The 55,575-nt window shown below is 63.8% G+C and carries 53 protein-coding genes and 1 pseudogene (2 of these 54 only partly in view); 27 read left to right on the forward strand and 27 right to left on the reverse strand.

Going from position 1 to position 55,575, the window contains the following annotated elements:
* A protein-coding gene (locus HOP59_RS01900) for a bifunctional helix-turn-helix transcriptional regulator/GNAT family N-acetyltransferase (RefSeq protein WP_234252607.1) crosses the window boundary here: on the forward strand, nt 1–721 show its 3' portion. It extends 212 nt beyond the left edge of the window; only the last 721 of its 933 coding nucleotides appear in the window; its start codon lies beyond the left edge, outside the window; its stop codon occupies nt 719–721.
* Between the two features lie 22 nt (nt 722–743).
* On the forward strand, nt 744–1,880 hold the full coding sequence (locus tag HOP59_RS01905; protein WP_234252608.1) for an acyl-CoA dehydrogenase family protein: 1,137 nt from the start codon (nt 744–746) through the stop codon (nt 1,878–1,880).
* Here the strand turns inward: HOP59_RS01905 and HOP59_RS01910 are convergent.
* Together HOP59_RS01910 and HOP59_RS01915 are read right to left on the reverse strand one after the other, a co-directional pair.
* Entirely contained in the window at nt 1,877–4,957 is a 3,081-nt protein-coding gene (locus HOP59_RS01910; protein ID WP_234252609.1) for an efflux RND transporter permease subunit, read from the reverse strand. The genes HOP59_RS01905 and HOP59_RS01910 overlap by 4 nt on opposite strands.
* Nucleotides 4,958–4,966: 9 nt before the next feature.
* Nucleotides 4,967–6,007 (reverse strand): efflux RND transporter periplasmic adaptor subunit, encoded by a 1,041-nt coding sequence (locus HOP59_RS01915; protein ID WP_234252610.1) that lies wholly within the window; start codon nt 6,005–6,007, stop codon nt 4,967–4,969.
* A 140-nt stretch (nt 6,008–6,147) separates the two neighbouring features.
* On the opposite strand from HOP59_RS01915, the gene HOP59_RS01920 reads away from it, so the two are divergent.
* The 4 genes from HOP59_RS01920 to arsH are packed head-to-tail and all read left to right on the forward strand — an operon-like array spanning nt 6,148 to nt 9,256.
* Entirely contained in the window at nt 6,148–6,849 is a 702-nt protein-coding gene (locus HOP59_RS01920; protein WP_234252611.1) for a TetR/AcrR family transcriptional regulator C-terminal domain-containing protein, read from the forward strand.
* Between the two features lie 31 nt (nt 6,850–6,880).
* Nucleotides 6,881–7,300, forward strand: coding sequence for a PadR family transcriptional regulator (locus tag HOP59_RS01925; protein ID WP_234252612.1), 420 nt, complete (start codon nt 6,881–6,883; stop codon nt 7,298–7,300).
* A 49-nt stretch (nt 7,301–7,349) separates the two neighbouring features.
* Nucleotides 7,350–8,513 carry an MFS transporter gene (locus HOP59_RS01930; RefSeq protein ID WP_234252613.1) on the forward strand — a complete coding sequence of 388 codons (1,164 nt, stop codon included), beginning with the start codon at nt 7,350–7,352 and terminating at the stop codon, nt 8,511–8,513.
* Nucleotides 8,510–9,256, forward strand: coding sequence for an arsenical resistance protein ArsH (arsH, locus tag HOP59_RS01935; protein WP_234252614.1), 747 nt, complete (start codon nt 8,510–8,512; stop codon nt 9,254–9,256). Before HOP59_RS01930 ends, arsH begins: the two co-directional genes overlap by 4 nt.
* 58 nt (nt 9,257–9,314) lie before the next feature.
* Here arsH and HOP59_RS01940 read toward each other — a convergent pair whose 3' ends face one another.
* Nucleotides 9,315–10,034, reverse strand: coding sequence for an FMN-dependent NADH-azoreductase (locus HOP59_RS01940; RefSeq protein ID WP_234252615.1), 720 nt, complete (start codon nt 10,032–10,034; stop codon nt 9,315–9,317).
* Nucleotides 10,035–10,165: 131 nt separating this feature from the next.
* Between HOP59_RS01940 and gcvA the strand changes: the two genes are divergently transcribed.
* Nucleotides 10,166–11,086: a transcriptional regulator GcvA gene (gene gcvA / locus HOP59_RS01945; protein WP_234252616.1), complete on the forward strand. Its 921-nt coding sequence runs from the start codon at nt 10,166–10,168 to the stop codon at nt 11,084–11,086.
* On the opposite strand, the gene HOP59_RS01950 is transcribed toward gcvA, so the two are convergent.
* From HOP59_RS01950 to HOP59_RS01970, 5 genes are all read right to left on the reverse strand, one after another.
* Entirely contained in the window at nt 11,081–11,899 is an 819-nt protein-coding gene (locus tag HOP59_RS01950) for a sigma-70 family RNA polymerase sigma factor (protein WP_234252617.1), read from the reverse strand. The genes gcvA and HOP59_RS01950 overlap by 6 nt on opposite strands.
* A complete protein-coding gene (locus tag HOP59_RS01955; protein ID WP_234252618.1) occupies nt 11,899–12,231 on the reverse strand; it encodes a putative quinol monooxygenase in 333 nt (110 codons plus the stop codon). The genes HOP59_RS01950 and HOP59_RS01955 overlap by 1 nt, the downstream gene beginning before the upstream one ends.
* Before the next feature lie 133 nt (nt 12,232–12,364).
* A complete protein-coding gene (locus HOP59_RS01960; RefSeq protein WP_234252619.1) occupies nt 12,365–12,529 on the reverse strand; it encodes a hypothetical protein in 165 nt (54 codons plus the stop codon).
* 71 nt (nt 12,530–12,600) lie between these two features.
* Nucleotides 12,601–13,179 (reverse strand): pyridoxamine 5'-phosphate oxidase family protein, encoded by a 579-nt coding sequence (locus HOP59_RS01965; RefSeq protein WP_234252620.1) that lies wholly within the window; start codon nt 13,177–13,179, stop codon nt 12,601–12,603.
* A gap of 56 nt (nt 13,180–13,235) precedes the next feature.
* Nucleotides 13,236–13,781 carry a carboxymuconolactone decarboxylase family protein gene (locus HOP59_RS01970; RefSeq protein ID WP_234252621.1) on the reverse strand — a complete coding sequence of 182 codons (546 nt, stop codon included), beginning with the start codon at nt 13,779–13,781 and terminating at the stop codon, nt 13,236–13,238.
* Between the two features lie 142 nt (nt 13,782–13,923).
* On the opposite strand from HOP59_RS01970, the gene HOP59_RS01975 reads away from it, so the two are divergent.
* Nucleotides 13,924–14,829 carry a LysR family transcriptional regulator gene (locus HOP59_RS01975; protein WP_234252622.1) on the forward strand — a complete coding sequence of 302 codons (906 nt, stop codon included), beginning with the start codon at nt 13,924–13,926 and terminating at the stop codon, nt 14,827–14,829.
* On the opposite strand, the gene HOP59_RS01980 is transcribed toward HOP59_RS01975, so the two are convergent.
* Both HOP59_RS01980 and HOP59_RS01985 read right to left on the reverse strand, forming a co-directional pair.
* Nucleotides 14,826–15,263 (reverse strand): VOC family protein, encoded by a 438-nt coding sequence (locus tag HOP59_RS01980; RefSeq protein WP_010629822.1) that lies wholly within the window; start codon nt 15,261–15,263, stop codon nt 14,826–14,828. The two genes, HOP59_RS01975 and HOP59_RS01980, sit on opposite strands and share 4 nt — an antisense overlap.
* Before the next feature lie 81 nt (nt 15,264–15,344).
* Nucleotides 15,345–16,304, reverse strand: a complete 960-nt coding sequence (locus HOP59_RS01985) for a helix-turn-helix transcriptional regulator (protein WP_234252623.1) — start codon at nt 16,302–16,304, stop codon at nt 15,345–15,347.
* 115 nt (nt 16,305–16,419) lie between these two features.
* Between HOP59_RS01985 and HOP59_RS01990 the strand changes: the two genes are divergently transcribed.
* Nucleotides 16,420–17,127 (forward strand): glutathione S-transferase family protein, encoded by a 708-nt coding sequence (locus HOP59_RS01990; RefSeq protein WP_010629820.1) that lies wholly within the window; start codon nt 16,420–16,422, stop codon nt 17,125–17,127.
* Between the two features lie 201 nt (nt 17,128–17,328).
* Here HOP59_RS01990 and HOP59_RS01995 read toward each other — a convergent pair whose 3' ends face one another.
* Both HOP59_RS01995 and HOP59_RS02000 read right to left on the reverse strand, forming a co-directional pair.
* Entirely contained in the window at nt 17,329–19,650 is a 2,322-nt protein-coding gene (locus HOP59_RS01995) for an autotransporter domain-containing protein (RefSeq protein ID WP_234252624.1), read from the reverse strand.
* A gap of 450 nt (nt 19,651–20,100) precedes the next feature.
* Nucleotides 20,101–20,463: an antibiotic biosynthesis monooxygenase family protein gene (locus tag HOP59_RS02000; protein ID WP_234252625.1), complete on the reverse strand. Its 363-nt coding sequence runs from the start codon at nt 20,461–20,463 to the stop codon at nt 20,101–20,103.
* A gap of 123 nt (nt 20,464–20,586) precedes the next feature.
* Here HOP59_RS02000 and HOP59_RS02005 point away from each other — a divergent pair, with 123 nt between their 5' ends.
* Nucleotides 20,587–21,306, forward strand: a complete 720-nt coding sequence (locus HOP59_RS02005) for an ArsR/SmtB family transcription factor (protein WP_234252626.1) — start codon at nt 20,587–20,589, stop codon at nt 21,304–21,306.
* Here HOP59_RS02005 and HOP59_RS02010 read toward each other — a convergent pair.
* Nucleotides 21,282–21,701: a VOC family protein gene (locus HOP59_RS02010; protein ID WP_010629816.1), complete on the reverse strand. Its 420-nt coding sequence runs from the start codon at nt 21,699–21,701 to the stop codon at nt 21,282–21,284. The two genes, HOP59_RS02005 and HOP59_RS02010, sit on opposite strands and share 25 nt — an antisense overlap.
* Nucleotides 21,702–21,878: 177 nt before the next feature.
* On the opposite strand from HOP59_RS02010, the pseudogene HOP59_RS23640 reads away from it, so the two are divergent.
* Together HOP59_RS23640 and HOP59_RS02015 are read left to right on the forward strand one after the other, a co-directional pair.
* Nucleotides 21,879–22,037, forward strand: a pseudogene (locus tag HOP59_RS23640) (glycosyltransferase); the annotation flags it as partial.
* A gap of 66 nt (nt 22,038–22,103) precedes the next feature.
* Nucleotides 22,104–23,000 carry a glycosyltransferase gene (locus tag HOP59_RS02015; protein WP_234252627.1) on the forward strand — a complete coding sequence of 299 codons (897 nt, stop codon included), beginning with the start codon at nt 22,104–22,106 and terminating at the stop codon, nt 22,998–23,000.
* A gap of 105 nt (nt 23,001–23,105) precedes the next feature.
* Here the strand turns inward: HOP59_RS02015 and HOP59_RS02020 are convergent, their stop codons facing one another.
* Nucleotides 23,106–23,876 carry an SDR family oxidoreductase gene (locus HOP59_RS02020; RefSeq protein WP_234252628.1) on the reverse strand — a complete coding sequence of 257 codons (771 nt, stop codon included), beginning with the start codon at nt 23,874–23,876 and terminating at the stop codon, nt 23,106–23,108.
* A gap of 241 nt (nt 23,877–24,117) precedes the next feature.
* On the opposite strand from HOP59_RS02020, the gene ada reads away from it, so the two are divergent.
* Complete coding sequence (gene ada, locus HOP59_RS02025; RefSeq protein ID WP_234252629.1) at nt 24,118–25,227, forward strand: bifunctional DNA-binding transcriptional regulator/O6-methylguanine-DNA methyltransferase Ada; 1,110 nt, start codon at nt 24,118–24,120, stop codon at nt 25,225–25,227.
* 7 nt (nt 25,228–25,234) lie between these two features.
* Here the strand turns inward: ada and HOP59_RS02030 are convergent, their stop codons facing one another.
* On the reverse strand, nt 25,235–25,777 hold the full coding sequence (locus HOP59_RS02030) for an Lrp/AsnC family transcriptional regulator (RefSeq protein WP_267965818.1): 543 nt from the start codon (nt 25,775–25,777) through the stop codon (nt 25,235–25,237).
* A 67-nt stretch (nt 25,778–25,844) separates the two neighbouring features.
* Here HOP59_RS02030 and HOP59_RS02035 point away from each other — a divergent pair, with 67 nt between their 5' ends.
* A complete protein-coding gene (locus tag HOP59_RS02035) occupies nt 25,845–27,014 on the forward strand; it encodes an MFS transporter (RefSeq protein WP_234252630.1) in 1,170 nt (389 codons plus the stop codon).
* Between the two features lie 26 nt (nt 27,015–27,040).
* Nucleotides 27,041–27,436: a VOC family protein gene (locus tag HOP59_RS02040; RefSeq protein ID WP_234252631.1), complete on the forward strand. Its 396-nt coding sequence runs from the start codon at nt 27,041–27,043 to the stop codon at nt 27,434–27,436.
* Between the two features lie 78 nt (nt 27,437–27,514).
* Here the strand turns inward: HOP59_RS02040 and HOP59_RS02045 are convergent, their stop codons facing one another.
* From HOP59_RS02045 to HOP59_RS02055, 3 genes are all read right to left on the reverse strand, one after another.
* On the reverse strand, nt 27,515–29,479 hold the full coding sequence (locus HOP59_RS02045; protein ID WP_010629809.1) for a tripartite tricarboxylate transporter permease: 1,965 nt from the start codon (nt 29,477–29,479) through the stop codon (nt 27,515–27,517).
* Between the two features lie 85 nt (nt 29,480–29,564).
* Complete coding sequence (locus HOP59_RS02050; RefSeq protein WP_051004687.1) at nt 29,565–30,680, reverse strand: Bug family tripartite tricarboxylate transporter substrate binding protein; 1,116 nt, start codon at nt 30,678–30,680, stop codon at nt 29,565–29,567.
* A gap of 58 nt (nt 30,681–30,738) precedes the next feature.
* Nucleotides 30,739–31,872 (reverse strand): 4-oxalomesaconate tautomerase, encoded by a 1,134-nt coding sequence (locus HOP59_RS02055; protein ID WP_010629807.1) that lies wholly within the window; start codon nt 31,870–31,872, stop codon nt 30,739–30,741.
* Between the two features lie 144 nt (nt 31,873–32,016).
* Between HOP59_RS02055 and HOP59_RS02060 the strand changes: the two genes are divergently transcribed.
* Nucleotides 32,017–32,925 carry a LysR family transcriptional regulator gene (locus HOP59_RS02060; RefSeq protein WP_010629806.1) on the forward strand — a complete coding sequence of 303 codons (909 nt, stop codon included), beginning with the start codon at nt 32,017–32,019 and terminating at the stop codon, nt 32,923–32,925.
* Here the strand turns inward: HOP59_RS02060 and HOP59_RS02065 are convergent.
* A complete protein-coding gene (locus HOP59_RS02065; protein WP_010629805.1) occupies nt 32,920–33,498 on the reverse strand; it encodes a TetR/AcrR family transcriptional regulator in 579 nt (192 codons plus the stop codon). The genes HOP59_RS02060 and HOP59_RS02065 overlap by 6 nt on opposite strands.
* A 128-nt stretch (nt 33,499–33,626) precedes the next feature.
* On the opposite strand from HOP59_RS02065, the gene HOP59_RS02070 reads away from it, so the two are divergent.
* Nucleotides 33,627–34,655, forward strand: coding sequence for an NAD(P)-dependent oxidoreductase (locus tag HOP59_RS02070; RefSeq protein ID WP_234252632.1), 1,029 nt, complete (start codon nt 33,627–33,629; stop codon nt 34,653–34,655).
* Nucleotides 34,652–35,650 carry a potassium channel family protein gene (locus HOP59_RS02075; protein ID WP_234252633.1) on the forward strand — a complete coding sequence of 333 codons (999 nt, stop codon included), beginning with the start codon at nt 34,652–34,654 and terminating at the stop codon, nt 35,648–35,650. The genes HOP59_RS02070 and HOP59_RS02075 overlap by 4 nt, the downstream gene beginning before the upstream one ends.
* Nucleotides 35,651–35,756: 106 nt before the next feature.
* On the opposite strand, the gene HOP59_RS02080 is transcribed toward HOP59_RS02075, so the two are convergent.
* The gene (locus tag HOP59_RS02080) at nt 35,757–36,656 is read right to left on the reverse strand and encodes a helix-turn-helix domain-containing protein (RefSeq protein ID WP_234252634.1); all 900 of its coding nucleotides are present in this window, start codon (nt 36,654–36,656) and stop codon (nt 35,757–35,759) included.
* A 196-nt stretch (nt 36,657–36,852) separates the two neighbouring features.
* Here HOP59_RS02080 and HOP59_RS02085 point away from each other — a divergent pair, with 196 nt between their 5' ends.
* Entirely contained in the window at nt 36,853–37,848 is a 996-nt protein-coding gene (locus tag HOP59_RS02085; protein ID WP_234252635.1) for a DMT family transporter, read from the forward strand.
* On the opposite strand, the gene HOP59_RS02090 is transcribed toward HOP59_RS02085, so the two are convergent.
* Complete coding sequence (locus tag HOP59_RS02090; protein WP_234252636.1) at nt 37,835–38,626, reverse strand: helix-turn-helix transcriptional regulator; 792 nt, start codon at nt 38,624–38,626, stop codon at nt 37,835–37,837. The genes HOP59_RS02085 and HOP59_RS02090 overlap by 14 nt on opposite strands.
* 121 nt (nt 38,627–38,747) lie before the next feature.
* On the opposite strand from HOP59_RS02090, the gene HOP59_RS02095 reads away from it, so the two are divergent.
* The gene (locus HOP59_RS02095) at nt 38,748–40,337 is read left to right on the forward strand and encodes an MFS transporter (protein WP_234252637.1); all 1,590 of its coding nucleotides are present in this window, start codon (nt 38,748–38,750) and stop codon (nt 40,335–40,337) included.
* Here the strand turns inward: HOP59_RS02095 and HOP59_RS02100 are convergent.
* Nucleotides 40,330–40,932, reverse strand: a complete 603-nt coding sequence (locus HOP59_RS02100) for a TetR/AcrR family transcriptional regulator (protein WP_234252638.1) — start codon at nt 40,930–40,932, stop codon at nt 40,330–40,332. The genes HOP59_RS02095 and HOP59_RS02100 overlap by 8 nt on opposite strands.
* Before the next feature lie 114 nt (nt 40,933–41,046).
* Between HOP59_RS02100 and HOP59_RS02105 the strand changes: the two genes are divergently transcribed.
* Nucleotides 41,047–41,787: an SDR family NAD(P)-dependent oxidoreductase gene (locus HOP59_RS02105; RefSeq protein ID WP_234252639.1), complete on the forward strand. Its 741-nt coding sequence runs from the start codon at nt 41,047–41,049 to the stop codon at nt 41,785–41,787.
* A 28-nt stretch (nt 41,788–41,815) separates the two neighbouring features.
* On the opposite strand, the gene HOP59_RS02110 is transcribed toward HOP59_RS02105, so the two are convergent.
* The gene (locus tag HOP59_RS02110; protein ID WP_234252640.1) at nt 41,816–42,769 is read right to left on the reverse strand and encodes an OmpA family protein; all 954 of its coding nucleotides are present in this window, start codon (nt 42,767–42,769) and stop codon (nt 41,816–41,818) included.
* A 135-nt stretch (nt 42,770–42,904) separates the two neighbouring features.
* Complete coding sequence (locus tag HOP59_RS02115; protein WP_234252641.1) at nt 42,905–43,600, reverse strand: FMN-dependent NADH-azoreductase; 696 nt, start codon at nt 43,598–43,600, stop codon at nt 42,905–42,907.
* A 147-nt stretch (nt 43,601–43,747) separates the two neighbouring features.
* Here HOP59_RS02115 and HOP59_RS02120 point away from each other — a divergent pair, with 147 nt between their 5' ends.
* A complete protein-coding gene (locus HOP59_RS02120) occupies nt 43,748–44,677 on the forward strand; it encodes a LysR substrate-binding domain-containing protein (protein ID WP_234252642.1) in 930 nt (309 codons plus the stop codon).
* Nucleotides 44,678–44,751: 74 nt separating this feature from the next.
* On the opposite strand, the gene trpA is transcribed toward HOP59_RS02120, so the two are convergent.
* Both trpA and trpB read right to left on the reverse strand, forming a co-directional pair.
* Nucleotides 44,752–45,597 carry a tryptophan synthase subunit alpha gene (gene trpA, locus HOP59_RS02125; protein ID WP_234252643.1) on the reverse strand — a complete coding sequence of 282 codons (846 nt, stop codon included), beginning with the start codon at nt 45,595–45,597 and terminating at the stop codon, nt 44,752–44,754.
* Nucleotides 45,594–46,799, reverse strand: a complete 1,206-nt coding sequence (gene trpB, locus HOP59_RS02130; protein WP_234252644.1) for a tryptophan synthase subunit beta — start codon at nt 46,797–46,799, stop codon at nt 45,594–45,596. Before trpB ends, trpA begins: the two co-directional genes overlap by 4 nt.
* A 114-nt stretch (nt 46,800–46,913) precedes the next feature.
* On the opposite strand from trpB, the gene HOP59_RS02135 reads away from it, so the two are divergent.
* Nucleotides 46,914–47,810 (forward strand): LysR family transcriptional regulator, encoded by an 897-nt coding sequence (locus HOP59_RS02135; RefSeq protein ID WP_234252645.1) that lies wholly within the window; start codon nt 46,914–46,916, stop codon nt 47,808–47,810.
* 75 nt (nt 47,811–47,885) lie between these two features.
* The gene (locus HOP59_RS02140) at nt 47,886–52,244 is read left to right on the forward strand and encodes a DEAD/DEAH box helicase (protein WP_234252646.1); all 4,359 of its coding nucleotides are present in this window, start codon (nt 47,886–47,888) and stop codon (nt 52,242–52,244) included.
* Between the two features lie 3 nt (nt 52,245–52,247).
* Here HOP59_RS02140 and HOP59_RS02145 read toward each other — a convergent pair whose 3' ends face one another.
* Entirely contained in the window at nt 52,248–52,406 is a 159-nt protein-coding gene (locus HOP59_RS02145) for a hypothetical protein (protein ID WP_234252647.1), read from the reverse strand.
* Nucleotides 52,407–52,987: 581 nt separating this feature from the next.
* On the opposite strand from HOP59_RS02145, the gene HOP59_RS02150 reads away from it, so the two are divergent.
* The 3 genes from HOP59_RS02150 to HOP59_RS02160 form a co-directional block, all read left to right on the forward strand.
* Nucleotides 52,988–54,097, forward strand: a complete 1,110-nt coding sequence (locus tag HOP59_RS02150) for a TRAP transporter substrate-binding protein (protein WP_234252648.1) — start codon at nt 52,988–52,990, stop codon at nt 54,095–54,097.
* 124 nt (nt 54,098–54,221) lie between these two features.
* Complete coding sequence (locus HOP59_RS02155; RefSeq protein ID WP_234252649.1) at nt 54,222–54,746, forward strand: TRAP transporter small permease subunit; 525 nt, start codon at nt 54,222–54,224, stop codon at nt 54,744–54,746.
* 3 nt (nt 54,747–54,749) lie between these two features.
* On the forward strand, nt 54,750–55,575 hold the 5' portion of the coding sequence (locus HOP59_RS02160; RefSeq protein WP_234252650.1) for a TRAP transporter large permease. 500 nt of this gene lie beyond the right edge of the window; 826 of the gene's 1,326 nt are visible here — the first part of the coding sequence; it begins with the start codon at nt 54,750–54,752; the stop codon falls past the right edge of the window.

A 55,575-nucleotide genomic window follows, 5' to 3' on the forward strand; every position in this document is an offset into this window, starting at 1 on the left:
CCGGGTGCTGAAGGGCTTCGAAAAGCAGGGGCTCATTACCAAGACTCCCTCGCCCACCGACAGACGGGCGGCGCAACTGCAGCTGACGGATCAGGGGCTGGCGACGTTCCGGCCGCTGGACGAGGCTTCGCAACGCGAGGTCGTCGGCATGCTGAAGCAGCTCACGGAGCCGGAGCAGCATCAGTTGATCGAAGCGATGAGCCAGATCAGGCGGTTGCTCGGAGAAGCCGGCCTGAGCTATCTGCTGCGCGATCCACAGCCGGGCGACATGGGCTGGATCGTACACCGGCAGGCGGTGCTCTATGCGCAGGAGTACGGCTGGAACGAAGAGTACGAAGCGTTAATCGCGGAGATCGTTGCCAAGTACCTGCGCAATTTCGACCCGCGCTGGGAGCGGTGCTGGATCGCCGAAAAGGATGGCGTCGTCGTTGGGTCGGTGTTCGTTGTCCGCGAAGACGACGCGACCGCAAAACTGCGGCTGCTCTACGTCGACCCCTCTGCCCGCGGGCATGGTATCGGCAGCCGCTTGGTGGATGAGTGCCTCAGGTTCGCCCGCCAGGTCGGCTACCGGAAAATGATGCTGTGGACCAACAGCGTACTGACCGATGCGCGCCGGCTCTATAAAAAAGCCGGATTCGAACTGGTGGAGGAGGAGCCCCATCACAGCTTCGGCAAGGATCTGGTAGGCCAGGTTTGGAGTCGTGAACTCCAGTCAGAATAACAACGACGAACGCGAGGTAGATATGAGCGACACCCGTGTGCTTTCCCAACGTGCCATTACGGCTACCGAAGCGATCTTGCAGAAATATGGAGTGGATGGCGAGAAGGCCGGATCCGGTTTCGTAGCCGGTGTACTCGAAACTCTGGCAGCCAATGAGTTACTGACTTTCGGGTTTTCGGATCCGCTGCAGACCGGACCGCAGCCAGGTGACATGGAAAAGGCCTGCACGGTCATTCGTCTGCTCGCCGAGCGCTCAGGAACGCTGGCCACCATCTACATGGTGGCTGGCTTGCTCGGGCCGCTATGTCTTTCTTATGCCGGAACGGTTGCGCAAAAAAAGGCTTTGCTGCCGCGCGTTGCCGCAGGCGAGTTGCAGCTCGCTTTTGCTCTCACCGAGCCGGGAGCAGGGTCGGATGCGGCCGGCATCAAGACTCAGGCCACACGATGGGACGATCACTATGTGGTGCATGGAGAGAAAATCTATATCACCGGGGCGGCGACCGCCGACCTGATACTGACGGTTGCCCGAACCACCGAGGGTGGCGCCAAATCCTACGGTATTCTGCTGGTACCTGGGAGCGCGGAGGGGCTGAGTGTAGAGCCGTTGAGCAAGCTTTCGGGTAATGGCTATCCCTCGTGTTGTGTCATGTTCGAGGAAGTCCTCGTGTCGGAAAGCGGAGTGCTCGGCGGGGAGGCGGGGGTAAACTCGGCATGGCCTCAGCTACGCAAGACGGGAACTCTCGAGCGCTTGATCGTCGCTGCCATGGCATGCGGGTTTGCCGATGCGGCGACGAATCGTGCCATGCAATTCGTTCAGGAGCGCCATCAGTTCGGCCGACCGTTACGCGATTTTCAGGCCATTCAACATACCGTCGTCGAGATGTGCACCCTCGCCAGCGGCATGCGGCTCTTTCTTGAGGAGGCCATTCGTCAGCACGCAGAGTGCCAGGACGCAACGCAGGCCATCTCCATGGCCAAGTATTTCTGCTCCGATCAGCTGCAAAAGGTCGTCGAGATGGCGGCACGGGTCATGGGCGGGCGCGCCTATTTCGACTTCGAGCCCGTATCGCGACTTTATCGCGAAGCCCCGTTCTGCCTCTATGCGGGAGGCACCATCGAGGTTCAGAAAATGCTCATAGCCCGGTCGCTGGGCATCTAGCTTGGCTGCCCGGCGCGGGAATGCTTTGGCCCGGCACGGACGCGCTTTGGCGATGGCCGAATGCCGAACAGCAGGGCGTAGAGCACCGGCACCGCGACCAGGGTAAGCAGCGTGGCGAAGGCTAGCCCGCCCATGATCGTCGCCGCCATGCTGGCGAAGAAGGCGTCGCCGAGCAGGGGCAGCATGCCGAGGATGGTGGTGCCGGCAGCCAGTACCACCGGCCGCAGGCGGCTGACGCTGGCTTCCACCACGGCCGGGCCGCCGGGCTTGCCCTCGCGGATCTGGGCGTCGATCTCGTCGAGCAGCACGATACCGTTCTTCATCAGCATGCCGGAGAGGCTGAGCAGCCCGAGCAGCGCCGTGAAGGTGAACGGCATGCCGCTGGCCAGAAGCCCGATCACTACGCCGCAGATCGACATGGGTACCACCAGCCACAGGATCAGCGGCTGGCGCCATTTGCCGAACAACAGCACGCTGATCACCAGCATGGCGAGAAAACCCAACGGTAGCTGGGCGCGCAGCGAGGCCCGCGAACGGCCGGAGGCTTCGTACTCGCCGCCCCACTCCAAGCGATAACCGAGGGGCAGGGGAAGCGCTTCGATGGGTCCGCGAATGCGTGAAAGGCCCTCGCTGGCGGTAACGCCACTCACCGTACTGGCTTGAACCGTCAAGGTGCGCATGCGGTCGCGGCGGCGGATGACACTCTCTTCGCTGGTGGTGTCGAAACGCTCGATGATCTGCCGTAGCGGGATGGGTACGTTGCCATTGTTGCTTTCCAGCTGCCTCTCGTGCAGGCGCGTCACGTCCAGGCGCTCGTGCTGGGGTGGGCGCAGCACGATGGGAAGCAGGCGATCGTTTTCTCGATAGAGGGCGGCCTGAATACCGGTGGTGGCGAACTGCAGCGCGCGCATGGTCGCGTCGCGCTGAACGCCCGCCATGCGAGCGCGCTCCTCGTCGAATACCGGCTCGAGCACCAGTTCGCGCTGGCGCCAGTCGTCGACGATGTCGGTCAACAGAGCGTCGCGTTCCATGATCGCCTTGGCCTGGTCGCCCAGGTAGCGCAGCATGACCGGATCGGGCCCTGAGAAGCGTGCTTCGATACTGACGACGTTGGGCCCGAACATGAGGCGCTCGATCCTGGCCTGCGCATCGGGGTGATGTGCGTCTAGCCGCTGCCGCAGCCGAGCTGCCAGCGGTTCTATCTGGTCGCGTTCGGCCGTGCGGATCATGAACAGGCCGTAGCTGGAACTGGGCCGTTCCGGTGTATAGGTGAGCACGAAGCGACTGGCGCCGCGCCCCACGAACTGCGTTACCGAGAGCACTTCCGGCTGGGCGCGAAGAAAATCGTCGAGACCCTGCATGTGACGGTCCGTCGCGCGAATGTCGGTGCCTTGGGGCAGCTGATAGTGCAGGAAGAAGATGGGCGTATTCGAGGCGGGGAAGAAGGCCTGCTTGACGAAACCGAAGGCGAAGATGCAGCCGGCGGTGAACAGAATGAGGCTCAGTAGCGTAAGCAGGCGCCAGCGCAGCACGCCCTCGAGCAGCCGGCGATAGCCTCGATAGAGCCTGCCCGTATAGGGCGTCTTGGCCTCGTGCGCCGTTCTCAGCAGATAGTGCCCCAGCAGGGGCGTGACGGTGATGGCCAGTACCCAGCTCAGCAGCAGCGAAACGGCGATCACCGCGAACAGGGAAAAGAGCAGGTCACCGGTGGTGTCGGGCGAGAGGCCGATGCCGGCAAACGCCATGATGCCGATGACCGTGGCGCCGAGCAGCGGTATCTGGGTGCGTTTGGCGGCGGTGTTGGCGGCGTCGCGGGCATTGGCTCCCCGCTGCATGCCGATCAGCATGCCTTCGGTCACTACGATGGCGTTGTCGACCAGCATGCCCATGGCGATGATCAGCGCGCCCAGCGAGATGCGCTCCATCTCGAGGCCGAGCACGCGCATGAACAGCAGCGTACCGAGTACCGTCAGCAGCAGGGTGGCGCCGACCACCAGGCCGGCCCGCCAGCCCATGAACAGACACAGCACGCCGATGACGATCGCCACGGCCAACGCCAGGCTGATGAGAAAGCTGCCGATGGCATCGTCGACCACCCGGTGCTGCTCGTAGATCGGATGGAGCTCGACGCCTAGCGGTATTCGCTCCTGTAGCTCGTGCAGCCGGGCCTCCACTGCCTGCCCAACCTCGACGATGTTGACGTCAGCCACTCCGGCCACGGCAAGCGTGAAGGCGGGCATCCCATTGAAGCGAATCAGATGATCGGGCAGCTCCGTTGCGCTACGCCGGATCGTGGCGATATCGCCCAGGCGGATCTGCTCAGTAGTGCCGGGGCGACCGATGCGCAGCTCCACCAACTGAGCGGGGCTCGCCAACTGTTGGGAGAAGGCGATGCGCAGGCGGCGCTCATCCAGGGTGATGGCACCGCTCTCGGCAATGGCGCTGGCGGCACGCAGGGTTTCGATCACCTGCTCCAGCGGTACGCCGAGACTGGCCATACGCTCGCTGTCGAGATCCACGTACAAGGCCTCGCTGCGCTCGCCGGCGGTAGTGACCTTGGCGACGCCGCTCACCGTCAGCAGCTCCCGACGCAGGAACCTCGACAGGTCGCGAATTTCCGCATCGCTCAGTTCCGGCGCGGTGATTGCGTAGTAGATACCGTAGACGTCGCCGAAGTCGTCGTTGACCTGGGAAGGGCCGGCGCCCGGGGGCAGGCTGGCCTGGGCATCGCCGATCTTGCGTCGTAGCTCGTCCCAGAGCTGCGGCATGTTGCGGCTGGGATAGGCGCGCTTGATCTCGACCTCGACCTCGGAGATGCCAGGGCGCGAGCGCGAGCGCACGTAGTCGACGGCCGGCAGTTGCTGGACGGCCGATTCCAGCCTCTCGGTGACTTCCTGCTCGACCTGTTCGGCATTCGCGCCGGGGTAGGGCGTGGTGATGATAGCGGTCTTGAGGGTGAACGAGGGATCTTCCAGCCGGCCCAGGGTCAGCATTGCCCACAGGCCCCCCAACAGGCAGGCCAGAATGATCAGCCAGGTCTGGACGGGGCGGTCGATGGCGGTGCGGGCGATGTCCATGAACGTGTCCTAGTCGAGGCGCGCTTGGGGCCTGACCTGCATGCCGTCGCGCAGCAGGTGGGTAGCGGAAGTGACGATCGGCTCGCCTTCCGCCAGTCCGTCGAGCACCGTCACACGGTCAGGCAGTGCAGCACCGAGGGTGACGGGGCTCGACGTTACCGTTTGCGACTCGGGATCGAACCTCCAGATGCGCATCTCGCCGTCGTTGCCGGGGTCCAGCGCTGAAATCGGCACCGTGACACCGGATGGCTCTGAGTCGAGCCGAGTGACGACGAGGCTCGCGGTCATGCCGGGCAACAGCTCGAGCGAGTCTGGACGAGGCATGGCTACGCTGACCGGATAGCTTTGCCCTACCGGGTCGGCTTGGGGGCGGTGCTCCCGATAGCGGACCGGGAAGCGCCGTTCTGGAGCAGCCTCGAAGATGGCCTCCATTCGGTACGTATCGGGATGCTCGAGGATGGCGCTGAGCCGCTCGGGCACATGAAAGCGCAGGCGAAGCTCGCTCATGTCCTGCACCCGCAATATCGGCGTGTTCGCGGCTACGGTGGCGAAGGGCTCGGCCAGCCTGCGGGTCACCAGAGCGTCGAAGGGGGCTTCGAGACGGGCGTAGGCGAGCTGTCGGCGAGCCTGCTCGAGCGCCACGGTCTGGGTATGAAATTCGGCCTCTGCCTGCTCGAAACTCGCCGTCGAGGCGGCGTTCTGGGTATGCAGCCGGCGCAGGCGCTCGTACTCCCGCCGGGCCTGCTCATGCCGCGTCTCCACCTGGCGCAGCGCCAGTTCGAAGTCGGTGGTATCAAGCATCGCCAAGGTTTCGCCGCGTGGTACGAAGGCGCCTTCACGTGGGCCCTGCTCGAGGAGTTGGCCGCCCACCTGGAAGGCCAGATCGACAGTGCTGGCGGCTTCCAGGCGAGCAACGAAGCGGTGGCTCGGCGCCGGGAGCGACATGGCGTTTTCCACCCGCACCGGGCGTATCACCTCCTCGCTGTCGGTGCTGGCGCCGCCCTCGGTGCAGGCGGTAAGGCCCAGCGCGAGCGACAGGAAGAGCAGCATCCGTGGCCATCTGGACAGTGTGCGTGCGAGTGGAAGCGACATCGGGAGCATTTTGTTAACGCCGTTAATAGAGCCGGCTTGAATATATTGTTAACGCTGTTAATATGTCAAGCGACAAATGACACGAAGCGAGAATTCGCGTGACGGAAAACGACAGCGCGCCGAAGCGTAGGCGACGGAAGAAGGAGAAGCTGAGCGTACGGCAGATAGCCGAGGCGGCGCTGTCACTGGTGAACCGGGATGGCCTGGATGGACTGACGATGCGAGCCTTGGCCGATGCCATGGACGTGCAGGCGCCGGTGATCTACCGCCACGTGGCCGACAAGCGGCAATTGCTCGATGAGATGGCCGATGCCATCGTGGCCGCCGTTCCGCTGGGCGGGCTCGATGACGAGGATGCCTATGTCAATCTGGCCGAGTTCGTCCGGCGCCTGCGGCGTACCTTGCTGAGGTATCGTGACGGTGCGCGTATCGTCGGTGGCAGCTACTCCGCCAAGCACAGCACCTTGCGCGGCGCCGAAACGCTGATGGAGCTGCTGGTGAAAGCCGGACTCGACCGTGACCGGGCGCTTTGGGCGATGACCACGCTGCTCTCTTTCATTCTCGGCGAAACGCTGGAGCAGCAGGGGCTGCCCGACGAACCCGGCGAGGCCACGGCGACCATTACCGCTTCCCTCGGCGAGGTGCTGGCAAGTCCTGACTTTAGCCATCTCGATACGGAACTGATGGCGCGACGCTTCTTCGATTTCGACGGTCGCTTCGAATTCGGCCTATCCCTGATGCTGGCAGGAGTGCGTGAGCAGGCCGCCGGCACGGGGCGTGAGAGAACCGATCACGCTTGACGCCTCGATCATCGAGGTATAGGTTTCTCCCATGACCAAAGCGAAATCCGAAGCGGCCGCCGGCCGCCGGATCCCCGACTACAGCGATCCTTCCTACTGGCGCGGCACGATCAAGATGTCGCTGTCGAAGTTCTTCGTGCTCAGCGTGCTGCACCGCAAGCCGATGCATGGCTACGAGGTTGTGCAGGCGGTGGAGAAGAGCACCAACGGCTGCTGCAGTCCTTCGGAGGGCACGGTCTATCCGGTACTTAACGAGTTCGAGGCGGGGGGCTACCTCTCGTCCACGAACGAGGTGGTGCAGGGGCGCTCGCGCAAGGTCTACGCATTGACGGAGAAGGGGCGGGATGCTTTTCAGGTGGCGGTGGATGCCTGGCTGGAGGCCACGGAGTGCATCGTCGAGAGCCGCCGTATGGCTGCTGGGGCAGTGAAACGGGAGGAGCGGGAAGGATGAGTGCGGCGCGTTTTTTCAGGTCCCAATACCTCGATGATCGAGGTAGACGATGAGCTCGCGCACCGGTGTGGTCTTCGCCCTGGGCGTTTCCCAGACGCTTGCCTGGGGCTCGACCTACTATTTGCCGGCCATCCTGGCCGTGCCCATGGCGCAAGACCTCGGCCTTACCACGGGTACGGTATTCGCGGCGTTCTCCTCGGCATTGGTGGTGTCGGCCGTGCTGGGGCCGGCGGTAGGTCGGCGCATCGACAGATTTGGCGGACGCGACGTGCTGGCTGCCTCGAGCCTGGTATTCGCCCTGGGTCTGGTGCTGCTGGGTCTGGCGGATGGGCCCGTGCTGCTATGGGCAGGTTGGCTGGTGATCGGTGTCGGCATGGGCATGGGACTGTACGAATCGGCCTTCTCGACCCTGGCCGGGCTCTATGGCCGCGAGGCGCGCGGCGCCATTACCGGTATTACGCTACTGGCGGGCTTTGCCAGCACGGTGTGCTGGCCGATCACCGGCTGGCTCAACGCCGAATTCGGCTGGCAGAATGCCTGCTTTACCTGGGCGGCGGTACACCTGCTGCTGGGTTTGCCGCTCAACCGGCTGTTGATTCCATTCGGTATCCAGCCGCCCGCGCTTCACGCCGAGACGGCAGTTGCCGAGGCGAATTCGACCTGGCTGCCCATGGCGCTGCTGGCTTTCGTCTTTGCCGTCACCTGGTTCGTTAGCACGGCCATGGCGGCGCACCTGCCGTGGCTGCTGCAGATCGCCGGCCTCTCGCCCGCCGCCGCCATTGCCGCCGCGGCGCTGGTGGGGCCGGCCCAAGTGGCGGCGCGAATGCTCGAGTTCTCGCTGCTGCAGCGCTTTCATCCGCTGTTCTCGGCCAAGCTGGCGGTGGTGGCGCATCCCATTGGTGCGCTCGGCGTGATGACGCTGGGGGCACCGTTGGCCACGCTGTTCGTGCTCCTGCACGGCGCCGGCAACGGCATTCTCACCATCGCCAAGGGCACGCTGCCGCTGGCCATTTTCGGCCCCCACGACTATGGCCTGCGCCAGGGCGTGCTGATGGTGCCGGCACGCTTCGGCCAGGCGCTGGCGCCGCTGGCCTTCGCCCTGTTGATCGAGCGCTTCGGCACCCAGGCGCTGCTGTTCTCCTCGGCCCTGGGGCTCGCCGCTCTGGTGGCGCTGCTCGTTCTGCAAACCCACGCCATGAAGGAGGCGACATGAGGCTTCGCACGCTGAACGACCCCGATGTTCTACCGGCCCTCGACGAGCGCTTCGCTCTTCGGCAGCCCGGTCAGGGCTTGCCCGATCCGCTGGGCCATCCGCCGCGCATCCTGCTGCTCTACGGTTCGTTGCGCGAACGCTCCTATTCGCGCCTGGCGGTGGAAGAGGCTGCGCGGCTGCTGCGCTATTTCGGCGCCGAGACGCGGATCTTCGATCCGTCCGATCTGCCGCTGCCGGACCAGGTGCCGGGCGATGATCACCCGGCAGTGCGGGAGCTGCGCGAGCTGGCGCTGTGGTCCGAAGGGCAGGTGTGGTGCAGTCCCGAGCGCCACGGACAGATCACCGGCGTGATGAAGGCGCAGATCGACCATCTGCCGCTGAGCATGGGGGCGGTGCGGCCCACCCAGGGGCGCACACTGGCAGTGATGCAGGTCAGCGGCGGTTCGCAGTCGTTCAATGCGGTGAATACCCTGCGCCTTCTCGGCCGTTGGATGCGCATGTTCACCATCCCCAACCAGTCCAGTGTGCCCAAGGCGTACCAGGAGTTCGACGAGGCCGGGCGCATGCGACCCTCGCCGCTCTACGACCGCATCGCTGACGTGATGGAAGAACTGGTGCGCTTCACCGTGCTGCTGCGGCCCCACAATGAGACGCTGGTGGACCGCTACTCGGAGCGCCGCGAGGCGGCCGGTGCCAAAGCCGACCCGGTGACCGACAAAGCAGCGGTCGGCCAGGCCTCATAGCGGTGAAACGCAGAACGGGGCGCGAAGCGCCCCGGTGTTCGGCCATCGAGGGGTGCCCTCAGGCCGGCTGCAGCTGGCGCTTGGCCGTAACTTCACTGTGCAATTGCTCGACCAGCCGGTCGACGCGCTCCAGGGCGCTTTGGGTCGAGGCGGCCAGTGCCTCGCCGCCTTCCTCCTGGTGCTCGATGGCGATGCTGTGAAAGCCGCCGATGCCGATGAACTGCAGGGCGGTGCGCGCGCCAGGCTCCATATGGTTGAGCTCGCCCAAACGTCCCCCGGGGTCGAAGCCGTGATCGCCGCGGGAGGAGAGCAGCACCGCGTGGCGCGGCCGGTCGGCCATTAGCGGAATGTAGTGCGTCAGCGGCAGGTAAGGGTGGTCACCATATTGCGGGTCGTAATCGACGGTGCGGCCCAGGCGGACGATATTGTCGATCCAGGCCTTGAACGCGGCCGGCGGGCCGAAGTTGTACATCGGTACGCCGAGCACCAGGATGTCGGCTTGCTCGACCTCGCTGGCCAGCGTGTCGCTCTCGGCAAGCACTGACTGCATGGATTCGCTGCGATTTTCGGCGGGCGTGAAGGCGGCCTCGATCCACTCGACGCTGGTCAAAGGAGGCGGATTGGCGCCGATATCCCGATAGACGATCTCGGCATCCGGCTCCAGAGTGCGCCAGCGGGAAACGAAGTGGTGGGTCAGCCGGCGGGTGTGGGAGCCGTGGTCGTGGGTGCCGGCACGGCCGGGGCGTGGGCTGGCATCGAGATGGAGTAGACGTGTCATGGGATTTCTCCTTTAATTGGACATAGGTCCTTTTGGGTGAATCTGTTTCAGGCGTGTTTGATAGCTTGTGCCAAGCATTGATTGGCAACAAACGACGATTCTTTTTTGATATCGGAAAATTAAACTCATCCATGATGCCGCGACGACTCCCTTCGCTCTCCGCCCTGCGCGCCTTCGAGGCGGCGGCGCGCCACCTCAGCGCCAAGCGTGCTGCCGAGGAGCTGTCGGTCACGCCGACGGCGATCAGCCATCAGATCCGCCAGCTCGAAGAGAGTCTGGGCGTTGCCCTGTTCGTGCGGCGGCCGCGGCAACTGGTGCTGACGACTCAGGGCCAGGCGCTGCTCACCGTGCTGAGCGACTCCTTCGACGCCATCGACGAGACGGTGACCAAGCTGCGCCGTCCGCCGACGCGGCAGGCGGTAACGCTCTCCACCACTCCGGCCGTGGCAGCACGCTGGCTACTGCCCTGGGTCTGCCTGCTGCGCGATGCCCACCCGCAGATCGACCTGAGCATTCAGGTTTCCCACCAAGCGGTTGCCCTGGATGGTGTCGTCGCTGATATGGCGATTCGCTATGGCGAGGGCCCCTGGCCCGGGCTGGTCGCGGAGAAGCTGTTCGACAATGTTTTCGTCCCCGTTTGCAGCCCCATGCTGAAGCTGCGTGAACCGGCCGAACTGGTACGCCATACGCTGCTGCACTTCTCTTCGCCCGCGCCGTTGGACTGGGCGGCCTGGCAGCGCCAGGTCCAGGTACCGGGGCTCGACGTCAGCGCCGGACTGATGTTCTCCGACGAGACCCATGGCATCGCCGCTGCCCTGGACGGCCAGGGCATAGCCCTGATGAGCCGGTATCTGGTCGAAGAGGAGCTGCGTCAGGGGCGCCTGGTTCAGCCATTCGGCCCCGAGGTGAAGGCCGCTCCCTTCCAGCTCGTCTACCCGCCCGAGCGGCTCGAGGAGCCGGCCATTGCTGCCGTGCGAGAATGGATCATCGGGTTGCTGGATCCCCAGGCCAGAGAGAGCGGTTGCCGTGCGATAGTCGAGCGCCAGTCATGACCTCAGTCGTGTCAGCTTGTCGGGATTGCGCACGATGAAGATATCCGTGGCCTGGCCTGAGCGGTCGTAGCCGAAGGTCACCGTCGCGACGACGCTTCCCTCTCGGTACATCATGAAACCGGGACCGCCGTTGATGTCGGCCACGCGCCACAGATAGTCAGCCCAGTATTGGCTCAGGCGGCTGGCCAGGAAGTCGAGTTCGGCGCTGAGGCGGACCTCGGCCGAGAGCAGGTTCGCTAGCCGCGCCGTGGTGCCTTCGGTGATGGCGAGCCGGAACGCTTCCAGCAGCGCCTGCTGGCGCTCCCGCGGAGGAGCATGGCGCTGCTCGGCAGCCAGCAGGTTGGCTCGCGCCCGGGAAACCAACTTGCGGCAGGCCGGCTCCTTGAGTTCGAGCATGGTGGCGATTTCGGCGTAGGGCGTGTCGAAGATCTCATGCAGCAGGTAGGCTACCCGCTCCTTGGGCGAGAGGCGTTCCAGCAGCAGCAGGAAGGCGGTGGAGAGAGAGTCGGCCAGCTGCATGCTGCGTTCCGCATCGGATACGGCGGTGGTCGGGATGGGCTCGGGCAGCCAGGCACCCACGTAGTCGACCCTGGCCCGGTGGGCATTGCCCAACAGATCGAGGCAGCGTCGCGTGCAGGCCGTAGTCAGCCAGGCGTGAGGCGTATCGATAGCCTCACGATCCGCTGCCTGCCATTTGAGAAAGGTGTCCTGCACCGCATCCTCGGCGTCGGCGCGCGAGCCGAGGATGCGATAGGCCAGCCCCAGCAGCATGGGGCGGGCCTCTTCGAAGCGCAGAAAATCGGCAGAAGGCATCAGGCTGTCTCGGCTATCGGCGCTGAGCTGTCCTTGGCCCAGGCCACCGTGGCGGCGTGGATCACAGGCGGATGGGCCAGCAGGGGCGACACTGCTGCCATATAGGCATCGTAGGCCGGCCCCTGCATGAAAGCCTGTGGATCCGCGCCGACGGCATAGCGCTGGAAGACGCGAATGGTGTCGGGATCGCTGTCATCGTAACAGTAGAAATAGGCGTCGTGGGCCTGGCGCGCCTGGATGCTCGGCATCAGGTGGGTCTCCCAGGCGCGGCGTACCTCGTCGCGCTTGCCGGGCAGTGCCTTGTGGGTGATGAATAGAGTGCTCTGGCTCATGTGTGGCTCCTGAATCGCTGAGGTAGAGAGGCGAAGGCCGAGTGGCCGTCACTGTCATGACGATTCAGGTGGGCGTAATGTGACATGCGCCTGCCCGCCTTTCGTTCGAATTATCAGGTGAGCCAGACAGGCACTACTCTCGCTCCGGATGGAGCGGCATCAGTCGACCACGTTCACGATAGAGCCCGATGTCGCGCAGCATACGGGCATCGCACTCTTTCAATGCGACATGATGACGATGGTTGGCAGAGCGGTAGCGGCCTTGTTTGAACCAAGACTTGAGCTTGGGCAGTTTCATGTTGCCTCCCTAGGCGGTATATCCCTGCAACTTGCCGATTCCCATCATGGGAATCACTCCGTTCATTGCCTTCAAAAGGCCGAACCGGGGCTGTTAGCGGGGAAGCGTTCGCTGATTTCCGCCACGGTGAAACGCGGCGTGATGTGCTGCGGGCAGTTGAAATCGAACGCCTCGATGTCGATCGCCAAGCCTCTCTCTACCCGGGCGCGGTAGGTGGGCAACTCCAGCCGAGCCAGCAGGGCAGCGTCGTCCTCTTCGTGGACGATGCGTGCCCGGCCCCAGATCTTCAGCCGCCGCCGGTTGGCGTAGTCGATCAGGAACAGCATCGTCCTGTCGTCATGGGCAATGTTGCCCGCACTGATGTACTGCCGGTTGCCGATGAAATCGGCGAAACCGAGGGTGTGATCGTCAAGGCACTGCAGGAAGCCGGGCGGCCCACCACGGTGCTGCACATAGGGCCAGCCATTTTCGCCGACGCTGGCCATGAAGAAGTGGTCCTGGGCGGCAATGAATTCGCGAATCGGCGCGCTGAGAACGTCACGTTCGACTTCGGCCGGGTCGACGGGCTTGGTGGCTTCCCGACTGCCGTAGCGAGCCTGGGCGGCGCGAACCGAAGGGGTATAGGTGAGTATCTTGAAGGCACGTGTCATAGCGAAGTTCCTCGATAGGTGCCGCTCAGGAGGAGCGGCACCGCAACGGCTTCGGGTCAGGCAACCGAATCCAGGGTGACCCGGTCGAAGTCGATTTCCACGCGGCTGGCCTTGCCGAGGATATTGGTCAGCAGGTTCAAGCCCACATGGGTGATGATCTCGACGATCTCGCCGTCGCCATAGCCGGCATCGCGTACGGCCTGCAGCTCTGCCGTGGTTACCTCGCCCATGTGCTCGACCAGAGCGCGGGCGAAAGCGACTGCGGCAGCGGCTTTGGCGTCCTGGCTGGTGCCGCGGCGATTGGCGATCATTTCGTCGATGGTCAGCCCAGCGCCCTGGCCAAGCGTCGAGTGTGCGGAAAGGCAATATTCGCAGCCGTTTTGCTGCGCCAGCGCCAGGGCGATACGCTCCCGGGTTCGCAGGTCGAGACGGCCCGACTTGGCGATGCCATGCAGGCCGAGAAAGGCCTCCAGCGCCTTCGGTGAATTGGCAAACACCTTCAGGAAGTTAGGCACCACGCCCAGTTGTGACTGAATCGCATCGAATAGGGCCTTCTGCTCGGCATCGGCGGTTTCCAGACTGACGACGTTGATACGGCTCATGACAAAGCTCCACTTGGTTTGAACGCCCGCTTTATGTGCGGCGTCGCAGCGTGAGCTGCGGACACGGCAAGCTTGACGAATTTCGAAACCTTGAAGAATCGTCATAGAATGCAATTGGCTATTTCTTTTTTCGGAACAATAAATGGATCGCTTTCACCTGATGACGGTATTCCTCGCCGTGGCGGAGGAGGAGAGCTTTGCCGGGGCAGCCCGCCGTCTGGGGCTCTCGCCGCCCGCCGTGACGCGCGCCGTTGCCGAGCTGGAGGAGCGTCTGGGCGTGCGTCTGCTGACGCGCACGACTCGAGTAGTGAGGGTGACCGAAGCGGGGGCGAGCTATCTCGACGACTGCCGCCGCATTTTGCAAGACGTCAAGGAGGCCGACGAATCGGCGGCGGGGCTTGCCGCTATGCCGCGCGGACAGCTCAACGTGACCGCACCGGTGCTGTTCGGCAGGCTTTTCGTGCTGCCGACCCTGCTCGATTACCTGGCGGAGTATCCCGAGGTCAACGCGAATGCGGTGTTCCTGGACCGGGTGGTGAATCTGGTCGACGAGGGTTTCGACGTGGCGGTGCGGATCGGCGAGCTGCCTGACTCAACGCTACGCGCCGTGCGCGTCGGTCAGGTGCGGCGTGTGGTTTGCGGTGCTCCTAGTTACTTCGAGCGTCATGGATGGCCACAGCATCCGGATGACCTCGGCCAGCATCGCATCGTCATGGCCAGCGGCATCTCCTTGCAGCCGGAGTGGACGTTTTTTTCCAAGACCGGAGAAAAGGGGGCTTCGTACCGGCTCAAGCCGCGCCTGGTGATCAACGTCAACGACGGTGCCGCGCAGGCAGCGGCCGCTGGCTGGGGAGTGACGCGTCTGCTGTCGTATCAGGTCACACCGCAGCTCGAGCGCGGCGAACTGGTCACGGTGCTCGAGGACTTCGAAGCGCCGCCGCTACCCGTGCATATCGTGCATCGAGAGGGGCGCCGCCCGGCGGCCAAGGTTCGGGCCTTCATCGATCTGCTGGCCGGGCGGCTGAGAGAGGAAGCCGTGCTGCGCTAGGCGGCGGCCTGCTGCTCCTTGTCGTAGTTGATCATCCAGGCGACGCCGAACTTGTCCACCAGCATGCCGAAACGATGCGCCCAGAAGGTCTCTTCGAGGGGCATCTGCACGTTGCCGTTGTCGGCCAGCGCATTGAAGAGCTTTTCGGCCTGCTCAACGGAGTCGACTCCCACCGCGATGCTGGCGCCCTTGATGCCTTCGTAGGGCGCGGGGCAACCGGGGGAGTTATCCGATGCCATCAGCAGTTGATCGCCGATGCGCAGGCGGGCGTGCATGATCAGGTCGCGGGCTTCCTCGGGTATTTCCATGCCTTCACTGGCGGGCATTTCGCCATAGGTGGATACGGCTTCGAGCTTGGCATCGAAGCAGCGCTGGTAGAACTCGAAGGCTTCGCGACAGTTGCCGTCGAAGATCAGGTAGGTGGAAAGCTGCATGGTGAATCTCCAGGGGTTGTTGTTGGTACCGCTTCCCTACTTCGATTCAACATAGTCGCTTTCGACATGCCCCTTTATTTTTTAACGGCCAGTTGGCATGGCCAGACGCTGGAGGCGAACGGCCTGCTGGACAAGGGCATCGCAAAGCGCCGGTGGGTCGAGGATTTCGAAGTCGTAGGGCTGATGGGCGAGCTGGCGAGCGAACCAGGTCAGGCTGTCGGTTCGAGCATGCAGCAGCACGGCGTTGCCGTCGGGAGTGAACACGCCGATATGGCGACCCAGCTCTTCGACGGCATGAGCAAGATCGGTGTGCAGGCGCACGCTGACGGCGGTGGCGCGGGGCAGGTTGGCGATGCTGTGGGCTAGGTGTGCGGCCGGGTCGAAGTCGGCCGGCCTGTCGAAGCTGGCCTCGAGCGGTGTGGCCTCAATGATGCGGTCGAGGCGAAAGCTGCGCAGGTCGCGGCGTAAGTGGCACCAGCCGCTGACGTACCAGCGCCCGCCGCGGAAGACCAGGCCATAGGGGTTGAGCACACGCTGGGTGTGCTGCTCCCGGTCGTCGCGGTAGTCGAGCCGCACGCGCTGGCGGGCCTGGGTGGCGGTGGCGAACAATAGCAGCAGGCGCTCGTCGCCCGGAGCCCTGGCCGAGGGCAATTCCAGCCGGGCGCTCTCGCTCAGTGCCTGTGCCTGCTGTTTCAGCCTGGCGGGCATGACCCGCTCCAGCTTGGCCCGCGCGGTGTCCAGCGCCGGGGCCGTTTCGGCAATGCATAACCCTTGAGCGGCGAGCAGCCCCAGCGAGACGGCCAGCGCCTCTTCGCTGGTCAGCATCAGCGGTGGCAGCTTGAAGCCCGGCATCAGGCGGTAGCCGCCGTGCCGTCCCCGCTCGGTGGTGACGGGAATACCGAGCTCTTCCAGCGCCTGGATGTACCGCCTAAGCGTACGCCGGTCGACGCCCAGCCGTTCGGCTAGCTCCCGGCCGCTCATGTGGCGATGGGCCTGCAGCAGTTCGAGCAGTGTCAGCACGCGAACGGTGGGATTGGCCACGCTGAAGGTTCCTGTTTCCAATAGGACATGATTCGCCCTATTTAGCCATTACCTTGCTGACAAGGCCAAGCGCAGAGGGCGCTGGCTTTTCTCACTCTCAACAAGGAGCAAGACAATGGAACCCGTTCTCTTCTATGGCGTACCGCAAGGTTGTTCGTTCGGCTCTATCGTGGCGCTCGAGTGGCTGGGCAAGCCCTATCGCCTGTGCCGCATCGAGATGCTGGAGCAGCCCTGGGATGCGCTTTATGCCAAGATCAATCCTCTTTTCAAGACACCGGCATTGCTGCTGGAGGATGGCGAGCCTCTGACCGAGAGCCTGGCGATTCTGCAGCACCTGGCGGCACGCGACCTCGATGCGCGGCTGGGCTTCGCGCAGGGCAGCCGGGAGTTCGATCGCCTCAACCAGATGCTGGCCTACCTCAACACGGACTTCTTCGCCGCCTTCGGTCCACTCTGGACCCTCTACGATACGCAAGGAATGAGCGGTGTGGAGCAGGAAATGCTGCGCCGGCTGGGCCGCGAGTCTGTGGCAGAGAGCTGCGCTTATCTGGATAAACTGCTTGCCGAGCGGGAATGGTTGCTGGGCGATGCGCGCAGCATGGCGGATGCCTACTTCGTCGGTATTGCTCGCTGGGCCGAGTACCATCGCCTGTTCGACCTGAAGCAGGAATATCCCAACCTGGCGCGGCATCTGGCGAAACTCAAGGACGACCCGGCCGTGCGCTTCGCCGAGGCCATCGAGCGCGGCGAACTGCCGACGGGGGTGGGCCACTTCAAGGGGCACGTGAGCCTGCATGAATTGGAGTCGCGTCTGGCTGCCTAGGTTTGGCCACGCGCAGGCGATAGTCGTCGAAGACCACTTCGCGGCCCTGAGCCTGGGCCGCGCCGTGGTATTCGAGCTTGGGCATCGAAGCTGTCGAGGGGGGTTAGTGTCGATGGCATTTTCCAGAGGCCTGGTAGGTTGTCGCAAAGTGCCGTGGAATTGGATCAGGCAGCAACGTTGCTTACTTCGTCTGCTGCTATTCTAGAAGTTCCAGGTGATGCCGGCGGTGGCGCCGAGTGCTAGGGCCTGAGTTTCGCCGCTGCGGCTTGTGAGTTGGGCGTAGAGCTGGGCGCGGTCGTTGGCTTGCCAGACTGTGGCGAACGAGCCCTCTGCCCAGTCGCTGTCGCCAAGCCCCGGGGTCATGACCTGGGTCAGGCCCAGCGTGGTGGCGTTGACCGTTCCGGCGTCGCCGTCGAGGCGCCGGGCCCAGGCGGCGCTGGCCTGAACCTCTAACGTTGGAGACACACTGTGCGCAATCTCTGCGCCTAGACGGCTCACGGTCGAACGGCCGTCCTGATCGGAAACGCTAGCTGCGAAGGCTCCGCCGTGTTCTTCATAGCCCTTGAGCTCACTGCGCGACCACTGCACCTCGGCGAAGGGTGTCAGGCTAGTGGCGCTAGCGACGGGGAAGGCCCAGCCGGCGTTAAGTGCAAGACCGTAGCCTAGGCCATCGGTATCCCCTTGTGAGCTGTCGATGCCAGCGCCATTCTGATAACGCCGATCAGTGCGGACATCCAACTGTGCCAAGTAGGCAGCCGCGCCCAGGCGCAGACCGTTGGCTCCTTCATAGGCTGCAAAGGTCGAGCCGCCCAGCGCATCCAGGCGGCTTTCGCCGCCGAAGTCCAGGTCGAAGCGGCTGTAGGAGCCGATGACGCCGCCGCCAACACGCCAGCCTGGCGAGACATCGGCGGCGAGGCCCACTGCCCCATCGAGCCCCCAACTGCCGCTCTCGCCGAAATACCCATTGCCCAAGTTGCCGAGGGCATAGAACGACCAGCGCGAGGCCCGGGGCGCGCCGTAGGAGACGTTAGGGGCGAGCGAAGCCATCTGAACGTTGCCGGTGAGACGATCGGGCAAGGATTGAGAACCGCTGAACAGTCGCGCGACGGTTAGGGTTTGGCCCAGGCCGCCCATGACCGCGCCTTGCGCTTGCTGCCCGGCCGCACCGGTATCGGCCAGCGCTCGAGACAACCGCTCCGGCGTCGTCAGGCCAGGCGGAGGGCCGTCCTCATCGATCGGCAGGTACACGATGAAGCCTTGGCTGTCGGCGCCCGTCCAACCTGCGCCTACGATGATCTCGCCATCCCCGCTGACGCCGGTGGCGTCCGCCAGTTCCCAGCCGCTTATATCGACGCCCTGGGCTGTTAGCAGATCCTCCAGGCTTTGCATGCCGGTGCTTTCCATCCAGCGGAATGCCTGAGAATCCGTACCGTCCGGAGCTGTGGCGGCTCCCACGATGACCTGACCGTCCGCGTTTACGGCGTGGGCCATGCTTTCGCCTCTACCTGCGAAGAGGCCGAGATCTCGCATGCCGCCGCTTTCGGTCCAACGGAAGGCGCGAGTGCCGTCGCTGCTCTCGCTGAAACCAACGATCACGAGGCCGTTGGCGCTGATGGCGCTGGCCTCGCTTGCGGCGCCGCCATCGAGGACGCCGAGGCTTTCCATCCCGTCGGCCTCCGTCCAGCGGAAGGCGCGAGTGCCATCGCCGCTGGTGCTTCGGCCAACCACGATCTGGCCGTCCCCGCTTACGCCCCGGGCCGAACTGGTCCCGCCGTCCAGAGCGCTGAGGTGTTGCATGCCCCCAAAATCCGTCCAGCGGAAAGCGCGAAGGCCGTCGATGCTATCGCTCTCGCCCACTACGACCGAGCCATCGGCGTTGACGCCATAAGCGTTGCTTGTCGCTCCGCCAGGGAGTGTGCCGAGGATCTGCGTTCCACCATCGTTAGTCCAGCGTACGGCTTCTCGTGTTCCGAAGGACCCTTCGTATCCGACAACGACCGAGCCGTCGGAGTTAACGGCGTAGGCACGGCCAGCGCCTGGGCCGAGGCTTGTCATGCCGGCGACGCTTGTCCAGCGGAAGGCTCGGTTATCGCTGATCCCCACCACGACCAAGCCGTCGGCGCTTACACCCGCCGCATCGCTGTCGTTACCGGAAAGACCTCCCAAACCATCCAAGGACTGTCCCCAGCTCACCTGCGGCAGCAGCAGCGTGGGCAGCGCCAGCGCGAGAGCCAGCCTCAGGCACCGCTTTCCTTGGTTGATCGTGGTTAGAGCCTTTGCGGCGAACGGGCTTTTCTGATGAGTATCGGCAGTGGAAGCTACGCGCATGGCCGGCAGGGGAGCAATTATCGCAGATATAGCCCATGAAATCGGCTTGGAGCGTCGACCGCCAGGCGTTGGCGCCATAGAGTACCAAGTTGGATTGCTGGCACCTTGGTAGTGAAGACGTTTGCCATCATACTCATGCTGGAACGTGTTGCCACCGCGCTGGATTGCGCTATTCATCCGATGCTGTTTATACACTCCAGATCTCGTTTTTGGCTGTCGCATAGTGGCGCACCTGCTTTTTTCATTAATCTTGTAGGAGGCGCAGTAAGAGGCCGACAGTCCTCTGGATTGATTGAGCAATTCGCTTCGCGCAAGCTCCATCAAACAGTCATGCTGAACGTTGAGCTGTAGGTCATATGCTCTTTTTTGTTAATGTCGAACAATCAGTGATGTCGCAATGAAAGCGCCCGCATGGTACATCTGGTGTTTTGTTACTATGGCTCACTAAGTATTTCATCTTGATACCAGAATTAATACCATACCACTGTAAAAGTTTGTAGTGCCACCTTCCCTTTGGATTATCAAAGCTTTGATGAGTAAATTCTCTAGGCGCCAGGCCACCTGGGTCTTGCCGGACCTGGTACTGGTGTTCTGCCAGCCGGCAGCGGCGCCCCGGTAAGTAAGGGCTTACCGGGGCGATGTCCTTCATCCGGAAGCAGACGAAGAATCATGACGCTCGCGGCTGTCGGCAGGCGCCTGGTCGCGTTCGTGCATGCCGTAGTCGCGCATCACCGTGGCCACGCGCAGGCGATAGTCGTCGAACACCACTTCGCGGCCCTGTGTCTGGGCTGCGCGGTGGCGTTCGAGTTGGCGCCACTGAGCGACGGCCTGCTCGTCGCGCCAGAAGGAGAGTGAAAGGATCTTGCCCGGCTGGGTGAGGCTTTCGAAGCGTTCGATGGAGATGAATCCGTCGATTTCATCGAGCAGCGGCCTCAGGCTGGCGGCGATGTCGAGGTACTGGTCGCGATGACCGGACTTGGGAATGACTTCGAAGATTACGGCGATCATTGGGAATCTCCTGTATCTGCGGTTGAGCGACTGACTGCTCTGAGCATGTTCAAGGGGTGAAGTCAGATTGTGTCTCGTTGGCCTATGCTTGTCAGACATAAACAGTTAGGTGGAGAGCTAACGATGGTTGAGCCGGACCTGTCACGCCTAGCCCGCACCATTGGCGATCCGAGCCGCATGGGTATGCTCGCCTTGCTGATGGAAGGCCGGGCATTGACCGCCAAGGAGCTGGCCTATGGCTGTGGCGTGCAGCCGGGCACGGCGACTGAGCATCTCAAGCGACTTCAGCGCGATAGCCTGATCGAGTCGACGGCCCAAGGGCGGCACAAGTACTACCGGCTGGCGTCGGCTGAGGTGGCGCATGCCGTCGAGGCGCTGATGGTAGTGGCCAAACCGATGAAGGTGGCGCCGCCGTGCAGGCGACCGGCAGGTGCCTTGGGGGCTGCGCGATTCTGCTATGACCACTTGGCCGGGGAACTGGGCACACGGCTGACGGCAGTACTGCTCGAAAGGGAGTACTTGGTCAACCATGGCGAGGCCATGGACGTGACGGAGCGAGGGAAGGTCTGGTTTGCCGACTTCGGCATAGATGTCACTTCCCTACGCAAGCGCCGTCGACGTTTTGCCTACCCCTGCCTCGACTGGAGCGAGCGGCGCGATCACCTCGGTGGGGCGCTGGGGGCCGCCGTGGCCGAGCGCATGCTGGAACTCGGTTGGATCGACCGGCAGAAGCACTCGCGGGTAGTGAGTATCAGCGAGCTGGGACGTCGGGCACTGGCGAGTGAGTTCGGGTTCGTGATCGACTCGCTGGCGAGCGATCAAACCGTCGCGATCTCATCGTAGCCGCGATTCAGGAACTGCACGAAACAGAAGCCGTGACCGAAGGGGTCGGCCATCAACGCCAGCTTGCCCCAGCTATCGGTGACGATGGGCTTTTCCTGGGTGGCACCGGCGGCGATGGCGCGTTCCACCGCGGTCTCGATGTCCTCTACCACCACGTCCAGATGCACCGGTGTCCAGTGACGCCTGTAGTGGCGCTGTGTACCTGATGCGGTGCCTTCCGTGGTGTAAGCCGGCGAGCCGGCGGCCTTGACCAGCAGGTAGATCGGCGCCGGGCCGCCGATCAGTTCGGCACCGTCGTCGCCGAAACGACGACCGACCTCGAGGCCAAAGGCGTGGACGTAGAAGTCGATGCCGCGCTCCAGGTCGTCCACGTCCAGGTTGACGAGAAAATCCATGCTGCCTCCTGCCATGCCATTCCAGTCATTAAAGATGGTAGGCGCTACCGATAAGTCGGTGCTTACTGAGGCGCCGTTCTGCGTTTGCAAGGTAGCAGCCGGGGAAGCCTGCGGCGCGCTCCATTCTTGTCATATAAACTCTGTCCTAGGTCTGAGCCTAAGAAAAGTGGGGGCGAGATGCGGATTTTACTAGCGACCTACGGTTCGCGTGGGGATGTCGAGCCCATGGTGGCCTTGGCGGTGGAGCTTCAGGCACTCGGAGCAGAGGTACGGCTTTGTGCGCCGCCGGACGAAGAGTTCAGGCTGCTGCTGGACCGTGCTGGGGTGTCCCTCGTGCCCTTCGGCAGGTCGTGGCGTTCATGGGCGACAAGTTCGTCGACTGCGGAGGAGCGCGTCCCGAGCGTGGATGATTTCGTCGCTGAGTACATTGCTGCGACCTATGAAACACTCATTGAATCAGCCGAGGGGTGTGACATGCTCGTGGCGAGCGGCATGCTGCACTTCACCGCAACTTCAGTGGCCGAAAAGTTGACCATTCCTCATCGGTTCGTGGTGTTTTGTCCGACCTTGCTGCAAACCCAAGGCTGGCATTCGCTTATTGGTGGGGCAATCAACCACCATCGGGCGTCGATCGGCCTGCCGGCGGTGATCGCCATGCGGGATTTCATGTTTACCGAACAGCCATGGGTAGCGGCGGACACGACCTTGAGCCAGGATCCGGGACTGGTGGACCTCAACGTGGTGCAGACCGATGCATGGTTCTTGCCGGACGAGCGACCGCTGCCAGCGGAGCTGGTCGCATTCTTGGAGACTGGGACTCCACCGGTCTACGTGGGCTTCGGCAGCATGCGTGTCCCAGAAGAGAGCGCTCGGGTTGCCATCGAGGCCATTCGTGCGCAAGGCCATCGAGTACTCCTCGCCCGTGGCTGGGCCGAGCTGTCTTCGGTCGATGACCAAGACGATTGCTTGATGGTCGACGAGGTCAACCAGCAGGCTCTGTTTCGTCGAGTGGCTGCCGTGGTGCATCACGGTGGCGCGGGCACGACGACCACGGCTGCCCGAGCCGGTGCTCCCCAGGTGATTGTGCCCCAGGCTGCCGACCAGCCGCACTGGGCTAGCCGTGTGGCCGCACTTGGTGTCGGTACGGTGCATGACGGATCGGTGCCAACCTTCGAGACGCTGTCAACTGCGCTCGGAAAGGTACTGACCCCCGACACGCGTAGAGCAGCAGCCGACCTGGCAGGCATGATGCGTCCCGATGGTGCACGCGTGGCTGCAAGGCGGTTACTCGGTAAGTAAGTGCTTACCGGGGTGGTGGTTGTTCCTGATAGGGTGGCAGCGCGTTTGAGGAACGACTTCATCGAAAGCGTTGCCGCCAAGCCAGGCGGCAACGCTTCGTATCAATCATGTACGGCTGATGGAGACGCCACCGTCGGCAAGCATGGCTGTGCCGGTAACGAAGCTCGAATCGTCGGAAGCCAGGTAGAGCGCCGCTCGGGCGATCTCTTCCGGTGTGGCCATGCGCTTGAGCGCATGCAGGCTTTCGACGAATGCGAGGACTTCCGGTCCGGCATCGGGGGCGTTGGTGATGCTGGCAGGTGTGTCAGTGCCGCCGGGCAGCAGGGCGTTGACGCGTATTCCATGGGCCCCCAGCTCCGTTGCCAGGCATTTCATCATGCCCAGCAGGCCGGCCTTGCTGGCGGCATAGGCGGACATGCCGGGCATGCCGACGGTGTGACCGACGAAGCTCGAGGTGAACAGCAGGCTGCCGCCGCCACGCTGCAGCAATGCCGGGATCTGGTATTTAGCCCCTAGAAACGCGGCGGTCAGGTTGGTATCCAGCACGCTGTTCCAGTCACTCGGCGCCATCTCCTGCAGCGGCCCCATCGACCCGATGATACCGGCGTTGTTGAAGGCGATGTCGAGCCCGCCGAAGCGCTCCAGGGCGGTAGCGACCAGGCGCTGCGCCAAGCGTTCGTCAGCTATGTCGCCGGCGACGGCAATGGCACGGCCGCCATCGTGTGCGATGGTTTCGACCAGGGCATCAAGTTCGCTCTGGCGGCGAGCGCTCACTATTACGCTGGCGCCTTCCTTGGCAAACAGGCGGGCAGTGGCATGGCCAATGCCCGAGCTGGCTCCGGTGACGATGGCGACCTTATCGGCAAGTCGTTTCATGGCACTATTCTCCTAGGTGTGGATATGAGATCGATGGCGACCCCATACCCACCTTGCCGATGCTGAGGTAAGCCCTCACTCCGCTTCTTGCCGTTAAAAAAATGAGCGGCTCGGTGATGCTATGCTGCGTTTGTCAGCGAATAGTCAGTTCACTTTGAAAGCAAGAGATGGAGTGTGCCAGGCGGGGATTGGGCTCATCCTGAACTCTCGGAGAACGCCGAAGCCACCGCGGGGGCCCGCCATGACCGAAACAGCCAGCGACTCACTTGCCGCCTTCGATTCCGATGAGGCGAAATGGGCGGCAGTGTCGAATCGTGATGCCAGCGCCGATGACGCCTTCGTCTATGCGGTACGCACCACGGGCATCTATTGTCGCCCGACCTGCCCGTCGCGTCGGCCACGTCGCGAGAACGTGGAGTTTCATGCCGACGCGGCGGCGGCCGAGCGGGCCGGCTATCGGCCTTGCCGGCGCTGCCATCCTCAGGAAGGCTCGCTGGCGCAGCGCAACGCCGAGCGCATTGCCCGTGCCTGCCGGCTCATCGAAGCCGCCGAGGACCTGCCTTCTCTCGATGAGCTGGCACAAGCCGCGGGGCTGAGCCGGTTTCATTTCCATCGGGTGTTCAAGTCGGTCACCGGGCTCACTCCCAAGGCCTACGCCGTCGCCTGTCGTGCGGATCGTGTGCGCCAGACCATGACGCAGCGTGAGACGGTCACCGAGGCGATGTACGAGGCGGGGTTCAACTCCAGCGGGCGCTTCTATGCCGGCGCCGACCGCATGCTCGGCATGACACCGAAGCGTTACCGCGCGGGTGGCCAAGGCGCCGAGATCCGCTTCGCGCTGGCCGAGTGCAGCCTGGGAGCGCTGCTGGTGGCGGCAAGCGACAAGGGCATTTGCGCCATCTCCTTGGGAGGCGACCCTGAAGCTTTGCTGCGCGAGCTGGAAGACCGCTTTCCTACGGCCAGCCTGATCCCCGGCGATACCGCCTTCGATGAATGGGTGGCCACGGTAGCCGGCTTCGTCGAGGCGCCCGAGGGTGCGCTGTCTCTGCCGCTGGACGTTCGCGGTACTGCCTTTCAGCGGCGTGTCTGGCATGCGCTGACCGAGATCCCCATCGGGACGACGCTAAGCTATGCCGAGCTGGCGACTCGTATCGGTTCGCCCAGGGCGGTGCGTGCCGTAGCACGGGCCTGTGCGACCAACACCTTGGCGTTGGCGGTGCCCTGCCATCGGGTGGTACGTAGCGACGGCGCGCTTTCCGGATACCGCTGGGGTGTGGAGAGAAAGCGCACGCTGCTCGAGCGTGAGGCGGCACTGGCGGATGCCGCCGTGCCGGAGAAGATACGGGAATGAAGTAAATTCAGCGCGGAGCTTCGTCCATGGGCGGCTCTTCCAGCGCCTCGGTGATGCCCGCTTGAGGTGTACGTTCCAAATAGGTGGAGAGCACCACATAGCTGCGTGTGGCCTTGATGCCCGGCATGGCATAGAGCCGAGCGAGCAGCCCCTCCAGCGCGCGGCTGCTGGCACAGCGCACCTTGAGCAGGGTGCAGGTGTCGCCGGCCACCGAATGGATCTCTTCCAGTTCGGGCAGTTCGGCCAGCGCTCTGAAGGTGCGGCTCTTGCTGCCCCCGGTGGTATCGACATGCACGAAGGCCAGGAAAGGCTTGCCGGTGGCGGGGCCGTCCAGCACCGCCACCGTACCGCGAATGCGCCCCGTGGCGCGCAGCCGCTTGACCCTTTCATGCACAGCCGGTGCCGACAGCCCCACGCGGCTGCCCAGTTCGGCATAGCTGAGCCCGGCGTCCACAGCCAGCTCGCCTAATATCGTTCGGTCGAAGGTGTCCAGAGGGCGGGCTTCTGGCCCCTTGTCCCGAACGATTTCTGTTTTTTCAGAATTCGGCATTTTCGTGATTGCTCCGAACGTGATTCCTTTCTTCAATGGTAATCTCGAACCCTATATGGAGCGAGCCGTGATCTCTCGTCGCGTACTCCTGCTGACCGCCGCCATTGCCGTGATCGGTGCCAATTCGCTGGCGCTGAGCCCTATCGCCGCCACGGTGGCGGCATCGTTTGCGGGCCGCAGCGCCGCCGATGTGGTAACGGCCGCGGCGCTCTATGGCCTGGCCACAGCGTTTAGTGCACTGATGCTGGCTTCGCTGAGCGATCGTATCGGCGCCGAGCGTGCCTTGATGCGGGCGCTGCTGGTGCTGTCGGCTTCCCTGGGCGCCGCTGCGCTTTCGCCGGCGCTGTGGATGATGATCGTCGCCCAGGCGCTGGCCGGCCTGGCGGCGGGCGTGGCGCTGCCGGCGATCTATACCCTCACCGCTCAGGTGGCCGAGAAGGGACGCGAGAGCCAGACGCTGAGCTTCGTGCTGACGGGATGGACGCTGAGTCTGGTGGTCGGGGTCGGCCTGGCGGCGCTGTTGGCCGATCTGTTGCACTGGCGTGCCGTCTTCTCCCTCTTGGCGCTGGCTGCCGTGGGGCTGGCGCTGGGGATCTCGCGTTGCCACGATTGGGGCGTGAGAGCGGTCGGTGAGGCGCCGAGCTCCACTCTCAAGGCCCTGCGAATTCCCGGCATTCATCCGGTGCTGTTGAACGTCGCGGCCTACATGACGGCGTTCTACGGCTTGTACACCTATCTCGGCCCACACCTGGGCGAGGTGCTGCAGCTTCCCACGTCCTTCGCCGGGCTGGCGATTGCCGTCTATGGCCTGGGCTTCGGCGCTGCCGCACCGCTGGGGCGGTTGGTCGACCGCTACGGTGCGACCGCTGCTGCCTGTGTCACCTTTGCCGGCCTGATGCTGGTCTATCTGGGGTTGATGGCGGCCGCCGCTCTTCCACCGGTGTTGCTGGCGCTTTGTCTTGCCTGGGGCGTGGCCAATCATCTCGGCTTGAACCTGCTCATGCGCCAGCTCGCCGAAATAGACCCGGCGCAGCGGGGAGCCATCATGGGACTGTATAGCGCCATCACCTATCTGTGCATGTTTGTCGGTGCGCTGCTCTATCGGCCGATCTTCACCCACTTCGGTTTTGCCGCCTGCGCCTGGGCCTCGGCGATGCTGGTGCTGCCGGCCCTGGGCTGGGCGCTGGGCCAGTGGCGCAAAAAGCAGGCTGAACTACGCTGCCATTCGGAGACATGATGAGTCGATAAAGGAGGTATCTCAGCATGATCGCCTACACCATGGTCGGAACTCGGGACCTGGAGCAAGCGCTGACATTCTACGATCCACTTTTCGCTGAAATGAGCTGGGACGTTTGCTGGAAAGACGAGGCCTGCGTCTCCTACGGCAAAGAGACCGACCTCGACTTCCCCAGGTTCATTGTCGGCTATCCCTTCGATGGTCATGAAGCCGGTGTGGGGAATGGCACCATGACCGCCTTCCAATTCGCGAAACCGGAGCAGGTCGACAGGCTGTACGAAATTGCCATCAGCAACGGAGGCAGTGACGAAGGTGCCCCGGGCTATCGGCCTCAATACGGCGAAGGTTTTTATGCAGCTTATGTGCGTGACCGCGATGGCAATAAGTTGGCCTTCGTCGTCTATCCGAGAGAGGCGGAATAATTCAGTCTCATTGGCGATGCTTCCGAGAGAAAACGAACCGCCGCGCAATTGAGCGGCGGTTCGTTCTTGAGTGACACCTCAGCCGAACAGTAATGGATCGATCAGTCCGCTCGGGTAGGTCAGGGTTAGCAGTTTCGCCATGCCTACCAGGAAGATCGCCACCCCAGCAGACATGGCGATAGCCACCCACGGTTTGAGACGTGCGATGAACATCAGGAAAGCCAGACAAAACAGCGTTGCGGTGGTGACGAGGCCGAACGTCAGGATCGCTCCGACCAAGGCGAAGAAGCCTGCCAACCAGACGACTTGCTGAAGTAGAGGCTGGTGTTGCCACGCTGGCTTACGGACAAGGCTGCGCAGGATTTCCAGCAGACAGGCGACGCCCATGATTGCCAGGGCCAGTCGGGGCATGAGGCCACCAAGCAGGCTGAGGTCGGCAAGGTGGAACCAGCCATAGGTGGCCATTCCCAGCAGAGCGGTAAAGATCACCAGATCAATGCCACCGATGGTTATCGGCTTGCTGCCGGTCGCAGGTGCTTCCCCAACCGCAGGCGCTTGCTCGGTATCGGTCGACCGGAGCTTACGCCAAAGCTGACGAAACATGGGCAAGAACAGGGCGGCGAGGATCATGGCGCCGATGATCAACACACCTGGGCGCATGAAGGCAGCGCTGCCTTGGAACTGAACGGCTTGGTAGAAGTAGGCTTCAGCGCCAGGTGCCAGGACGAAGCCGATCAGGAAAGCGGGGCGTGACCAGCCGGCCTGCTTGAACAGGACGCCAAGGGCACCGATCGCGCCGAGGGCCAGGAGGTCTCCCGGGGAGCGTGTTGCCTGGAAGGCCGCAAACATGATCAGCACTGTGATCAGAGGGGCCAGGATGACGAAGGGCACGCGGGTCAAGCTGGCAACTGGACGCGCCAGGCCCAGGCAGAACGCTGCACCGATGATGTTGGCCAAGGCCAGCGACCAGATGATGGTATAGGTCAGGTCTAGATTGGTCTCGATCATGCTGACGCCTGGCTGCAAGCCTAGCAGCAGCAGACCACCCAGGAAGACGGCGGCGGTGCCCGAGCCAGGCACGCCGAACAGCAGAGTGGGCACCATGGCGCCAGAGGCGCAGGCATTGTTGGCGGCTTCCGGTGCGATGACCCCGCGGATGTCGCCGTGGCCAAACTTGGATTTATCCTTGGCGCTCTGTACGGCATGGCCATAGGTCATCCAATCCACCACCGAGCCGGCGAGGCCGGGAATCGTGCCCAGCAGGCTACCGATGCCTGCACAGCGTGCTACCAGGCCACGGTTCTTGCCGACATCTTGGAGGCCTTGTTTCCATCCCTTGCCGAGTCGGGTGCGTTCCCCGGCGATGGCGCCACGCTTGACCAGCAGGTCGATGATCTCGGGAAGTGCAAAGATCCCAAGACCGATCACTACCAGCGGTACGCCATCGAAGAGATAGTTGATCTCGAAGTTGAGACGGAACTCCCCGGTGGCTGGCGCCATGCCGATGGTACCGATCAGCAGGCCCAGGCCGCAGGCGGCGAGCCCTTTGAGCAGGTCGCGTCCGGAGAGCACCGCTACCATCGATAGCCCGAGCAGGGTCAGCATGAAGAGCTCGGAGGAGGAGAACGACAGCACCACCGGCCGGGCGATCAGAATGAAACCCGTCAACACGGCGGCGCCGATCAGGCCACCGATCATCGAAGAAAGGAAGGCACTGGAAAGAGCCCGTGCCGCCTGGCCGCGCTTGGCCAGGGAGAAGCCGTCGATGACGGTGGCCTGGGAGGCGCTGGAGCCGGGAATGCCCAGCAGCACCGAGGCAAAGGTATCGCCGGTGGGAATCACGGCGACCAGACCCATCAGCATGCCGAGGGCGACACTCGGCTCCATGCCGTAGAGGAAGGGCAGCAGCAGCGCCATACCTGCGATGCCGCCGAGACCGGGAATGATCCCAACCACTAGGCCTACCAACACGCCGAGGACCATGTAGAGCAGATGATCCAGAGTGAACAGCTGCCCCAGACTGGAGAGAAGAATATCGAACATGAAATGCGGCTCTCGTGTTATGCGGTGAGTTGAACCCAAAGGTATCGGCCCTTGTCGCCAAGGGACCGATGCCCGTTCTCACGCGTCAGATACTCGCGCCGTGCTTAGTTTTCAGCCAGTCAGCCAGCCACTCGCGAAGATCGTCATCCAGCGCCATGGCTTGTTCGAGATGTCTCTCGACGACATCGCCAACGATCGGGGTGTAGGGGCCCAAGTGGGCGTCAGCCTCCTGCTTGAACTGTTCGGTCTCGACGAACTCGAGGGCCGCTTCCCGGTAAATCTCGACGAGCTCATCAGGCGTGCCTTTGGGCACCATGATCAGCTTCTGCAGCGTGAAGCCTGAGGCGAAGAACTTCTCATAGGCTTCATTGGCGGTGCCGCTCGGGGCCTCACCGTTGAGGTTTTCATAGACTTCGGTAAAGGTCGGCAGGTCGGGGAACGCCGGATCGCGCTCGATCTGCCCTTCTTCGTTCAGTACACCGAGCGAGAAGAGCGGGACGGCACGGCCCGACTCCACCAGGGGGGCCACACTGCTCAGATAGGCTGAGGTGGTCTGGAAGTCGATGTCCGCTTCGCCACGCTCGAAGGCCAGGCGACCCTCGCCACGGCCTTGCATGCCGGAGACGGCCTGAACGTCGACACCCAGCATATCGAGAGCGATCAGCACCGGCAGCTCGAGTCCGGTGTGACTTTGCACCGCCAGCTTGACTCGCTTTTCCAGCAGGGCGGCAATTGCGCTCTCGCTTTCCTCACCCAGGCTGGGCTGGGCGTAGACGACGCCACCGGTCGGGGTTGCCAGGATCGGTGTCCAGGTGGAGTAGTCGTAGCGTACCCGCCGGTCCCCGAGCATGGCGGGAAACTGGGTCGAGGCGGAGGTGCCTAGCCAGTCACTGCCGTCGCTCCTGGCCCGCGTGGCAAAGAGGTTGGCACCGTTGATTGAGCCGCCGCCCGGCACGTTGTCGATTGAAATGGTGGGCTCACCTGGAATGTGTTCGCTGAGCCAGGGGGAGAAGAAGCGGGCCCAGACATCGGTGCCACCGCCGACGCCGAAGGGAATGGTCCACTTGATGGTGCTGGGCACGTTTGCGTCCTGGGCTTGCACGGGGGTGGTGAGCGTCAAACCAAGCCCGGCAATTGCCAGGCTAAGGACGGCGGCTTTTTTCAACCGGCCAAGTGAGTTAGTGGTCTTGTGAGTGTTCATGGCGTGCTCCTGGGTTGTTGTCGTTTGTGGGTGTCAGGTCACCCGTTGATGGTGATGATCAATTGGTCTGCAGTGCAGGCATTGTCTCACTGGGTGTCGTTGAGGCGGTGTAGAAGATCGTGCCGCTCATGATCTTTCTGGCGGTACGAATCAGCGATACACGCGCGATAACGTTGGCATTGCCTTGGCGGTGCTCGACGTCGAGGTCGATGTAGCCGGATGGATGCTCCAACCTCACCTGTGCCAGGCACTCACCCTCGGTCATCCGTCCACTTTCTACTGCGATGCGGTTGGCGATGGTGCCGGGAACGCTGACCGCCGAGGCGACGGCAATGGCTCCGGTAACGGCGATGGCTTTGTGACAGCGGTGGGGGACGAAGTAACGTGCGCACAGTGTGCTAACGCGGTCACGCGCTGCGGAGAGAAGTACTGGCTTGGGCAAGACACCGTTGCTGACGTCGCCCAGCCCCATATTCTGTCCTGCCTTGCGTCGAATGCTTTCGAGCTGCTCGAGAAAAGCGCTATTGGCATCCAGTTCGTCAGGGGGTTCAGCGCCACTTAGGCCGAGGTCCGCAGCGTCGAGCATGATGATCGGCGTTGCCGCGTCGAGACAAGTGACGGCGACGCCTTCGATCGAGTCGCAGGCCTTTCCTGTCGGCAGCAACGCGCCGGTCTTGGAACCCATGATGTCCAAGAAGCTGAGTTGAATCCCGGCGGCACTTCCGGGCACGCCGCTGATGGATGTGTTGCCCTCATAGCAGACCTGGCGGCCCGGCGTGGGGACGTGGCATTCGATCAGGCGTTGGGTGTTGAGATTGCGCACTCGCACCACGGTCTTGCCCTCCTGGGGTTCCACCAGGCCCGTCTCGATCGCGTAGGGGCCGACCGCCGAGAGCATGTTTCCGCAGTTCGGGCTGAAGTCGACGCGGCGATTGAGGACGTCGACTTGGGCAAACAGGTAATCGACGTCGGCGTCGGCATGGGAAGAGCGTTCCACGATGGCAATCTTGCTGGTCAGCGGATCCCCGCCGCCGATGCCATCGATCTGCAGGGCGTGGCCTGAGCCCATCAGGCTTAGCAGGATCTCGGCCTGGGCGTCCTGGCCACTGGGAAGGTCGCTCATGCGCAGGAAAGGGCCTCGGGAGGTGCCGCCGCGCATGATCATGCAGGGAATGCTATTCATCATCGTCATGCCACATCGCGTTTGGGAATCGTGATGTGAGCATGTCAGCGAGCAACTAATGCTTCAAATGCAAATAAATCCTTATATTGATTCTATATCTGCATTAATGTGTTATATTTATCAATACATATTATCCTATGCAAGAGTGCATCGATGACACATCGCCTGGAATTCCTTGATCTTCAAGCCTTTATATTGGTTGCAGAGCTGGGTTCATTCCATGAGGCTGCGCAGCGTCTGCATTTGTCTCAGCCGGCATTATCGCGACGCATTCAGAAGCTCGAGGAGCTTTTGGAAGTCGAGCTGCTCGAACGCACCACCCGCAGGACACACCTGACGCCGATTGGAGCGGATTTTCTGCCGCGCGCCAGGCGTATGATCGAGGAATATGAGTCGTCGATTCTGAACATGCGAGAACTGGCGACGCACCAGAAGGGCACGGTCACGATCGCCTGCCTACCCACCGCCGCTTTTTACTTCCTGCCAAGCGTAATTCGCGGCTTCAGCGAGGCTTGGCCGGGTATTCGCATTCGCATTCTCGACGTCAGTGCCAACGAGGGGCTGCAGCGGGTCATCAACGGCGAGGCCGACTTCGGCATCAACATGTTCAGTGCACAGAGCGCGGAGGTTTCCTTCACACCGCTATTACGTGATCCCTTCGTTCTGGCCCTGAGATCCGACCATCCGCTGGCGGCCAAGAAGAGTATTCAATGGGCGGATCTCGAGCAGGTCAGATTGATTACCGTCAGTCGCGACAGTGGAAATCGTACCCTGCTGGACAATGCACTTTCAGCCGAAGGCATTCGGCTGAACAGCTTCTACGAAGTTCAGCACCTCTCCACCTCACTTGGCCTGGTCGAATCCGGGCTTGGCGTGGCGATTCTGCCCAAGATGACAATGCCCGGCCCGGACCATGACACGCTCTGTTCGCGTGAACTTCCCGAACCCCGCATCCAGCGAACCATCGGTCTGGTCAGAAGCAGTTCCCACAGTATTTCCAGCACGGCTCAGTTGTTCATCGACATGCTTCTCGAGCACTGGGGGAATTCCACGGACTCATGATTTCAACCAGCACACGATGAGCGAGGCGAGGCAACTGGCGGCTGTCGCCATGTCGGTGTGGCCGCGGATCATCTCCTTCGATATCGCTTCGCCTGCGCCGATGATGCCGATGCAGCGCATTCGCAGCGTCCCTTCGTCAAGGTTGCAGTAAGGGCGTAGTGCCTCCTGGTAGAGATCTACATAGTGATCGAGCAGTTCTTGCTGCACTGCTTCCATCTCTTCGGCGCCCTTCAGAGCCGCCGATAGGGCATGCCATTCCGACCCGACATCCGTATAGCACTCCATATAGGCTCGTCCCACGACCTGGGCAATGCTCTCCAGGTGGCGTGGCGCCTTGTCGAGCGCAGCGAGAAAAGCCACCTCCTTGGCATGATCGAGCTGTCGGTACATGACGATGAGCAGGCCGGCTCGCGTGCCGAAGTGCTCATAGGCAATGGGCTTGCTGACGCCGGCGCATTCGGCCAGATAACCCAGGGTGAGAGCATCGGTGCCTTCTTTCTGCACGATGTCGAAGGCTGTCTCCAGCAGTTGCTCGCGGCGCTCGGCCTTCGTCAGTCTTCTTGGTTTGGTCATGCCTAACTTCCTGCTTCTCTCGAGTATCTCGCTTCCATGACGTCGCACAGCATCCTTGACGAGGATAACCTACCTTGCGTAACCTACAAAAGGTAAGTTACTAATCGTAGGCTTTAGAGGGCACTGTCATGTCTCGACGAATCGAGGATCCGGTTCTGCTCATTGGTGGCTCCGGCGTGGTGGGAGAGAAAGCCGCCGGAACACTGCGGCGCTTGTATCCAGAATTGCCGCTTGCCATTGGTGGGCGTGACATGGCCAAGGCCACTGCCATCGCCCAGGCGCTGGGAAAGGCCGAGGCGACAAGAGTCGAGCTTGGAAAGGCTGGGCTGGGGTTGGCGGAAAGCCAGAGGTTCCGTGCCGTGGTCACCTTCCTGAAGGACGATACCCTGAGCTCCTTGCGCTATGCCCAGCAGCAGGGAGTGCCGCATCTGGGAATTTCGACCGCGGCGTTCGAGATAGCCCCGGAGGTTGCACTGCACATCAATGCTCCCGAGCGTTCGGCCATCCTCATGATGAGCAACTGGCTGGCTGGGAGTGCGACGCTTTCGCTGCTGCATTTGGTACGAGACTTTGCCACGGTTCGGTCTATCCGAATTGCCGCGGTACTCGATGAGCAGGACATGGGCGGGCCGGCGGCTCATGCCGATTACGTACGCCAGACCGGTGCCGTCACGAGTGCGCTGATGCGCGAGTCGGGTAAGTGGTTATGGATGCAAGGGGAGAGGGCACAACGTACGTTCACCATGCTGGATGGAACGCCCGTGACAGGAGCCGCCTTTGGCAATCTCGACCTGCTCAGCATGATGGGAGCCACCGACGCAGAGTCGATCCGTTTCGACTTTGCTCTCGGTGAAACCTCCAGCCGTCGCCGGGGTGAGCCATTTTCCACCGAGATCCTGCTCGAGGTCAGTGGACAGGGGCGGGACGGAAGCCCCCGCCATGTTCGGCAGGGCATCGTGCACCCCGCGGGTCAGGCGCCGCTGACGGCACTGGGCGTGGCGCTCGGCGTGGAGCGCCTGCTCGGCCTTGACGGTGCAACGCCGGTGGCACCGGGGCTCTATCTACCCAACAGCCTTCTCGATCCGGCTTATTTCGTGCAGCGCATGCAGGAGTTCGGAGCCCGCTTCCACGATCTCGAGCCGGAGGTTGGACCATGAGCGCTTCAACTCTCGACCCCGTGCTGCTGATCGGTGGCGCCGGTCGTGTCGGATCACGAGCCGCCCGTTCGCTGCGCAGCATGCACCCTGAGCTGCCGGTCGCCATCGCCGGGCGTGACCTCGGCAAGGTCCGCCAACTGGCCTCGGAGATCGGGCATGCCTCGGCCGTTGCCGTCGATCTGGAGCGGGCCGACCTTGGGCTGGATGGGAGCGCCGCTTTCAGTGCCGTAGTCGTACTGTTGAAAGACGACTCGCTGAACGCGCTGCAATTCGCACAAGCGCATGGTGTGCCGTATGTGGCGATAGCCGACTATGCCTTCGACATCGGCCCGGAGGTGGCAATGGCGATTGCACGGCCCACAGCGTCTCCCGTGCTGCTGCTCGGCCATTTTCTGGGCGGCATCGCCGTGCTGGCGACCTTGCATGCCGTACGCGATCTACAGCGAGTGGATAACATCGAGATGGCCGCCATTTTCTCACCGGCAGACATTGGTGGGCCGACGGCCCAGGCGGATATGGCGCGTGTCGCGGGTATTGCGCCCCATCCGCTGATGCTCGTAGACGGCCATTGGGTCTGGGCTGCAGGAGCGGAAGCCCAGCGTACCTTCACCGATATAGACGGTATGACTCTCCAGGGGCAGGCTTATCCGTTGCTGGATGTTGTCAGCTTGGCAGCAGTAACCGATGCCATGTCGGTACGTATCGATGCGGCCATGCGCGAGGATGAGGAGGCGTCTCTCGGCCATCGTCTGATCATTGATGTCGCAGGGGTGGGGAGGTGTGGCGAGTCGCAGCGTACCCGCTGGGTAATCGAGGATAGCGACTTTCACCAGGGCATGAGCGGCATGGGCCTGGCTTTGGCCATCGAACGCCTGCTGGGTCTGGATGGCGGCAAGCCGGTCGCCCCTGGGCTCCATCATCCGGAAACGATCCTGGATCCGGAATCGGTCATGAACCGCCTCAAGGAATGGGGTGTGAGGTTCCATTCTTACTGAGGGCGGGTTAACCAAGCTGCCAACGATGAGATCCGCCACTATGTCCACGGAAGGCGACTGCTCACGCTGCTGAGCCGAATGGGAAGCTTGCCGACTTTCGGAACAGCTACGTTTCTGTCGGGGGCTCCGGTATCTGGGCAGGTGTCGACTCCCTCAGTCGAGAGGGGGCGATCCCCTTGGCCTGGCGAAAGCGACTGGCCAGGTGGCTCGAGGAGCTGAAGCCGCAATCCAGCGCAATCTCGGCTAGTGGTAACGGCGTCTCGTGCAGCAGTGTCTCGGCCCGCGCCAATCTGCGTTGGAGCACGTACTGATGAGGGGATAGCCCCTGGCTCTGCTTGAACATGCGGGCGAAGTGATACTCGCTGAGCTGAACCTGAGCGGCCAGCTCGGCGAGGGGCAGCGGCCGGTCCAGGTGGGCCTCGATATAGTCGAGCACCTGCCGCAGGCGGTAGGGCGCCAGCCCGCCGCGGGGGCTTGGCAGCACTCGTTGGCGCTGGCTGTAGGACCTGAGCAAATGCACGAGTAGCAGGGTGGTGGCGCTGTCCAGAGCCAGGCGGTCGGCCCGCTCCTGCCAGTTGAGGGCAAGCAGCCACTGACGATACAGGCTCGCGATCAACGGGTCGTCGGCGAAGGTCTTTTCATCCAGCAGCAGGCCGGTGGCGTCCTTGTCCCAAACCCGCTCTGCCAGTCCTGCCAGGTGCTTGTCGGTGAAATAGAGGTGAACGAACTCGAGAGGGCCGCGGACATCCCAGGTGGATTCGTGCTGGCTGGGCATCAGGCAGAAACGATCAGGAGCGCCGCCGTTGCGCCAGCCGGAGGAGGTCTTGCGGTAGGACTCGTAACCATCGGCCACGTAAAGGCTCAAGGTGTGATGGGTCGGCTTGTCGAGCGCGATGTGGTCATTGCAGTTGTACCACTGGGAAAGGCCGATTCCGCCGTCGAGTTGGGCGGCGCGTTTCAATTGGGCATGGTGTTGTCCCAGACGCTCGAAGACATGGTACTGCATGGCCCCTTTCTCCCTCGGCCGCTAACCGCTTGGCTCGATGCTTGGCTCGATAGTAGCTGGCCGCCTGGAGCGGGCCAAGCGAAGACCGGCAGGATCGCGAAAAAGCGCAAGAATCGAATGTCCGGCGCAAGAAGCTGAATGCCTGAGACCGCTGAGAGACGCACACTTGGTCGTTCGAATACCGAGGAGTGCGAGCATGAACCTGTTGCTCTATGCGACCACCGTGCTGATCTGGGGTACCACCTGGATCGCCATTGCCCTGCAAGTCGGCGAGGTGCCGGTGATGCTCTCGGTCTTCTATCGTTTCGCTCTGGCCGCCGGCGTATTGCTGCTATGGCTATCGGCCAGCGGTCGGCTGCATCGGCTAGGTGTGCGCGATCATCTGTTCTGCGCTTTGCAGGGCCTGTGTGTGTTCTGCCTCAATTTTTATTTCTTCTATACCGCCTCCGCCTATATCACCAGTGGTTTGATTGCGGTGGTGTTCTCCATGGCGGTACTGTTCAACGCCGTCAATGGTGTGCTCTTCTTTCGCCAAACCATCACGTCGCGGCTGCTGCTGGCAACCTCTTTGGGCCTGATCGGGATGGTCTGTCTATTCTGGCCGGACATCTACCGTGGTGGGCTGGATGCCAGCGTGCTGTTCGGCTTGGGCTGCGCGTTGGTAGGAACCTATGGTTTCTCCCTCGGCAATATGCTCAGTTTGCGTCATCAGCGGCGCGGCCTGGACCTGCTCTCCACCAACGCCTACGCCATGGGCTACGGCGCCCTGATCATGCTGGCGCTGGTCGTGATCAGCGGTACGCCCTTCGTGGTGGATACCTCGCCTACCTATGTCGGCGCCTTACTCTATCTGGCCATCTTTGGGTCGGTGATCGGCTTCGGCGTCTATTTTGCCTTGGTGGGCCGGATCGGCCCCGGTCCGGCGGCCTACGCGACCCTGCTGTTTCCTCTGGTCGCCCTGGGTATCTCCACTCTGGTGGAGGGCTATCAGTGGACGCCGTACGCCTTGGTGGGACTGATGACGATCCTGGTCGGGAATGGCGTGATGTTCTATAAGCCGCGCTCCAGGTCGGTGGCGAAAGAGACGAGAGTCGCGGCAGCGATGAACCGTACCAGCAAGGCTGTGGTGGCCGGTTCGACTCTGGAAGGTGACATCGAAAGCACTGTCCGGTGCCCGGTCAGTCGGCAGTGAAGTAAACCACCATCCTGAGATGTCGGTGCTCATCCACCAGCAGCGTGGTGTGTTCATACGTCTGCGTAGCCGAGTCGGCGTCGATGAGCGTGCCGATGCCGTAGCGATAGGCTTCGTGGTTGGGCTGCTCCCACCAGCGCCGAAAGTCCGGCGACAGCTTGGCGAGCGCTTCGATCAGCTCCTGCATGGCGGGATCTTCGGGGGCGGCGGCCAGATCGCAGCGAAACTGGGCCAGTAGGCGGGAGGCGTCCTGACGCCAGTCGGGAAGGCGTCTGCGCAGCGCCGGATCGGCGAACAGCAGACGCATCATGTTGTGCCCGCCGGGCGCCCTGTCGCTGAAGCCGAGCAGGGCATCGGCGGCGGCGTTCCAGGCGATGATGTCCCAGCGCAGGTTCATCACGTAGGCGGGCCTTGGCATGTCGTCCATCAGGCTCTGCACCAGGGGCGGAATTTCCTGCCACTGGTATGCTTCCACCGGCGGCGGGCGGCGATGGGCAAGCAGGAACAGGTGGCAGCATTCGGCGTCGTCGAGCTTGAGGGCCTTGGAGACTTTCAGCACGAAGCTCTCCGAGACGTTGATATCGCGCCCCTGCTCGAACCAGGTGTACCAGGTCAGTCCCACCCCGGCGAGGGTGGCCACTTCCTCGCGCCGCAGCCCGGGCGTGCGCCGACGCCCGGTGGAAGGCAAGCCGACGTCGGCCGGCGTCAGCTTGCTGCGATGATGAATCAGGAACTCGGTGAGTTCGCTGCGGGTTCTGTCGAGGCTGCGTCCGGCCATGGCAGTGCTCCAGGCAGTTACCTGTAGTAGTTACTCATAGTAATAGGATAACTGGCTATATTGTAACCCTATCAGTATGGGCCAAGACTACCATGCCAACCCTACGGAAAGGAGGCATGGCATGGTTTCCCTCGATGAAGCGTCAGGCTCGCGCATCGCCCGGCAGCGTGCGGGCATCAAGGAGTGGGCCGGTCTGGCAGTGTTGGCGCTGCCCACCGTGCTGCTCGGTCTCGACGTCACCATTCTCTATCTGGCCCTGCCCGCCCTGGCGGCGGATCTGCAGCCGAGCAGTACTCAGGCGTTGTGGATCATGGATGCCTACGGTTTCATGATCGCCGGCTTTCTGATCACTATGGGCACGCTGGGTGACCGTATCGGCCGCCGTCGGCTGCTGATGATCGGTGCCGTGGCCTTCGGCATCACGTCGGTGATCGCCGCCTATTCCACCAGTGCTGCCATGCTGATCGCCGCCCGCGCAGTGCTGGGCGTGGCCGGCGCGACGCTGATGCCCTCGACCCTGGCATTGATCAGCAACATGTTCGGCGACGTGCGCCAGCGCGCCCTGGCCATCGGCGTGTGGGCCACCATGTTCGCCCTGGGCATGGCACTGGGGCCGGTAGTCGGCGGCGTATTGCTCGAGCGCTTCTGGTGGGGGGCGGCCTTCCTGGTGGCGGTGCCCGTGGTGGCCGTATTGCTGATCGCGGCGCCGATTCTGCTACCGGAGTATCGCGCCAAGCGCAGTGGTAGGCTGGATCTCGCCAGCGTGGCGCTATCGTTGGCAGCCGTACTGCCGGCGGTCTACGGCATCAAGGAACTCGCCAAGTTGGGGCTCGAACCGGTTCCCGTTCTTGCCCTGGCGCTGGGTGGCTTGATGGCGCTCGTTTTCGTGCGCCGCCAGCAGCATCTAAAAGACCCGCTGCTCGACATGCGGCTGTTCGGCAGCCGCACCTTCAGCGCCGCGCTGATCGTATTGCTGGTGGGGCTGGTCGGCGTGTCCGGCGTGATGCTGCTGGTGACCCAGTACCTGCAACTGGTGGCGGGGCTCACACCGCTGGCGGCGGGGCTGTGGATGGGGCCGCCGGCGCTCGCGATGGTGCTGGCGGGCATCATGGCGCCGCTGATTGCCCGACGCATTCGTCCCGGCTACGTGGTGGGCGCCGCCTTGGCGCTCTCCACCCTGGGCTACTGGCTGCTGGCCGCCGTCGAAGTGAACGCCAACGGGGTGGGCATGGCGATAGCCGGGTTCTCATTGGTCTATCTCGGCCTTGGCACTATCGCCGCCCTGGGAACCGATCTGGTGGTGGGTGCCGCACCGGCGGAGAAGGCCGGCTCGGCCTCGGCCATGTCGGAGATGGTGCAGGAGCTGGGAGTGGCGCTGGGTGTGGCCCTGCTCGGCAGTCTGGCCACCTTCGTCTATCGCGCTCAGGTCAGCGCGACGATGGCCGGTGGCGAAGCTGCCGAGGCGGTGGGAGTCGTGGAGGAGAGCCTATGGGCCACCGTCTCGGCCGGCGATAGCCTGCCTGCCGGCGTACTGCTGGAAGCCCAGCAGGCCTTTACCGCGGGGCTGAACGTGACCGCCACCGTGGGCGGCATCGCCATCCTGGCGCTGGCGGTGGTTTCCATCGTCAGCCTGCGCCATGTCGGGGCGATAGGCGGAGACGTACAGGAACAGCCAACTGGGAAAGGTGAGCCCTGCTCGCCGGTCAGCTAGTCAGTGCTTCCCAGCTCGCCATGGCGCAGTCGGCAATGCGCAGCAGGGTCTCGCGCGAGGCGCCGTCGCGGGCCTGGATCGACATGCCGTGCTGCACGGTGACGAAGTAGCTGGCCAGGGCGCGGCAGTCCGTCGAGGCGGGTAGCTCGCCTTCCTCGACGGCACGCCTCAACCGGCGCTCCAGCAGGCAGCCGTTCTCCTTGCGGTGGGCCTTCAAGGCATCGCAGACCTGGGCATTGGCCCCCTGCATCTGCGGGGCGGCAAGCACGATCATGCAGCCGCGAGGCGTATCGCCGCGGGTGAATGCCTCGGCCGTGGCATGCAGTACGTGCGCGATGGCGGCATGTGCCGTCGGCGCCGTCTCCACTTGCTCCCAGATACCGCTGCCTTCCGTCTGGACGTAGAGTGCCACCGCTTCGTGGAACAGTGCCTCCTTGCTGCCGAAGGTGGCGTAGAGACTGGGTGCGTTGATGCCCATGGCCCGGGTCAGGTCGGCGAGCGAGGCGTTGTCGTAGCCCCGGGTCCAGAAGACTTCCATGGCCCGGCGCAGGGCCTCTTCCCTGTCGAAGCCGCGGGGTCTACCGCGCTGAGGCATGTCTTGCTCCTTTTTTGTATCGATAACTACAAAATATCTTGACAGCGGCTTGGCTGTCTAGCCATCTTGTTTGTGTATCGATCACTACATAAATTGCTTGAACGGAGACGAGACATGCAGCAACTCAGCGGAAAGGTAGCGATGGTTACCGGTGGCAGCCGCGGCATCGGTGCCGCCATTGCCCGGCGTCTGGCAGCGGAAGGGGCAAGCGTGGCGGTGACCTACGTCAACGGAGAAGCCCAGGCGCAGTCGGTGGTGGACGAGATCGTCTCGGCAGGTGGGCGGGCCATGGCGATTCGTGCCGACAATCGTGACGACGCGGCGCTTAAGGCCGCCGTCGAACGCACGGTGGCCGAGCTAGGCGGGCTCGATATCTTGGTCAATAACGCGGGCATCTTCCCGTCCGGGACGATCGAGGAAGTCACCTTGGAGGAGCTGGATCGCACCATCGCGATCAACCTGCGGGCGCCGGTAGTGACCGCCATAGCGGCGGTGGGGCATATGCCGGAGGGTGGGCGCATCATCACCATCGGTAGCAACCTTGCCGTTCGGGTGCCCTGGTCCGGCATCAGCCTCTATGCCATGAGCAAGGCGGGCCTGGTGGGGCTGACCAAGGGGCTGGCGCGTGATCTTGGGCCAAGGGGCATCAACGTCAACATCGTGCACCCAGGCTCCACCGATACCGACATGAACCCCGCCGATGGCGAGCTCTCCGACCCCCAGCGTAGCTTGATGGCCATTCCCCGCTACAACGAGGCCGACGACGTGGCCGGCCTGGTGGCCTGGTTGGCCGGCCCGGAGGGGCGCTCGATCACCGGCGCGGAGTTCACTATCGATGGAGGTGCAAATATCTAGTGGAGTGGGCCAAAGCGTCGACGGCTTGTTACTTCAAGACCAGTTCAACCCGGCGATTCTGCGCCCGGCCGGCCTCATTGGCGTTGCTGGCGATGGGAGCGAGCGAGGCCACGCCGCGGGCGTCCAGCCGGGCGGTGTCGATGGCGTCGAGAGCGCCCAGGGCTTCGACGACGGCATTGGCGCGCCGCTGTGAGAGCTCCAGGTTGTAGTCGAGGCTGCCCTGGTTGTCGGTGTGGCCGACGATGTACACGCTGAGTTCGGGTGCGCTGCGCAGCAGCTCGGCCATCTGCTCGAGGGCCTCGGCCGATTCCGCCTCGATGGTGGCGCTGTCGGTGGCGAAGAAGATGCCATCGACGATCACGCTGCCATCGGCATCGAGGGCGGCCTGCAGGGCGCTGGCATCCTTGACGCTGATCTGGCCGAGCTGCAGTGCCTCGCTCTCGACCACCACCTGGCGGACCAGCGTGCGGTCATTGGGTCGGTCTTCCATGATGTAGAGGAAGACATGGGACGTGCCTTGCTCGTCGGCGCGCATGGCCAGCAGCGCGCGAAAGTTGTCATTGAACGCGGCTCGGTCGAAGGCTGATGGGAAGACCACTCCTTCATTGATCACATAGCGACTGAAGCCTCTCCCGCATTGGGTAGGCCCGGTACACTGGAAGAGGATGTCGAAACCACCCTCGGTCAGGTTGGCTTCATAGTTTCGGGCGACTTCGAGAGCGGTATGCTCGACGGGCAGGCGGTAGCCGATACGGGTCACGCGGCCTTCGAGTTCGAGTTGGTTGTCGACTGCTCTGGCATCCGCGATCGGGCCACTGGGCAGCGTTGCGGCAGCGTAGTTGGAGGCCTGGTAGGCGCTGATGGTGGCATCGCCGAAGCGGCCGAGCAGCGGGTGGTCGGCAGAGCCCTCGATATCGGCCATGGTGGGCATTGAACAGGCCAGCAGCAGTGCGGCGAGAGTGGGCAGTCGCTTCAGTTCCATCTGGCGATTCCTGATTGTCGTTATTGTTGCTTACCTATTTGAGATGCTTTTTTATCGCCTCATCCGCTGCCTATGTCCAGTGCTTGCACCACCCGGTACGCGTCGCAGGCCACGCAGTGCGTGGCCTGCTTTCCTTCAGGCGTTTACCAGATCCTCCTCGAGATTCTTGGCCAAAGCCGCCACCAGGGCATCGATATCCTGCTCGGCCTGGGCCAGCGAGTCCTGCAGCCGCTCACCGCCGAACTCGTCGTACTCCGCCGCGATGCCGTGCACGTCGTCGATGCCCAGATAGCCGAACACGGTGCGAATGTGCGGCTCGACATGGTTGGCCTGGGCCATGCGCTCGCCCGGCTCGTAGCCGTAGTCACCGCGGGAGCTCAGCACCACCAAGCGCTTGTTCATCTCGGTCAGCATTGGCCAGTAGGGAAGCCCCTGGCGCGAGCGGTCGAAGCCGAAGGTGCGTCCGACTCGTACGATGTTGTCGATATAGGCCTTGAAGCCGGCCGGGACGCCGAAGTTGTACATCGGCACGCCGGCAACGATCAGGTCCGCCTCCAGCAGTTCGTCGACCAGGGCATCGCTCTCGGCCAGGGCGTCATGCATCCAGGGCTCACGCGCCTCCGGCTTGGTGAAGGCGGCGTGAATCCACTCGCCGGTCACGGGGTGCGGAGGATGCTGGCCCACGTCGCGATAGAGGATGCGATCGTCGGGGCGGGCTTTTTTCCATTGTGCGACGAAGTGCGCACTGAGGCGGCGGGAATGAGAGCCATGCGGATCGATACCGGAGCGGCCGGAGCGGGCGCTGGCGTCGAGGTGGAGTAGTGTGACCATGAACGTCTCCTGACAAGAAGAACTCAACTCGGATGATGCGTGGGAGACAGGATCGGTTCATGATGCAAGGCTGACAAACGACCATTTCTTGAAGGATGGAATAGCTGGGCTTGTCCATAGGCTGGGCTTTTCGATAAGGAGATGTCGGTGAACCGACGCACGCTGCCGTTATCCCAACTGCGCGCCTTCGAAGCGGCGGCGCGTCATTGCAGTTTCAAACGGGCCGCCGAGGAGCTGGCCGTCACGCCGGCTGCGGTCAGCCATCAGGTGCGCGATCTGGAAGCGCTGCTGGGAGTGGCGCTATTCGAGCGCCGCGTTCGCCAGGTAGTGCCGACCCCGGTCGCCATGCAGCTGCTTCCCGTGCTGCAGCGTGGCTTCGATGCCTTCGGTGAAGCGCTGGAGGCGCTGCGGGAGCAAGGTGATGGCGGTAGCGTAACGCTCTCCTGCACGCCGGCCTTTGCCAGCCAATGGCTGTTGCCGCGCCTGGCCGACTTCCATGCGCGGTGCCCCGATACCGATCTGCGCATCCACGCCAGCGAGGCGCCGCTGGATCTATCACGTAGCGCGTCGCTGGCGATTCGCTATGGCATGGGGCCTTATCCGGAGCTCGAAGCCGAGGTACTGGCCGAGGATGCCTTTGCTCTAGTGGCCAGCCCACGGCTGGCACTGACAGGGTATGAAGACCTGAAGGTAGTGCGTCACATCGTCTTCGACTGGCACTGCTCCACCTTGGGACTGCCCTCTTGGCAGCACTGGTGCCAGGCGGCAGGCCTGACCCAGGCCGACCTCGGCGCAAGCTTGAGCTTCTCTGACGAGAGCCATGCCATCCAGGCCGCCATTGCCGGTCAGGGGGTGGCATTGCTGAGTCTCACACTGGTGAAAGCGGAGCTCGAGCGCGGCGTGCTTCAGGTGCCCTTCGGGCCGAGGCTGCCGGGGCTGCGCTATCAACTGGTCCGGCATCGGCGGTTTGGCGGACATGCTGCGCTGGAGGAGGTTGCGGCGTGGCTGCGCGAGGAATTTGCCCGAGACTTCGGCGGAGGGAGCGAAGCCATACTGGACAGGTCTGCCCACCACTGATTGGGTCAGGTCGGGGCAGGGCATTTCCGGTTGGGTGCAGCAGGAGCCACGTCGCTTAGGCCACCAGAGTCGCTCTAGGTATCGGCACCCCGGCGCACGCCTGCGGCCAGTTCACGCACCAGGCCATGAACCGCCTGAACGGCACCATGTCGAGTCTCTGCGCTATCGATGGCTTCTACCAGCGCCGAGCCGACTACCACGGCATCACTGAATCGGCCAATCGCCGCGGCCTGTGCCGCATTGCGAATGCCGAAACCGACGGCAACAGGCAAGCGGCTACGCTCGCGCAGCTGACCCACCATGCGCTCGACGTCCTGCACCACGGGTTCGCGCCCGCCCGTTACACCGTTCATCGAGACGCAATACAGAAAGCCCGAGGCATTATCCAGCACCCGTGGCAGCCGCTTGGCATCGGTGGTCGGCGTGGCGAGGCGGATGAAGGCAATGCCATGTCGCTTGGCCGGCAGGCATAGCTCGTCATCATGCTCGGGTGGCAGATCGACCACTATCAAGCCATCGACACCGGCGCGGGCAGCGTCCTCGAGGAAGCGCTCCACGCCGTAGCGGTAAATGGGGTTGTAGTAGCCCATCAGCACCAGCGGCGTTTGCGACTCCCGTTGGCGGAAGGCGTGTACCAGCTCGAGTGTCCGGGCCATCGTCTGCCCACCCTCGAGGGCGCGTAGCGTCGCCTTCTGGATGGCAGGGCCATCGGCCATGGGATCGCTGAACGGCATGCCGAGCTCGATCACGTCGGCGCCTGCCGCCGGCAGCCCCTCGAGGATTTCCAGCGAGGTTTCGAAGTCGGGGTCGCCGGCGGTGACGTAGGTGACCAGGGCTGGCCTTTTCTCCGCCCTGAGCGTGGCAAAGCGCTCGTCCAGGCGAGTGGTGTCGTTCATGGGGCTCTCTGTGGCGGCGTTCATTGAAAATTCTCCCCGAGATGTTGGGCTCCGCTGATCATGTCCTTGTCGCCGCGTCCGCTCAGGTTGACCACCATGAGGTGGTCGCGGGGCAGCGTCGGTGCCCGCTTGGCGACTTCGGCCAGGGCGTGGGCCGATTCGAGCGCGGGAATGATCCCTTCCTGACGGCAGCAGCACTGGAACGCCGCGAGCGCCTCGTCGTCGGTGATCGAGACGTACTCGACGCGCCCCTGCTCATGCAGCCAGGCATGCTCGGGGCCGATGCCGGGATAATCGAGCCCGGCGGATATCGAGTGGGCGTCAATGATCTGGCCATCCTCACCCTGCAACAGGTAGGTGCGATTGCCATGCAACACGCCGGGCGCGCCGCCGCTGAGGCTTGCCGCGTGCATGCCGGTGTCGATGCCCTTGCCGCCGGCCTCGACGCCGATCATCTCGACCGATTCATCGGCGAGGAAGGGGTGGAACAGGCCCATGGCGTTGGAGCCGCCACCGATGCAGGCGACGAGAGAGTCGGGTAGGCGTCCTTCCATTTCGAGGATCTGTGCGCGGGTCTCGCGCCCGATCACCGCCTGGAAGTCACGCACCATGGCGGGGTAGGGGTGTGGTCCGGCCACGGTGCCGATGATGTAGAAGGTGTCGTCGACGTTGGTCACCCAGTCGCGCAGCGCCTCGTTCATCGCATCCTTGAGCGTACCGGTACCCGTCGTCACTGGAATGACCTCGGCGCCGAGCAGTTTCATGCGGAACACGTTGGGCTGCTGGCGTTCGATATCGGCCGCGCCCATGTAGACGACACAGGACATGCCGAAGCGTGCCGCGACGGTGGCGGTGGCGACGCCATGCATGCCGGCACCCGTCTCGGCGATGATGCGGGTCTTGCCCATCCGCTTGGCGAGCAGAATCTGGCCGATACAATTGTTGATCTTGTGAGCTCCAGTGTGGTTGAGCTCCTCACGCTTGAGATAGATCCGGGCACCGCCAAAGTGCTCGGTAAGACGCTCGGCAAAGTAGAGCGGGCTGGGCCGGCCAACGTAATCGCGCTGGAAGTAGGCGAGCTGGCGCTGGAATTCACTGTCCTGCCGGGCCGTATCGTATTCGGCCTGAAGCTCGTTAATCAGCGGCATCAACGTCTCGGGGACGAAGCGGCCGCCGAAACGGCCGAACATGCCATGGGCATCGGGCTGCATCGAAAGGTCGGTCATAGGTTGCCTCGAAGGTTCAGGGGAGCTTTCGACGAAACTAACGCAGACAGGCGGGGCGAAAAATCGATAAGATGGCGGCCATATGTGAGCCAGAGTCACAAATCGATGCACTCCATGCCTTCCCTCAGCGCCCTGCGCGCTTTCGAGGCCACCGCGCGGTTGGGTAGCGTCACGGCCGCGGCGAACGAACTCAGCGTGACTCACGGTGCGGTCAGCCGTCAGCTGCGAAGCCTGGAAGAGCACTTCGGCGTGGCGTTGTTCACCAAGGCGGGGCGCGGCCTGCAGCTCACCAATCACGGGGAGCGGCTGCAGCACGGCGTTGGCGAGGCGTTCCTGCGCCTGCGTGACAGCTGCACGCAGTTGAAGCGTGACGTCGAGGCGGCGCCGTTCATCCTGGCCTGTCCGGGTAGCCTGCTGGCACGCTGGCTCATTCCACGGCTCGATCGCCTGCATCGTGCGCTGCCAGAACTAAAGCTGCATGTCGTCGCCAGCGAGAGCGAAGCTACCCCGGGAAGAGGCGAGGTAAGCGCAACGCTGACGTTTGCCGAACCGCCATGGCCGGCCGACCTGGAGGTGGTCGAGTTGGCAGCGGAACACATCGGTGCGGTAGTGAGCCCGCAGCTGGCCGCTCGGTTCGATCCGCAGCGGCCGGCGACGCTGTTTGACATCAAGCTGCTGCATACCGCCTCGCGCCCACAGGCCTGGCCGCACTGGGCGCGTGCGCATGGACTCGATTCGGCGCGTCTCGACCGGGCGCTGGCCGAAGGGCAGGGCTTCGATCATCTCTATTATCTGATCGAGGCGGCAGTGGCCGGATTGGGGGTGGCGATAGCGCCCCGGCTGTTGGTCGAGGACGAGCTGCGTCAGGGACGGCTGATCGCTCCCTGGGGCTTCGTCGAGACGCCCGCCCGGCTGTGTCTGTGGCTTTCCCCCGCTGATAATCGACGCTGCAGCACTCGGCTCATCGAATGGCTCAGGGGGGAGCTGAACGAGATGTTCTCGTCGCGGTAACCGGAGACTGCCCGGGAACATCGCGTATCTCCTCGCACTCGATTACGTTGTAGAAAAGCGATTTCCGGAGCGCCCATGCCGCTCGATGCCTTTCATACCGCCGTCAGCGACTGGTTCGCACGCGACCTCGGTACGCCTACTGAGGTGCAGGCGCGCGCCTGGCCGGCCATCGGCGCGGGCGGCCATGTGCTGATCGCCGCGCCCACCGGCTCGGGCAAGACTCTGGCGGCCTTTCTCGCTGCCATCGATGGGCTAGTGCGGCGTGGGCTCGACAGCGAGCTGCCCGACGAGACGGTGGTGCTCTACGTCTCGCCGCTGCGCGCGCTCTCCAACGACATCCAGCGCAACCTGCAGGCGCCGATTCGCGGTATCGCCGAGGGGCTTGAGGTAGATGGTCGGGAGGCACCGGAGATACGCGCCTGGGTGCGCACCGGCGATACCACCTCGTCGGAGCGCGAGCGCATGCGCAAGCGTCCTCCGCATATCGTGGTCACCACGCCGGAGTCGCTCTATGTGCTGCTGACGTCCGACTCGGGGCGACGGATGCTCTCCAGCGTGCGCACGGTGATCGTCGACGAGATTCATGCGGTGGCCGGCACCAAGCGCGGCTCGCACCTGGCGCTGTCGCTGGAGCGGCTGGCCGGGCTCACCGCGCACCCGCCGCAGCGCATCGGGCTCTCGGCCACCCAGAAGCCGGTGGAGGCGGTGGCGGCGTTCCTCACCGGTGGTGGCGACTGCACCATCGTCGACACCGGCCACGTGCGCCGGCGCGACCTGGCCATCGAGGTAGCCGGCTCGCCGCTGACTGCCATCATGGCCAACGAGGTGTGGGAGGAGGTCTACGACCGCCTGGCAGAACTGGTGAGAGAGCATCGCACCACGCTGATCTTCGCCAACACCCGGCGGGTCTGTGAGCGGGTGGCGCGCCACCTGGCCGACCGCCTGGGGAATGAGTGGGTGACCTCGCACCACGGCAGCCTGGCCCGCGAGCACCGCCTGGACGCCGAGCAGCGCCTCAAGCAGGGCGAATTGCGCGCGCTGGTGGCCACCGCTTCGCTGGAGCTCGGCATCGACATCGGCGAGGTGGATCTGGTCTGCCAGCTCGGCTCGCCGCGTTCGATGTCGGCCTTCCTGCAGCGGGTGGGGCGCTCCGGTCATGGTGTGGGGCGCGTGCCCAAGGGGCGGCTGTTCCCACTGACCCGCGACGACCTGGTTGAGTGCACCGCGCTGATGGGCGCGGTGCAGGCCGGCGAGCTCGACCGGCTGCACATCCCCGAGGGGCCGCTCGACGTGCTGGCCCAGCAGATCGTCGCCGAGGTCGCCGGGGCGGGCGAAACCGAGGAGAGCGTACTGTTCGCACGCATCCGCGCCGCCTGGCCCTACCGTGCGCTGAGCGAGGAGCGCTTCGACGCGGTTGTGCAGATGCTCGCCGATGGCTACACCACCCGGCGCGGGCGACGCGGGGCCTATCTGCACCGTGACCGGGTCAACGGCCGCCTGCGGCCGCGGCGCAATGCGCGGCTCGTCGCTCTGACCAACGGCGGGGCGATTCCCGACCACTTCGACTACGACGTGATCCTGCAGCCGGAAGAAATCCGTGTCGGCACCGTCAACGAGGATTTCGCCTTCGAGAGCATGCCGGGCGACATCTTCCAGCTCGGCAACCAGGCCTATCGCATCCTCAAGCTCGCCACCGGCAAGCTCTACGTGGAGGACGCCCGCGGGGCACCGCCGAGCATCCCGTTCTGGTTCGGCGAGGCGCCGGCACGTACGGCGGAGCTGTCGCAGGCGGTGTCGCGGCTGCGCGAGGCTATCGACCGGCAGCTGGCCGAGGGCGACGAAGCCGAGGCCCAAGCGTGGCTGGAAGCCGAGTACGGCCTGGCGCCGGCCGCCGCCGAGCAGCTGGTGCGCTATCTGGCCGTTGCGCGGGCGGCGCTAGGCGTGATTCCCAGCCAGCACCATCTGGTGCTGGAGCGCTTCTTCGACGAGGCCGGCGACATGCACCTGGTATTGCATTCGCCGTTCGGCTCCAAGCTCAACCGGGCCTGGGGGCTGGCGCTGCGCAAGCGCTTCTGTCGCAAGTTCAACTTCGAGCTGCAGGCGGCGGCGCTGGAGGACAGCATCGTGCTGTCGCTGGGGCCAACTCATAGCTTTCCCCTAGACGAGGTGTGGGGCTATCTCAACGCCAAGACGGTGCGCGAGGTGCTGATCCAGGCGCTGCTCGACGCGCCGATGTTCGGTCTGCGCTGGCGCTGGAACGCCTCGGTGGGGCTGGCCGTGCCGCGTACCCGCAACGGCCGACGGCGCCCGCCGCAGCTGCAGCGCCAGGACTCCGAGGACCTGCTCTCGGTGGTCTTTCCCGATCAGCTCGCCTGCGCCGAGAACCTGGCCGGAGCGAGGGAGCTGCCCGATCATCCGCTGGTGGACCAGACCCTGCACGACTGCCTGACCGAGGCCATGGACATCGACGGCCTGGAGCGTCTGCTGGTGCGCCTCGAAGCCGGCGAGATCGGCGTCAGCGGTCGTGACCTGGCGGTGCCTTCGCCGCTCTCCGAGGAGGTGGTCAATGCGCGTCCCTACGCCTTCCTCGACGACGGTGCCCAGGAGGAGCGGCGCACCCTCAGCGTGCGCACCGGCGCTCCGCTCGACGTGGCCGAGGCCGCCGCCTCGGCGCGCTATGCCCCGGAGGTGGTCGCCCGGGTGCGCGAAGAGGCCTGGCCCGCGCCGCGCGATGTCGACGAGCTGCACGACGCGCTGGTGATGAGCGGCTTCATCGCCATGCACGAAGCCGAAGACGACTGGCGGTCCTGGTTCGAGGCACTCGCCCGGAACAGGCGTGCCGCGGTCATCGTGCCACCTGACGGCGAACCGCTGTGGACGGCGGCGGAGCGCCTGGGCGAGCTGCTGGCGCTCTATCCCGAAGCCGTGGTCGAACCGCCCATTGAAGCCCTGGGAACGGCGCCGGCCTCGTCTGACGAGGCGCTGACCGAGCTGCTGCGTTCTCGGCTCGAGACGCTGGGGCCGGTCACGGCGGCCAGTCTGGCCGCGCCTCTCGGCGTATTGTTGGAGCGCTGCATGGCGGCGCTGGCGCGCCTCGAGGTCGAGGGCTTCGTGCTGCAAGGAGCTTTCCTCGGCGGTAGCCAGGTGGCCTGGTGCGAGCGGCGCCTGCTGGCGCGCATGCATCGCTACGCCATCGACCGCCGTCGTGCCGAGATCGAGCCGGTGAGCATCCAGCACTACCTGCGCTTCTTGCTCGACTGGCACGGCCTGACCGAGCGGCCGCAGGGGCCGGAGGCGCTGGCCGCAGCGGTGGAGCGGCTGGAGGGCTTTCCCGTGGCGGCCGGTGCCTGGGAGAGCGACGTGCTGCCGGCGCGGGTGGCCGATTTCTCGCCGCACATGCTCGATCAGTTGCTCGCCAGCGGGCGCTTCATCTGGCTGCGCCTGCTGCCGCCTAGAATCGCCGAAGGCGATGAACGCCAGCGCCCAGGCCCGCTGCGCAACACGCCGATTGCCTTGATCGAGCGCCAGGCGTTGAACGACTGGCGTCAGGCCGCGCCGGCTCCCGATGTCGAGGAGCTGCCGCTCTCCGGCGGGGCGCGCCGGGTGCTGAATGCGCTGCAGGGCGGAGGGGCGATGTTCTTCGCCGACCTGCTCGGCCCCGCCCACATGCTGCGCACCCAGGTGGAGGAGGCGCTGGGCGAGCTGGCCTCGTGGGGGTTGGTCACTTCCGACAGCTTCACCGGCCTGCGGGCGCTGATCGCCCCGGCCAGCAAGCGTCCGCCCATTGCTGCGAGCGGGCGTCGGCGTCGGCGGCAAGCCCCGGGAGTGGACGCCGCCGGGCGCTGGTCGTGGCTGCCCGCGCCGGAGCGCGACGATACGCCGGAAAAGCGCCGCATCTCGACGGACATGGAGAGCCTGGAGCATATCGCCTGGGTGCTGTTGGAGCGCTACGGCGTGGTGTTTCGGCGAGTGATCGAACGCGAGCCGGCTCTGCCGCCCTGGCGCGAGCTGCTGTATGTCTACCGGCGCCTGGAGGCGCGCGGTGAGATTCGCGGCGGGCGTTTCGTGCAGCAGTTTGCCGGCGAGCAGTTCGCCCTGGCCGAGGCAGTGGGGGCACTCAAGGCCATGCGCCGCCGGGAGCCGGACGGCACCCGCGTGGTGGTGGCCGCCGCCGACCCGCTCAACCTGGTGGGCATTCTCGCCCCCGGACAGCGACTACCGGCGGTGTCGGGCAATCGTCTGCTCTATCGCGACGGGGTGCCGGAGGCGGTGCTGCAGAATGGTGAAGTGCACTTTCTGGAGATGCTATCCACCGGGCTCGAGACGCTATCCACTGGAGCGAAGTGGCAGGTGCAGCAGCTGCTGCGGCGTGGGCCGGGGCATGAAAAACCCCCGACACCAGAGGTGCCGGGGGCTGCGATATCGATGCGCTGACGCTCAGTCGTGCCGCGAGCGTTGCCGGTGAGGGACGCGTTCATCCTCCTCGATACGCACTTCCTTGCGGATGGGGTGCCTCTGCTTCTCGCTCATGGTGTAGGCCAGAGCCGAAAGCGCCACTGCGGCCACGCTCACGGTCAGCATTCCGATGATACCCATGCGCATGTCCTCCTGCGGGTGAATGGGGCGACCCTCGGGACGTCAGTCCTTGTCCCTACGAGAGGCGTGCCAGTAAATCGAGCGTGGCAGCTTTCTCGCCGGCCGACAAATGCTTTGACCTGAAGGCGTGGACTAAGTTTTAACGCATCGCGAGAAAAAGCGGACACGCCGTCTCGCCTGAGGCTGGCGCTGCCGCGGCCCGGAGTGCAGCCTCACCGAACGACCCGCCATCGAGTCGCTTCTGTCCTGGCTGGCTCGATGTCTACCCGAGCTCGTGTTGCCGTGCGGAACCGTGTCGCTATTGCTTTTTTATCGGAATTATTGAAATATATTTCCAGGTATATACTTCTGGCTAGTATCCAGTGCAACGTTGCGTAATTCTACGGAGGCATTATCCGTATTTCTGACTAAGGGATGGCCGCAGGGTAAATTACGCAGCTCTCCGGATTTAATTTGATATCCCTCGTTTTATTCTCCCCAGGTCAGTTTTCTGACCAGCTCGCGATTCAATCATTAAAACAAACGAGGGCATTGCTCGATAGCGCGCTACTTCATCGAGCACGCCGGGAGTCAATATAGCCATGAGCGTCAACAGGCGTAATTTCCTCAAGTATGGCGGTGCCGCCGCAGTGGGTACCGTGATGGCACCGAGCATCGTCAAGGCTCAGGAAACCTTCAACTGGCGTATGACCACCAGTTGGCCATCCGGTTTCCCCTTCTTCCAGTCTGGCCCCGGCTCCGCGACGGACTTCGCCAGACGAGTCGAAGAGATGTCCGGCGGGCGTATCAAGATTCGTGTCTACGGCGCGGGTGAGCTCATCCCCGCCTTCGACGGTTTCGATGCGGTATCCCGCGGCCAGCAGGTGCAGCTCAACCATGCTTGCTCCTACTACTGGGCCGGGGAGTCGTTTGCCGCTCAGTACTTCACCACCGTGCCGTTCGGCATGACCTTCCAGGGCTTCAATGCCTGGCTGGCCCACGGCGGCGGCTACGAGCTGTGGAAGGAAACCTACGAGCCCTACAACCTGATCCCGCTGGCAGTGGGCTGTACCGGCGCGCAGCCGGTGGGTTGGTTCCGCGAGCCGGTGACAAGCGTGGCGGATTTCCGCGGCCTGAACATCCGCATGCCGGGGCTGGCCGGCGACGTCTACAACGCCATCGGTGCCAACGCCCGCCTGCTCCCCGGCGGCGAGATCTTCTCGGCGCTGGAGCGTGGCGCCATCGACGCGGCGGAGTGGGTGGGGCCCTATCTCGACCGTGCCCTGGGCCTGCACAACGCGGCCAAGCACTACTACTCCTCGGGCTGGCACGAGCCCTCCACCACCACCGAGGTGATCGTCAACAAGGACGCCTACGACTCCTTGCCCAGCGATCTCCAGGCCGTGCTCCACAACGCCGCTGCCGCCTGCAACATCACTTCTCACACCTGGATCGAGGCCCAGAACGGCGACGCCCTGGACGACCTGGTCAACAACCACGGCGTGGCGTTCGAGACCCTTCCCGACGACGTCATCCGGGCGCTGTTCGAGGCCACCCGTGACATTCTCACGACCGAAGCCAACAAGGATCCGCTGGTCAAGCGCATCAACGACAGCTTCTGGGCGTTCAAGAAGAAGCACGATGGCTGGCACGCCAACAGTGAGGGCGTCTTCGCCAACACCATCAGCCGCTACGGTCAGGGCATGATCTGACGTCGGCCGGGCGCTCGGCCGAGAGGCAGTCCGTAACGCCGAGCGCTCTCCTTCCAGACCCACTCGGGTCGCGCTTACCCCACCTTTGACGTCCGCTGGGCGCCCGCCCAGAGGGGGAGTTGAAATGCTGCGTCTGTGTACCTGGCTCGAGCGTGCACTCGAGCGAATAACCGGCCTGGCCGGTTTCATCGGCTGTTTGTCCATGCTCATCATGATCGCGCTGATCTTCGGCAATATGCTGAGCCGCTATGCCTTCGGCCTGGGTGCGGTGTGGGCCCAGGAGCTGGAGTGGTACCTGCTGTCGGTCATGGCGATGATGGGCATCGCCTACGCCATGAAGTTCGACGATCACGTGCGCGTGGACATCCTGTCGAGCCGCTTCAGCCCGGTCGGCATGCTGTGGCTGAACCTCATCGCCGCACTGCTGGTGGCGCTGCCCTGCGCGCTGCTCATCATCCATTACAGCTTGCCGTTCGCCGAGACCTCGTTCATCCGCGGCGAGCGCTCACCCAATTCTTCCGGTCTTCCCTGGCGCTGGATCCCCAAGGCCATGGTGGTGGTCGGCTTCGTCTTCGTGGCGGCCGAGTCGCTGCGCCAGGCGCTCGAGAACGGTCGACGCCTCGTTCAACACTACACTGGGAGAGCCTGAGCCATGCCCTTGGAATATTACGCGCTGGCCATGATCGTGGCTTTCTTCGTGCTGGTGATGACCGGCATTCCGGTGGGCTTCGTGGTGGCGTTCGTCGGCTTCGTGTTCGGCTTCATCGGCTTCGACGGCTGGCTGTTCGAGCTGCTGCCCTCGCGCATCTACGGCGTGGTGGCCAACTACACCCTGCTGGCCATCCCGCTGTTCGTATTCATGGGCGTGATGCTGGAACGCTCGAAGATCGCCGAGCGCATGCTCGACGTGATTGGTCACCTGTGCGGCGGCCTGCCGGGCGGCATGGCCCTGGCGGTGATCATCGTCGGTGTGCTGCTGGGTGCAGCGACGGGCATCGTCGGGGCGGCCATCGTCACCCTGACGCTGATGGCGCTACCGACCCTGGTGCGCCGCGGCTACAAGAAGACGGTGGCCTGCGGCACCATCTGTGCGGCGGGCACCCTGGGGCAGATCATCCCGCCCAGCCTGGTGCTGCTGGTGCTGGCCGACATCATGAATCTTTCCGTCGGCAGCCTGTTTGCCGCGGCGCTGGTGCCCGGCCTGTTGCTGGCCGGCATGTATCTGGCCTATCTGCTGCTGCTGGCCTTCTTCTTCTCCGCCGACGTGCCCGCCATCGACGAGCAGGAGCGCGCCGCGGTCAGCAAGCTGGAACTGGGCAAGGACTTCGTCAAAGTGGTGGTGCCGCCGCTGCTGCTGATCTTCGCCGTGCTCGGTTCGATCATCGGCGGGGTGGCCGCGCCCACGGAGGCGGCGTCGGTCGGTGCCGTGGGAGCCTTGCTGCTGACGGTCGTGTCCGGGCGCCTGACCTTGGGGGTGC

The sequence above is a fragment of the Billgrantia aerodenitrificans genome (genome assembly GCF_021404405.1).
Lineage (GTDB): Bacteria > Pseudomonadota > Gammaproteobacteria > Pseudomonadales > Halomonadaceae > Halomonas > Halomonas aerodenitrificans.

Bases quoted from the DNA above. Each gene is read 5' to 3' on its own strand.
- HOP59_RS01930 (WP_234252613.1), top strand. From the start codon at position 7,350: ATGAGCTCGCGCACCGGTGTGGTCTTCGCCCTGGGCGTTTCCCAGACG.
- HOP59_RS01960 (WP_234252619.1), bottom strand. From the start codon at position 12,529: ATGAAACTGCCCAAGCTCAAGTCTTGGTTCAAACAAGGCCGCTACCGC.
- HOP59_RS01980 (WP_010629822.1), bottom strand. From the start codon at position 15,263: ATGCAGCTTTCCACCTACCTGATCTTCGACGGCAACTGTCGCGAAGCC.
- HOP59_RS01970 (WP_234252621.1), bottom strand. From the start codon at position 13,781: ATGAGCCGTATCAACGTCGTCAGTCTGGAAACCGCCGATGCCGAGCAG.
- HOP59_RS02115 (WP_234252641.1), bottom strand. From the start codon at position 43,600: ATGGTCACACTACTCCACCTCGACGCCAGCGCCCGCTCCGGCCGCTCC.
- HOP59_RS02095 (WP_234252637.1), top strand. From the start codon at position 38,748: ATGGTTTCCCTCGATGAAGCGTCAGGCTCGCGCATCGCCCGGCAGCGT.
- HOP59_RS02040 (WP_234252631.1), top strand. From the start codon at position 27,041: ATGATCGCCTACACCATGGTCGGAACTCGGGACCTGGAGCAAGCGCTG.
- HOP59_RS01915 (WP_234252610.1), bottom strand. From the start codon at position 6,007: ATGCTGCTCTTCCTGTCGCTCGCGCTGGGCCTTACCGCCTGCACCGAG.
- HOP59_RS02050 (WP_051004687.1), bottom strand. From the start codon at position 30,680: ATGAACACTCACAAGACCACTAACTCACTTGGCCGGTTGAAAAAAGCC.
- HOP59_RS02150 (WP_234252648.1), top strand. From the start codon at position 52,988: ATGAGCGTCAACAGGCGTAATTTCCTCAAGTATGGCGGTGCCGCCGCA.
- HOP59_RS02055 (WP_010629807.1), bottom strand. From the start codon at position 31,872: ATGACGATGATGAATAGCATTCCCTGCATGATCATGCGCGGCGGCACC.
- gcvA (WP_234252616.1), top strand. From the start codon at position 10,166: ATGATGCCGCGACGACTCCCTTCGCTCTCCGCCCTGCGCGCCTTCGAG.
- HOP59_RS02100 (WP_234252638.1), bottom strand. From the start codon at position 40,932: ATGCCTCAGCGCGGTAGACCCCGCGGCTTCGACAGGGAAGAGGCCCTG.
- HOP59_RS02030 (WP_267965818.1), bottom strand. From the start codon at position 25,777: ATGCCGAATTCTGAAAAAACAGAAATCGTTCGGGACAAGGGGCCAGAA.
- HOP59_RS01955 (WP_234252618.1), bottom strand. From the start codon at position 12,231: ATGAGCCAGAGCACTCTATTCATCACCCACAAGGCACTGCCCGGCAAG.
- HOP59_RS02065 (WP_010629805.1), bottom strand. From the start codon at position 33,498: ATGACCAAACCAAGAAGACTGACGAAGGCCGAGCGCCGCGAGCAACTG.
- HOP59_RS01940 (WP_234252615.1), bottom strand. From the start codon at position 10,034: ATGACACGTCTACTCCATCTCGATGCCAGCCCACGCCCCGGCCGTGCC.
- HOP59_RS02045 (WP_010629809.1), bottom strand. From the start codon at position 29,479: ATGTTCGATATTCTTCTCTCCAGTCTGGGGCAGCTGTTCACTCTGGAT.
- HOP59_RS02020 (WP_234252628.1), bottom strand. From the start codon at position 23,876: ATGAAACGACTTGCCGATAAGGTCGCCATCGTCACCGGAGCCAGCTCG.
- HOP59_RS02105 (WP_234252639.1), top strand. From the start codon at position 41,047: ATGCAGCAACTCAGCGGAAAGGTAGCGATGGTTACCGGTGGCAGCCGC.
- HOP59_RS01965 (WP_234252620.1), bottom strand. From the start codon at position 13,179: ATGACACGTGCCTTCAAGATACTCACCTATACCCCTTCGGTTCGCGCC.
- HOP59_RS02145 (WP_234252647.1), bottom strand. From the start codon at position 52,406: ATGGGTATCATCGGAATGCTGACCGTGAGCGTGGCCGCAGTGGCGCTT.
- HOP59_RS02060 (WP_010629806.1), top strand. From the start codon at position 32,017: ATGACACATCGCCTGGAATTCCTTGATCTTCAAGCCTTTATATTGGTT.
- HOP59_RS02090 (WP_234252636.1), bottom strand. From the start codon at position 38,626: ATGGCCGGACGCAGCCTCGACAGAACCCGCAGCGAACTCACCGAGTTC.
- HOP59_RS02140 (WP_234252646.1), top strand. From the start codon at position 47,886: ATGCCGCTCGATGCCTTTCATACCGCCGTCAGCGACTGGTTCGCACGC.
- HOP59_RS01975 (WP_234252622.1), top strand. From the start codon at position 13,924: ATGGATCGCTTTCACCTGATGACGGTATTCCTCGCCGTGGCGGAGGAG.
- HOP59_RS02135 (WP_234252645.1), top strand. From the start codon at position 46,914: ATGCCTTCCCTCAGCGCCCTGCGCGCTTTCGAGGCCACCGCGCGGTTG.
- arsH (WP_234252614.1), top strand. From the start codon at position 8,510: ATGAGGCTTCGCACGCTGAACGACCCCGATGTTCTACCGGCCCTCGAC.
- ada (WP_234252629.1), top strand. From the start codon at position 24,118: ATGACCGAAACAGCCAGCGACTCACTTGCCGCCTTCGATTCCGATGAG.
- HOP59_RS02070 (WP_234252632.1), top strand. From the start codon at position 33,627: ATGTCTCGACGAATCGAGGATCCGGTTCTGCTCATTGGTGGCTCCGGC.
- HOP59_RS02010 (WP_010629816.1), bottom strand. From the start codon at position 21,701: ATGGATTTTCTCGTCAACCTGGACGTGGACGACCTGGAGCGCGGCATC.
- HOP59_RS02005 (WP_234252626.1), top strand. From the start codon at position 20,587: ATGGTTGAGCCGGACCTGTCACGCCTAGCCCGCACCATTGGCGATCCG.
- trpA (WP_234252643.1), bottom strand. From the start codon at position 45,597: ATGAACGCCGCCACAGAGAGCCCCATGAACGACACCACTCGCCTGGAC.
- HOP59_RS02080 (WP_234252634.1), bottom strand. From the start codon at position 36,656: ATGCAGTACCATGTCTTCGAGCGTCTGGGACAACACCATGCCCAATTG.
- HOP59_RS02085 (WP_234252635.1), top strand. From the start codon at position 36,853: ATGAACCTGTTGCTCTATGCGACCACCGTGCTGATCTGGGGTACCACC.
- HOP59_RS02110 (WP_234252640.1), bottom strand. From the start codon at position 42,769: ATGGAACTGAAGCGACTGCCCACTCTCGCCGCACTGCTGCTGGCCTGT.
- HOP59_RS01950 (WP_234252617.1), bottom strand. From the start codon at position 11,899: ATGCCTTCTGCCGATTTTCTGCGCTTCGAAGAGGCCCGCCCCATGCTG.
- HOP59_RS01910 (WP_234252609.1), bottom strand. From the start codon at position 4,957: ATGGACATCGCCCGCACCGCCATCGACCGCCCCGTCCAGACCTGGCTG.
- trpB (WP_234252644.1), bottom strand. From the start codon at position 46,799: ATGACCGACCTTTCGATGCAGCCCGATGCCCATGGCATGTTCGGCCGT.
- HOP59_RS02000 (WP_234252625.1), bottom strand. From the start codon at position 20,463: ATGATCGCCGTAATCTTCGAAGTCATTCCCAAGTCCGGTCATCGCGAC.
- HOP59_RS02155 (WP_234252649.1), top strand. From the start codon at position 54,222: ATGCTGCGTCTGTGTACCTGGCTCGAGCGTGCACTCGAGCGAATAACC.
- HOP59_RS01905 (WP_234252608.1), top strand. From the start codon at position 744: ATGAGCGACACCCGTGTGCTTTCCCAACGTGCCATTACGGCTACCGAA.
- HOP59_RS01925 (WP_234252612.1), top strand. From the start codon at position 6,881: ATGACCAAAGCGAAATCCGAAGCGGCCGCCGGCCGCCGGATCCCCGAC.
- HOP59_RS02075 (WP_234252633.1), top strand. From the start codon at position 34,652: ATGAGCGCTTCAACTCTCGACCCCGTGCTGCTGATCGGTGGCGCCGGT.
- HOP59_RS01990 (WP_010629820.1), top strand. From the start codon at position 16,420: ATGGAACCCGTTCTCTTCTATGGCGTACCGCAAGGTTGTTCGTTCGGC.